Consider the following 50,627-nt stretch of genomic DNA (forward strand, 5'->3'; position numbering starts at 1 on the left):
GGCTGACCGACCGCGACGCGTGGCGGCAGCGGGTGGCGTGCGTCTACCAGAAGTCCACGATCATCCCCGAGCTGACGGTCGCCGAGAACCTGTTCCTCAACCGGCACGACCACGGCCGCAGCGGGTTGATCAGCTGGAAGACCGTGCGCCGCAAGGCACGCGAGCTGCTGGACACCTGGTCGGTCGACGTGGACGTGCGGTTGCCGGCCGGTGATCTGGACGTCGAGCAGCGGCAGTTCGTGGAGATCGCCAGGGCGCTCTCGTTCGGGGCGCGCTTCATCGTCCTGGACGAGCCGACCGCCCTGCTCGACGCCGCCGCCATCACGCGGCTGTTCGGCCGGATCCGCGATCTCCAGCAGCAAGGCGTGACGTTCCTGTTCATCAGCCACCACCTGGAGGAGATCTACGAGATCTGCGACGTGGTCACCGTGTTCCGCGACGCCAGGCACGTCCTGACCACCGCGGTCGGCGCGCTGCCGCGGGCGGAGCTGGTGGCGGCCATGACCGGCGAGGCTGCGGCCGAAACCGCTGGTGCACGGCGTGTTCCGGACGTCGCCGCCGCTCCCGTGCTGGAGATGACGGGCGTGTCACTGGCCGGCGCCTACGAGGACGTGTCGTTGCGGGTGCGCGCGGGCGAGATCGTCGGTCTCGCCGGCGCGGCGAGCAGCGGCCGCATCGCGATCGCGGAGACGGTCGCGGGACTGCGGGCGGCCACCGGTGGCGTGGTCGAGATCGCGGGCTCCCTGTCACAACCCGGCAGCGTGCCGGCCGCGTTGCGGGCGGGCGTCGGGTTCGTCCCGCAGGACCGGCACCACCAGGGTTACGTGGCGCAGATGTCCGTCGCGGACAACGGGACCCTGACCATCCCCGACCGGCTGGGCCGTGCCGGTTTCATCGACGGCCGCCGCCGCGACGGCCTGGCCCGCGCCATGATCGGCAAGCTCGCGATCAAGACCCCGGGGCCGGAGCTGCCGGTCTCCGGGCTCTCCGGTGGCAACCAGCAGAAGGTCGTGATGGCCCGTGCCCTGGCGAACGACCCGAAGCTGCTGGTGCTGATCAACCCGACCGCCGGGGTCGACGTGCGCTCCAAGGAGTTCCTGCTCGGCAAGGTCGGGGAGATCGCCGAGTCCGGCGCCGGTGTGCTCGTGGCGTCCGACGAGCTCGACGACCTGCGCCGGTGCGACCGGGTCCTGGTGGTGTTCCAGGGCCGAGTGGTCGCCGAGATGCCCCGCGGCTGGCACGACCACCAGCTCGTGGCCGCGATGGAAGGAGTCGACCTCGATGGCTGAGACGACGGCCGCGACCGGCAGGCGGATCGCCTTCGCCCGGCTGCGCGACCTCGCGCTGATCCCCGCGATCATCGCGATCGCGATCGTCGGCCAGCTGGTCAGCCCGGTGTTCCTGCGCGGAGACAACCTGATCAACGTGCTGCAGACCATGTCGGAGATCGCGATCCTGGTCCTGGCGCAGGCGCTCGTGCTGATCGTCAAGAAGATGGACCTCTCGCTGGAGTCCACGGTCGGGCTGGCGCCGGGCGTCGCCGCCTGGCTCACCGTGCCGGTCGGCGCGGGCCACGGGCTCGGGCTGCTGCCGGGCGGCTGGTCGGTGCCGGTGACGCTGGCGGTCGGCGTGCTCGTCGGCGTGATCAACGCGTTGTTCATCATCCGGTTCGGGCTCAACGGTTTCATCGTGACGCTCGGCATGCTGATCGTGCTGCGCGGCATCCTGACCGGCATCTCGGGCGGCCAGACGTTCTTCCGGCTGCCCGCGTCCATGCTCTACCTGGGCACCGAGCAGTGGCTGGGCATGCCCGTGTCGGTGTGGCTGTGCCTGATCCTGTTCGCGGCGGGCATCGTGGTGCTCGGCTTCACCAGCTTCGGCCGGTCCCTCTACGCGATCGGCGGCAACGTCGACGCGGCGCGGGCGGCGGGCATCCGCACCGGCAGGGTGCTGTGGATCGTGATCGTCACGGCGAGCCTGCTCGCGGCGCTCAGCGGCCTGCTGCTGTCCGGGCGCCTCGCCTCGGTCGCCTCCGCGCAGGGCAACGGGTACATCTTCACCGTGTTCGCCGCCGCCGTGATCGGCGGGATCAGCCTCAACGGCGGCAAGGGCACGATGTTCGGCGCCTTCACCGGCATCCTGCTGCTGTTCATGATCCAGAACGTGCTCACGCTCGCCGGCGTTCCCGCCCAGTGGATCGGCGCGCTCAACGGCACGATCATCCTCATCGCGCTGGCTCTGTCGCGCGTCACCGGCGGCAAGGCCCAGGACTAGGAGTCTGTGTGTCGGACAACCCCCTCAACCGCAGGCGCTTCCTCACCGTCACCGCGCTGACGGCGGTGCCCGGCGGCGCCCTCGGCAGCACGGCGACGGCCGCGGTGCCGCCGCAGATCACGTTGCCCGACCGCGGCATCTACGACACCAGCCCGGCAACGTCCTGGACGGACGGTTTCCTCACCGGCAACGGCGAGTACGGCACCGTGCTGCACGGCGATCCGGCCCAGGAGAAGGTGATCTTCAACTACCACCGGCTGGTGCTGCCCAACGGCACCCGTTCGGTCACCCCTCCGGTGCTCGCCGGACGCCTCGAAGCCGTGCGGGACAAGGCACTCGCCGGTGACTACGCCGGTGCGAACAAGGACTTCGCGGCCGGCTGGTCGTTGCGCTGGACGCAGACCTACCACCCGGCGTACGAGCTGCGGATCGCCACGCCCGGCACGACGGCCGGCAACTACGGCAGGGTCACCGACTTCCGCACCGGTGAGGTCATCTCCAGCTGGACCGACGGCGCCGGGGTGTGGACGCGCAGGGCGTTCGTCTCCCGTGCCGACAAGGTGATCGTCCACGAGCTCGTGCCCGCGGCCGGCCGGACGATCGACACCACGCTCAGCGTCAGCACGGCACTGGACGGAGCACCGTCGAGCGTCGGTTACGCGACCCTGGCCACCATCTCGAACGGCAACGGTTACCTGAACCTGCGCGGCACCTACCCGTCGGGACAGGGCGCGTTCGGCTACGAGGGCGTCACCAGGATCGTGGCCACCGGCGGCACCGTCACGGCGAACGGCGCCACCATCGTCGTGGCCGGAGCGAGCAGGGTGCTGCTGCTGACCAAGCTCGACCGTTACGAGTCGCCGTCCGCGTGGAACGCCAAACCCCTCCACGCGGCCCTGGCCGCGATCGGCATGGACTACGCCGCACTGCGCGCCCGGCACACCACGATCCACACCGAGATGTACGACCGCTCGCGGCTCGACCTCACCGTGTCCGACGCCGACCGGAAGCTGTCCACCAGCGAGCTGATCACCCGGCAGAACAACAACAAGAACGTCATCGACCTCGCGTTGCTCGAACGGCTCTACGACAACGGCCGGTACCTCTTCATCAGCTCCAGCGGCGTCCTGCCGCCGCGCCTGACGGGTATCTGGACGGGCACCTGGTCGGGCGCCTGGGCCGACGACTTCACCACCGACGCCAACGTCAACCTCCAGGTCGCGGGCGGCAACATCCTCGACACCACCGAAGCCATGCAGGGCTACTTCAACCTGGTCCTCGGCCAGCTCGCGCACTGGCGCACCAACGCGCGAAACCTTTACGGCGCACGAGGTTTCCTCGCCCCGTCCCGCACCGACGGCGAGTACGGCCACATGCTGCACTTCGACAGCGGCTGGCCGGGCCAGACCTGGACCGGCGGCGCCGACTGGCTGTTCTACCCGCTGCTCGAGTACTACGAGATCACCGGCGACCAGGCGTTCCTGCGCGACCAGCTCGGCCCCGCGCTGATGGAGCTCGCGCTGTTCTACGAGGACTTCCTGACCCGCACGGACAGCGGCGGCAAGGTGATCTTCGTGCCGGCGTTCTCGATGGAGAACGCCCCGAGCAACACCAACGTCGCGCTGTCCATCAACGCCACCGGTGAGATCATGGCGGGCAAGCACGCCCTGCAGGCCGCCGTCTTCGCCGCCAACGCGCTCGGCGCCGAACAGGGCGCCGGCCGGGGTGTCCAGCGCTGGACGGCGTTGCTGGCCAAGATGCCCGCCTACCGGACCAACAGCGACAACGCGCTCGCCGAGTGGTCGTGGCCCGGCCTGAACGACCAGTACGACCACCGGCACGTGCAACAGCTGTACGGCGCCTGGCCGTTGCACGAGATCAATCCGGAGGAGACCCCCGACCTCGTCCGCGCCGGGCTGCGGGCGCTGGAGGTCCGCGGCGACCAGAACATCTCCGCCCACGGCAGCCTGCACCGCGCGCTGGCGGGCGCCCGGCTCAAGGACGGCGGCAAGGTCTACGACAACCTGCGCAAGATCATCGGCAACAACATGGTCTTCAGGTCGCTGATGACGTCCCACAACCCGAACCTGGACATCTACAACGCCGACGCGGCCAACGCCATCCCCGGCGTGCTGGCGGAGGCGTTGCTCTACTCCCGGCCCGGCGTGCTGGAACTCCTCCCCGCCCTGCCCGGACAGCTCGCCAGGGGCACGATCACCGGCATGCGGGCCCGCGGCCGGATCCGCGTGCACAGCCTGAGCTGGGACCTGTCCGCCCGCACCACCACCGTGTCCGTCACCTCGGCCGTCGACCAGACCGTCACGCTCATCAGCCGCCGCGGGATGGCGTCGGTGACCACCACGGCACCCGTCGCCCCGTCGTCGCTCGGCCCGCACGCCCGGCAGGTCACCCTGGTCGCCGGACAGCGCACGGACATCACCGTGTCCCTGCAGGGCGGCTGGTGCCGGCTCGTCAACCGCAACAGCGGCAAGGCGCTCGACGTCAGTGGCGCCGGGGCGGGCGACGGCGCCAAGGTCATCCAGTGGACCTCGACCGGGAGCGCCAACCAGCAGTGGCAGCTCCTGGTTGGCGTGGACGGCTCGTTCCGCGTCATCGCGCGGCACAGCGGACGTCTTCTGCGCAGCCCCGGTCCTGGCCAGGGCGAGCAGCTCGACCAGGCTTCGGACGGCGGCGGCGACAACCAGTGGTGGAAGGTCGTCGACGCGGGTGGCGGGTACGTCAACCTCGTGAACGTGCGCACCGGCCTGTACGTGGACGTGGACGGGAGTTCGCAGGCCGATGGCGCCAAGGTGATCCAGTGGCCCGCCAACGGCAAGGCGAACCAGCAGTGGCAGATCGTCTGGGTATGAGGCTCAGCGGCGTTCGGCGTCCTCGGCGAGCAGGAGGTAGGCACCGGCCGTCCACGTGTATGCGCGGTCGCGCAACCCTTCCCCGGTGAGGGCGTCGAAGTTCTCAGCGAACCCGGACTTCTCGCACGTCGCCCGGAACCGGGCGCTCACCTGGTCGGCCAGCTCGACCGCGCCACCGCGGCGCAGGCCGTCCTCGATCAGCACCGTGGCGGGGGCCCACACCGGCCCCCGCCAGTAGCCGTCCGGCTCGTACCACCGGGAGGCCGGCAGTTCGGTGGCCAGTCCGACGGAGGTGAGGTGTGTCGCGACCCCCACGCAGAGATCGTCGAAGATCTCCCGCGGCAGGTGCTCCCCCAGCACGACGGGCATCAGGTCGAGCAGGCTCGCGCTGCGCCGTTTCGTGCCGGTGGTCACGCCCTGGCTGACGAAGCAGTTGCCCTGCCACAGTTCTTCGAGCAACGCGGCGAGCATCTCGTCCGCCTGGTCGCCCCACCGCGCCGCCGTGTCCCCTGTTTCCGCCGCGAGCACGGCGAGTTCTTTCAGTTGCAGCACCAGGAAGGCGGCGAGGTCGGGCGAGCGGACGAGGCGTTCCTCCCGGAACACCGTGGCGTTGTCCCAGCCGCTGTCGTTGCCGTGCTCGTAGTGCGCGAGCCGGCTGCCCGGCGCGCGGCGGTGGTCGAGCCAGAACGACGTCCAGGCCGAGAGTTGCCGGTACGCCAGTGGAACGTCGGGCAGCCCGCCGGGGAGGCGTTGGCGCAGCAGGGAAAGCGCCCAGCCGTGCACGGGTGGTTTGACGAAGTTGCGCAGCACCTCGGAGTGGGTGACCGAGTCCGGCAACGCCCCATCGGTGTCCTGGTGGTCGAACACCACCTGGAACTGCTGCCAGGCCAGCTCGGGTGCGCCGGAGGCCAGGGCCAGCGCGGTGAAGCAGTGGTCCCAGCTCCACACCTTGTCCATCCAGTGCTTCGACATCAGCACCGCGGGGCGGCCGACGAACCCGGCCGGGTGCACGGTGGCCGACCACAGCACGTAGCAGGCGAGCTCGGCGGCCGGGGTGCGGTCGCCGCGCCACGGTGCCACGGCGTCGGTGAACCGGGCGAACTCCTCGCGCACGGCCGCCACGTCGTCGTCGAAGCCGGTGGCGGGCCGTGCGAACGGGCCTGTCGTGCCGAGCTCCTCCACCAGCAGCTCCCACGGCTCGTCCTCGCTGAGGAACACCCCGCGCTCCGCCGCGTCCAGTGCCTGGTCACCAGCCTGGCGCCACTGTCCGGAAAGGACGGTGAGCCGGAGGCGGTGACCGGTCTCGTAGGAGGTGAAGACGAGACGACCGGCCGGGTCGGCGAAGAAGTACGTGCCGGTGAACGGGGTCAGCGTCCGTTCGGCGGCAGCGATCACCACGCCCAGGCCGGTACCGGAGATCCGCAGCGTGGACGGCGACGAGAACACCGCGGTGACGCGCCGGTCGCCGGTGTGCCAGGTGAGCATCGCCGGATCGGCGGTGACCTCGACCGGCATCCGCTCGCCGCCGAGCAGCGGGACGAAGGAGAGCACCGGGTGCATGCCGTTGCGGTGCGACACGAGATGCACGTGCTCGGCGTACTCGGCGAGTCCGACCACCGGGGAGAGGGCGAACCAGGCGCCGAACCGGCTGAAGGGGATCTCGCGCACGGAGAACTCGGTTGCCAAGGGCCCGTCCTCTCAGTCCTTCACCGCACCGGAGGTGAGACCGGCGGCGACGAACCGCTGGGCCACCACGAGGAGCACGGACGCCGGCACCGACGCGACCACGGCGGTGGCCATGATCGAGTTCCACTCCTGGTTGTTGTTGCCGATGTAGCGGTAGATGCCGAGCGTCAGCGGCTGCAGCGGGCCACCGGAGTCGAGCGTCGCGGCGAAGACGAAGTCCGACCACGCCCACAGGAACGAGAACAGCGCCGCGGTGATCACACCGTTGCGGCTCGCCGGCAGCACGATCGAGACGAACGTCCGCCACGGCCCCGCGCCGTCGATCCGGGCGGCTTGCAGCAGCTCGTCCGGCACCGACGCCATGAACGAGGTGAGGACCAGCACCGCGAAGGGCACGGCGACCGTGGAGTCGGCCAGGATCAGGCCCTGCACCGTGTTCGTGATGCCGAGCCGGACGTAGATGCCGTAGAACCCGAGCGCCATGATGATGCCGGGGATCATCTGCGCGACCAGCAGCACGAACCCGAGCACACGCCGTCCCGTGGGCCACAGCTTCGCCAGTGCGTACGCGGCGGGTGCGGCCAGGGCGAGGGTGAGCACGACGGTGCCCAGCGCGACCAGCAGGCTCGTGCCGAAGTACGGCAGTTGCTCGCGCAGCACCCGGTCGTAGCCCTCCAGCGTGGGCGAGGCGGGAAACAGGCTCGGCGGCGACTTCCGCATGTCGCGTGCCGGGGTGAGCGACACGACGACCATCCAGTAGACCGGGAACAACATCACCGCGGTCAGCAGCACGCCGACGCCCGTGCGCCAGTAACGGGTCCTCATGTGCGCTCCTGCGCGCGGATGTAGACGAGGCCGGCCGCCAGCGCCATCAGGATCAGCACGTTGCCCACCGCGGCACTGGGCCCGAACCTCGGCAGCGGGCTGCCGAACCCGAGCTCGTAGGACCAGGTGGCGAGTGTGGACGACGATCCGCTCGGCCCGCCCCTCGTCATGATCCAGATGATGTCGAACACCTTGAGCGTGTAGACGAGACCGAGCAGCAGGGTGATCGCCGAGACCGGGCGCAGCAGGGGGAACGTGACGTATCTGAAGGTCTGCCAGCCGCTCGCACCATCCAAGGAGGACGCTTCGGTGACCTCGGCCGGAAGGGTGCGCAGTCCGCTGTGCAGCAGGACGAGGTTGAACGGGACGCCGATCCAGATGTTGGCGATGGTGACCGAAACCAGAGACCACGACGGCGAAGTCAGCCAGTTGACCGGGCTGACGCCCACGATCCCCAGTGCCGCGTTCACCAGACCGGACTCGCTGTTGAGCAGCCATGCCCAGGTGGACGCGGACACGATGAGCGGCAACAACCAGGGCACCAGGAACAACGCGCGCAGCGTCGCGGACAGCGGGAACGCCCGAGTGAAGAACACGGCCAGCGCCAGGCCGATGGTGTACTGGAACACCAGCGACACGGCGATGAACACCACCGTGTGCAGCAGCGCGGTCCGGAAGGCCGGGTCGGCGAACACGGTGGCGTAGTTGACGAATCCGGCCAACGGCGCACCGCCGTGGACGAACGTCCGCACGGTGTGCTCGCGCAGGCTCAGGTCAACGTTGGTGTACAAGGGATACGCGTAACACACCAGCAGGTACGCCACGAGCGGTGCCACGAACGCCCAGGCGGCGAGCCGCGCACGCACCGGCGGCTACTTCGCGGACGCCGCGGCGGCCTGGGCGTCCTTCAGCGCTGCCTCCGGTGTCTTCGCACCGGTGAGCGCGGCCTGCACGGCACCCCACAGCGGCTGCGAGATCCGCGGGTAGCGGGTGCCGAGGTTGTCGCCGGTGCGCCCCTTGGCGTTCTGCACCGCGTCGACCCAGACCTTCAGCTCCGGCAGCGCGGTCACCTGTTGCTGCTGCACCGAATGCACCGCCGAGACGTAGGTCAGCGCGGTGTCGGTGGCGAGCACGCGGTCGGGACTGGTGAGACAGGTGACGATCTGCCCGGCCTTGGTCTCCGCGCCCTTGTCGTCCTGCACGGGAACGGTGACGAACTCGCCTCCCGTCGGCGCGGGCGCGGTGCCGCCGGTGCGGCCGGGGATCGCGATCACGCCGTACTCGAAACCGGCCTTCTTCGCGTTCTGCAGCTGCCAGGTGCCGTTCTCCGCGAAGGCGTACTCGCCGGTGGCGAACTCCTGCCAGCTGGTGGTCTGGGTGTTGCCGATGACGGAGTTCGGCGCGAAACCCTGGTCCAGCCAGGACTTCCACAGCGTCAGCGCGCTGACCGCCGGCGCGGACCCGAGGTCGGTGAGCGCCGCCCCCGCACCCCAGAACCACGGCAGGAACTGGAAGGTGCCCTCCTCGGTGCCGATCGCGGAGAACGTGATGCCCTTCTTGCCCGCGGCCTTCACCTTGGCCAGCGCCGCGTCCAGCGACGCCCAGTCCCGGACGGACGCGGGGTCGACGCCGGCGGCGGTCAGCACGGCCTTGTTGTAGTAGAGGGCAAGGGTGTTCGCGCCGATCGGCGTGCCGTAGGTCTGCCCGTTGAGCGTCCCGGCGGCCACCAGGTTCGGCGACGCCGCCGAGGCGTCGAGACCGACCTCGGAGTTCGGCCTGAGCACTCCGGCCTCGGCGAGCGTGGAGACCACGGGGTTGTCGACGACCAGCACCTGCGGAGCGGTGCCCTGCTGCGCCGCGAGCAGCACCTTGTTGGTGAGATCGGTGGTGTCGTAGGCCTGGCGCTGGATCTTCACCCCGGCCTGCGTCCCGCACGCCTCGATCGTGCGCACCCACTCGGAGCCGGCGGCGAACTGCGGGTACGGATCCCAGACGGAGAACGTGTCCGGCGCCGAACCGGAGGGCGACGAGCAGGCGGCCGCGGACACGGCCAGTCCGGCCGTGATCAGCATCCGGAAAACAGCCGCGCGTCGCATCATGGTCCTCCTGCCGACCTCGTTGACGACGTTCATCGAACCGGTTCGACTTTCGAGCAGCCGCGCCAAGGTAGCCGTCTCAACCGAAGCCTCGCAAGAGGCGGTGGCTTACGATGTCGAAGGTCGAACCGGTTCGTTCGACAGGCCGGAGACGGGAAACGCGCATGAACATCGGAGAGATCGCCAAGCGGGCCGGGGTGTCCCGCAGCACCGTGTCGTACGCCCTGAGCGGGAAACGGCCGGTGTCCGCGGCGACCGTGCGGCGGATCAACGACGTCATCGCCGAGCTCGGCTACCGGCCGAACGCCAGCGCCCGCGCGCTCGCCGAGGGGCGCACCAGGACGCTCGGCCTGGTGATCCCGCCCGCGAGCACCCGGCTGACGGACGTCCAGCTGAGCTTCGTGGCCAGCGTCGTCGAGGCCGCCGCCGCACACGACCACGACGTGCTGCTCTCGCCCAGCGGCGGCGATCACGACCGCTCGTTCGACCGCGTCGTGACCGGCCGCCGGGTGGACGGGGTGATCCTCATGGAGATCCTCCTGCACGACCCGAGGGTCGAACGGCTCACCAGCAGCGGGCTGCCGTTCGTGACGATCGGCCACGTCGTCGACTCCGCGGCGTCGTGGTGGGTCGACGTCGACTACGCGGGCCTGATCAGCCGCTGCGTGCGGCACCTCGCCGACCTGGGGCACGAGCACATCGTGTTGATCAACCGGTCGGACGAGCTGGTCGCGTCGGGCTACGGCCCCGCGATGCGCGCGACGGCGGGGTTCCTGGAGACCGCGGAGGGGTTCGGCATGACGGCGCACGACGTGTGCTGCGCCGACGACCCCGCCGCCGGCCTCGCCTGCTTCGAGGACATCCGCGCCCGCTGGCCAGAGGTGACGGCGGCCGTGACGATCAACGAAGCCGCGCTGCCGGGCGTGCAGCGCGCGTTGCACCGCGCCGGACTCGCCGTGCCCGGCGGCTTCTCGCTCACCGGCGTGATCGCGGACCGGCTGGCCGAGGACTTCCACCCGCCGCTGACCGCAGCGGACGTGCCCGCGGGACAGATGGCGCAACTGGCCGTCGACCTGCTGCTGGAGCAGATCACCAACCCCGAGGCGACCCCGCGGCACGCGTTGCTGGCACCGCCCATCACGCTGCGCTCCAGCACCGGCTCCCGCCGCCGGGCCTGACCCTCTGCCCCGTTGGCGCCACCGCGTCTGCAAGTACCACCAACCCTTGATCGAATCGCCCTCAACCGCACCCAACCTGTTCGCGGCCTGCCGAACCGGTAGCCGCTCCGCAGGCTCCGAGAGCTGTTGGCAGTAGAAAAGTGCCTCTTGAGGTCGAGTTGGTGGTACTTGCAGACGCCATCGGGGCCAGGCGACGGGTGAGGGCGAACCGGTTCGACCCTCCAGACCCTTGCTGAGGGCGGTTTGTCGCGCGTACTTTCACTCTTCGATCGAACCGGTTCGAGTCTCCGTCACCCCTGACCTGATACGGAGCCCACATGGTTCAGCGACGAACCAGCACCATCCTCCTGGCGGTCGCGGCGTCCGCGCTCGCCTTCACCGCGCCGGCCCAGGCCGCGAACGAGTCCATCGGCGTCGACTTCTCCGCCGCGTTCGGCACACCCGCCTACCGCGCCTCCGGCTGGATCTACGGCATGACGGAGAACGGCACGGGTCCCGCCGACCACTTCTTCCGCGACGTCAAGTTCCGGTACATGCGTGCCGGCGGCGCCCAGCTCGACAGCCCTGGCGGCTGGGTGTCGGGCAAGTACGACCGCCGGTGGAACTCCACCAGAGCCCAGTTGCTGCGGACCCGTTCGCTGGGCGGCGAGTTCGTCCTGCTGCCCCACGACCTGTGGGGCGCCGACGGGTATCCGATCTCCCGCTTCCCCGGCGACAACGGCAACTGGACCGACTACGACAACTTCCTCACCCGCCTGATCGACGACGTGCGGGCGACGGGACTCCCCGTGCAGTGGGACCTCTGGAACGAACCCAACATCACGTTGTTCTGGAACCGTCCGCAGTCCCAGTACTTCGAGCTGTGGCGCCGCAGCTACCAACGCGTCCGCGCGGCGTTCCCCTCGCACCTGATCGTCGGGCCGAGCTTCGCGGGTGTGCCGTCGAACGGCGGGTGGTGGACCCAGTACCTGGACTTCGTGCGCGCCGGCAACGTCGTGCCCGACATCTTCAGCTGGCACTCCCTGCCGGGCGATCCGGTGGCCAACGTCGCGGTGGCGAACTCGACGCTCGGCGCACGCGGCATCCCGCACCCGCGGCCGTACCAGATCAACGAGTACGGAGCGGGCAACGAGCAGAACCCCGGCGACGGTTCGTGGTACATCGCGCGACTCGAACGGGCTAGCGCCGACGGGCTGCGCGCCAACTGGGCGAGCAGCGGGAACCTGCACAACGATCTCGGCAACCTGCTCGTCCGCAACTCGGCCGGGCAGCACCAGCCGAAGGGCGAGTGGTGGGTCTACCGCTTCTACGGCTCGCAATCGGGGCAGATAGTCGGCACGACACCGAGCCAGTCGTACGACTCGTTCGCGACCAAGGCGAACGGGGTGGCGAAGATCCTTGTCGGAGGCGGCAGCACGACCGGCAACGTCGCGGTCGGCCTGCAGCGGCTCGACACCACGACCGGCATCGTGCAGAACAACCAGGTGCGCGTGCTCGTCCAGCGCATCCCGCACAACAACGGCGGCGCCGTACAAGGGCCGATCACCGTGCAGAACACCGTAGTTTCCTTGTCCGGCAACGCAACGACGGTCAACGTGCCGCACAACAACATCGACGAGACGTTCACCGTCACGCTCCTGCCGCCATCCGCCAGCGGCTTCCAGACCGTCGCCGCCGCTCAGCATTCCCAGCAGTGCCTGGACAACACGAACCTGAGCACGGCCGACGGCAACCAGCAGCAGCAGTTCCACTGCGAGGGCGGCGACCAGCAGCTGTGGAACTTCACCCCGGTGCAGGGCGTCGCCAACACCTACACCGTCGTGAACCAGCAGTCGGGCAAGTGCCTCGACGTCAGCGGTTCCTCGACCGCGGACGGCGCGACCGTCACGCAGCAGACCTGCTCCCCCGGTTCGGCGAGCCAGCAGTACACGCCGCGGAAGGTCACCTACAGCGGCAATGATCCGCACGACTACCAGCTCGTGGCACGGCACAGCGGCAAGTGCGTCGACGTCACCGGGGTCTCGACGACAGCAGGCGCCCAGATCATCCAGTGGACCTGCAAGGCCGCGAACCAGAACAGTCAGCTCAACCAGACCTGGCGACTGTGGGGGTCGAGCGCATCATGAAGGCGAAACTCCAAGGCATAGCACTGGCCATGCTGTTGGCGACCACGACGGCAACCGCGGTGACCGCGGCGACCACGCCGGCGGCCGCGGCCGGCACCGGGCCCTGTGACATCTACGCTTCCGGTGGCACGCCCTGCATCGCCGCACACAGCACGGTGCGGGCGCTCTACGGCACGTACAGCGGAAACCTCTACCAGGTGAGGCGTTCGTCGGACAACAGCACCAGGAACGTCCCCGTGCTGGCGGCGGGCGGCACGGCCGACGCCGCCAAGCAGGACGAGTTCTGCGCCGGGACGTCCTGCGTGATCACGGTGGTCTACGACCAGTCCGGTCGCGGGAACGACCTGTGGTACCAGGGATCCGCCCAGGTTCCAGGGTCGCCGCAGAGCCGGCCCGCGACCGCCACCTCCGAGTCGCTCACGATCGGCGACAGCAAGGCCTACTCGCTCTACATCAACCCCGGCAACAGCTACTGGCGTGACGGGCACCTGACGGGCGTTCCCACCGGGAGCGCGCCGGAAGGCATGTACATGGTGACCAGCGGTACGCACGTCAACGGCGGTTGCTGCTTCGACTACGGCAACAGCGAGACGACCCGCAAGGCCGATGCGGCCGGAGCGATGGACGCGATCAACTTCAGCACGCAGTGCTGGTTCGGCGGCTGTGCCGGCACCGGACCGTGGGTCCAGGCGGATCTCGAGTGGGGCCTGTTCCCCGGCGGGAGCCAGCAGTGGAACCCGAACCAGCGGGCCTTCACGAACAAGTTCGTCACGGCGATCCTCAAGAACAACGGGACCACGCGGTTCGCGCTCAAGGGCGGCAACGCCCAGGCGGGCAACCTGACCACGTTGTACGACGGCTCGCTGCCCAACGGGTACAGCCCGATGAAGAAGCAGGGTGCGATCATCCTGGGCAGCGGTGGCGACTGCTGCAAGCCCGACGGTGGCGCCAACCTCAGCGCGGGCACCTTCTACGAGGGCGCCATGGTGTCGGGCTACCCGTCGGACGCGACCGAGAACGCCGTGCAGGCCAACATCATCGCGGCCGGCTACGGCACGGGCGGCAGCGGCTCGACCGGAGCGGTGCGCGGGCTGGGTGCGGGCAGGTGCCTGGACGTCAACGCGGGCAGCACCGCGGCGGGCACCCCGTTGCAGATCTGGGACTGTCACAGCGGGACGAACCAGACGTGGACGCGCACCGCGTCCGGGCAGCTGACTGTCTACAGTGGAGACAGCACCAGATGTGCGGCGGCGCAGAACAACCAGACAGCGCCCGGCACCGCGGTGGTGATCCAACCCTGCGACGGCGGAGCCGGGCAGAGGTGGCAGTTCAACGCCAACGGCACGATCACGGGCGCTCAGTCCGGGATCTGCCTCGACGTCAACGGCGGCGCCACCGCCAACGGCGCCAAGGTCATCCTGTGGACGTGCCACGGCTGGAACAACCAGCAGTGGACGTTCGGATGAGGTGGTGACTACCGCACACGGACCAGTGACGTCAGGTCCGAGCGGTGCCGTCAGGTAGCGGCTGAACGGCGCTTGTCCGCGTCGTTCAGCGCACCCTACGGTCATCTGGGAGCGCTCCCAGAATTCCCGTCGACGAGGACGGAGTACCTCACCACATGAGAACTCGACCACCACGCCTGCTCGCCGCCGCACTGCTGGCGGCACTCACCGCGGCCACGTTTCCAGCGGCGAGCACAGCCGAGGCGGCGGAGTACGAGCGCGTGCTCAACGGAACGTTCGCCAGCGGTTCCGCCGATCCCTGGTGGAGCAGCGCGGGCGTGACGAACAGGGTGACCGGCGGCGAACTGTGCGCGGCGGTCACCGGAGGAACGACCAACCCCTGGGACGCGCTGGTCGGCCAGAACGGTGTCCCGTTCGAGAGCGACCAGTCCTACACCCTGTCGTTCGACGCCCACGCGACCACGGCGCAGACCGTCGCCGCCGCGGCGGGTGAGAGCGTGAGCCCGTACCGCGGGATCGCGCGGCAGGAGTTCGCGCTCACCACCGCCAAGCAGCACTACACCTTCACCTTCACGTCCACTTTGGACTTCCCGGACGCCGGCAACGGCCAGGTCGCCTTCCAGCTGGGCGGCCAGGCGTCCGACAACACGATCTGCGTCGACAACGTCTCGCTGATCGGCGGGGTGAAGCCGCCCGGCGGCGTCCCTCCCACGCCGACGAAGAAGATCAACGTCGACCAGGTCGGCTACGTGCCGGGCCTGCCCAAGCACGCCACCGTCGTCTCCACCGCGACCACGCCTCAACCGTGGACGCTCAAGAACTCCGCGGGCACCACGGTGGCCACCGGCCAGACGACGCCCAAGGGTGCGGACGCGACGTCCGGCGACTCGGTGCACCTGATCGACTTCTCGTCGTTCGACACGGCGGGTACCGGCTACACGCTGGTCGTCGGCGCGGACAGCAGCTTCCCGTTCGACATCTCCGCCGACGGCATCAAGCGGCTGCGCTACGACTCGCTCGCGTTCTTCTACCACCAGCGCAGCGGCACCCCGATCGACGCGCAGTACGTCGGCGACCAGTACGCCCGCCCGGCGGGTCACGTCAACGTCGCGCCCAACCAGGGCGACAACAACGTGCCGTGCCGTGCGGACCTCGCCTGCGGCTACACGCTCGACGTGCGCGGTGGCTGGTACGACGCGGGTGATCACGGCAAGTACGTGGTCAACGGCGGCATCGCGGCCTGGCAGCTGCTCAACTCCTACGAGCGGGCGAGCAGGATCGGTGACGCCTCGGTGTTCCGCGACGGCACGCTGGCCATCCCGGAGAAGACCAACGGCGTGCCGGACCTCCTCGACGAGGCGCGCTGGGAGGTCGACTTCCTGCTGAAGATGCAGGCACCGGACGGCATGGCGCACCACAAGATCCACGACGCGGCCTGGACGGCGCTGCCCACCCGTCCGGAACTGGACGACCAGGCGCGCCGGCTGTCCGCGACCAGCACCGCGGCGACGCTGAACCTGGCCGCGGTGGCCGCACAGGCCTCCCGTCTCTGGCGCGGCATCGACGCGGCGTACTCCGCGAAGCTGCTCGCGGCGGCACGCAAGGCGTACACCGCGGCCAAGGCCAACCCTGCCAAGCTCGCCGACCCGAACGACAACGTCGGCGGCGGCGCGTACGACGACAAGACCGTGAGCGACGAGTTCTACTGGGCCGCCGCGGAGCTGTACGCGACCACCGGCGACAACGCCTACCGGACCGACGTCACCGCCTCACCCCACTACAAGGCGGCCAGCCTGACCAGGGCCGGCTTCTACTGGGGCGGCACGGCGCCGATGGGTGACATCACGCTCGCCCTCGCGCCCAACGGTCTGCCCGCGGCGGACGTCACGGCGATCAAGTCGGCGTTCGCGACGGTGGCGGACCAGCACCTGTCGGCCATGGCGGGGATGGGCTACGCGACGCCGTACGACAACAGCGTCGACGGCTACGTGTGGGGATCGAACTCCGGTGTGCTGAACAACGCCCAGGTGCTGGCACTGGCACACGACTTCACCGGTGCCGCCAAGTACCGCGACGGTGTGTTCGAGGCGCTGCACTACCTCCTCGGCCGCAACCCGCTGAGCACCTCGTACGTGGCGGGCTACGGCGACCAGGCCGTGCAGAACGTGCACCACCGGTTCTGGGCGCGGCAGAACGACCCGACGCTGCCGATCGCACCGCCCGGCTCGTTGTCCGGTGGCCCGAACAGCGGACTGCAGGACCCGGTGGTCCAGCGGTTGCTCCCCGGCTGCCCGCAGCAGAAGTGCTGGGTGGACGACATCGGCGCCTACTCGGTGAACGAGGTGGCGGTCAACTGGAACTCCGCGCTCGCCTGGGTGACCGGCTGGGCGGCGGAGAAGTCGGGGAAGCCGCCCGTCCCGGTGTCGGACTGCGAGGTCGTCTACAGCGCCGGCAAGTGGTACGACGGCCTGTCGGCGCAGGTGAAGCTGACGAACACCGGCACGACGCCGTGGACCGCGTGGAAGCTCGCGTTCGCGCTCCCCGGCACCCAGCGGGTCACCTCCGGGTGGTCGGCGACCTGGAGCCAGACCGGCCGTGACGTGACCGCGACCAACATGTCCTGGAACGGCCAGGTGGAGCCGGGCAAGTCCGTCCACATCGGATTCAACGGCTCCGGCACCGGAGCCGACCCGACCGCCTTCACCGTCAACGGCAAGTCCTGCAAGATCGGCTGACCGAGCACCGCACAGCGCGCCCGCCGCCATGGCACTGGCGGCGGGCGTTCCTCTTGGGCCCGCACCGAGGCGACCGTCGCGAGTGGACTGTGAGGTCCACTCGCGGCGGCCATTTGCACGAACCCATAGCAGACTTGCTGCGGCACAACAACTTGGCCATTCGACAGCTCATTCGACACCACGTGAACTTCCCGGCGGGCTGTCTCGTTTCAACGTCGACCGAGCATCGCTCACGAAAGGGCACCTGCCGTGTTCCAGGAAGCCGCCCTGCGCGATCTGCCCCCTGCCGACCGCGACCTGTTCGAGGCGTTCGGCGCCGGGCCGATCCGGACTCCCCCGTTCCACCACATCCACCACGCCTTCGAGACACAGGCGGCACGGCGCCCGCACGTGACGGCCGTCGAACACCTCGGCGAGTCGCTGACCTACGCGGAGCTCGACGCGAAGGCCGAACTGATGGCCGAACTGCTCACCCGCGCCGGTGTGCGCCCCGGTGACCGGGTAGGACTGTTCCTCACGCGGTCGATCTCGATGGTCGTCGGCATCCTCGCGGTGCTCAAGGCAGGAGCGGCCTACGTGCCGCAGGACGTGCGCATCACCCCGGAAGCACACCTGCGGCACATCGTCCGCACCGCGCGCATCAACGTGGTGCTCACGACGACGACGGACGCGGCGGCGTTGCCCGGCCACCTGGCGACGATCATCACAATCGACACCCTGCCCGACGTCAGCACGTTCTGCCGCAGCATCACCACGGACTCGGACATCGCCGCCGTCATCTTCACCTCCGGCACGACCGGACGCCCCAACGGTGTGCGCGTCTCGCACGCCAACCTGTGCAACGTCCTGCTCACCGAACCCGGATCCCTCGGCATCTCCACGGGAACCAGGGTGTCGCAGCTGCTCAACATCGCATTCGACATGGCCGTGTGGGAGATTCTCGGCACGCTCGCGCACGGCGGCACGCTGGTGATCCGCGGCGACGACATCGAACAGGCGGCGAGCACGGTGGACGTCGTGATCGCCACTCCCAGTGTGCTGGCGTCGCTGAATCCCCAGGTGTGCCACCGGGTGCGCACGGTCGCGGTCGCCGGTGAGCGTTGCCCGCAGGTGCTGGCCGACCTGTGGTCACGCCACGCCGTCTTCCACAACGCGTGCGGTCCCACCGAGGTCACCATCGTCAACACCATCCAGCGCTACGAACCGGACACGCGGCAGCTCACGATCGGATCACCCGTGCCGAACACGACCGTCTACGTGCTCGACGACGACCTGCGACCGTGCCGCATCGGCGACGTGGGTGAGATGTGGGCGGGCGGTGCGTGCGTCACGGAGGGCTACCTGGGCGACGACGCGTTGACAGAGCAACGATATCTCCCTGATCCGTTCCTCGGCGGCGACCACCTGATGTTCCGCACCCGCGACCTCGGCAGCTGGACGGCCGACGGCCAGCTGCGCCACCACGGCCGCACCGACGACCAGGTCAAGGTGCGCGGGTTCCGGGTGGAGCTGGACTCCGTGACCTCGGCACTCGAACAGGCGCCGGACTGCCGCCGCGCCACGACCGTGGTGCACAACGGAAAGCTCGTCGGCTTCATCAGCCCGGCCACCGCAGCACCGGAACAGGCCAGGCACGCGGTGGCGCAGCGGCTGCCGTACTACTGCGTGCCCGCGCTGATCGTTCCCGTCGACACGCTGCCGACCACCGACCGCGGCAAGGTCGACCGCCGTGCGCTCCTGTCGCGTTTGGACCGGCTCCAGCCGGAACCGGCGCAGAAGGAAACCGTCGCATGACGGGCACCCCGGTCCACGTTCGCCCGCTACCACCCGCTGACCGTTCGTTGCGAACGATCCTGCGCCGCCGTCCGTTCACCCACCACAACCGGCTCGCCGCGATCGTCGTGCTCGCGAACCTCGGCTTCGCGGTGTCCGGCGGCTGGTGGGGTGAGGAGAACGTGGTGACCGCGCTGGTGGTCGCCAACGTCACCCTGGCCGTGCTCGTCCGCCAGCAGCTCGTGATCAACCTGCTGTTCCGGCTGGCCACCAGCGTGCCGGTGCACTGGCCGTTGCGGGTCCGCTGGACGTTGGGCAAGGTCTACCACTTCGGCGGGCTGCACGTCGGTGCAGCGAGTTGCGCCACCGTGTGGTTCCTGGTGCTCGCAGTCATCACGACCGTGCACGGCGCACCCGTGTTCCTGTTGGCCCTGACGTGGTTGATCTTCGCCGTGCTCGCCGCGATCATCGTGCTGGCACTGCCGCGCCTGCGCGCCCGTCACCACGACCTGTTCGAGCGGTCGCACCGGTTCGGCGGCTGGACGGTGCTGGTGCTGTTCGGTGTGCAGTCGGCGGTCTCGAACCCGGTGTTCCTCTGGCCGCTCGCCCTCGTGGTGGCCAGCGTGGCGCTGCCGTGGCTGCGGCTGCGGCGGGTTCCGGTGCACATCGTCAGCCCGTCACCGCACGTCGCACTGGTGTCGTTCGACCACGGCGTCACGCCGTTCGCCGGCTCCTCGACCGCGGTGAGCCGCAACCCGTTGCTGGAGTGGCATTCCTTCGCCAACGTGCCCGCACCGGGTCGCAGCGGCTTCCGGCTGACCATCTCCCGCGCGGGCGACTGGACGGCGAGGTTCATTGCCGACCAGCCGAGTCACGTGTGGGTCAAGGGAATCCCGACCGCGGGCGTCGGCAACATCGACCAGCTCTTCACCAGGGTGGTGTGGGTCGCCACCGGCAGCGGGATCGGGCCGTGCCTGCCGCATCTGCTCGCGGGCACCGCCCCCGCCCGGCTGGTGTGGTCGACCCGCGACCCGCGCCGCACCTACGGGGACGAGCTGGTCGACGAGATCCTGCGCGTGCAACCGGACGCGGTCGTCTGGGACACCGCCACCGCGGGCAAGCCGGACCTGGTCGCGCTCGCGCACGACGCCTGCCTGCGCTTCGACGCGGAAGCCGTCATCTGCATCTCCAACAAGCCGACCACGTGGCACGTCGTCGAAGAGATGGAAGCCAGGGGAATTCCCGCCTACGGCGCGATCTGGGACTCGTGAGGAGACCACTGTGGACTATCAGAACCTCTTGCTCGACGAGCAGGGCGGCGTGCTGACGGTGACCGTCAACCGGCCGCAGGCCCGCAACGCACTGTCCCACGCGACACTCACCGAACTGCGCCATCTCCTCTCGAACCTCGATGGTCCCCGCGCGGTCCTGCTCACCGGATCAGAAGGGCCCGCGTTCATCGCCGGGGCCGACATCCGGGAGATGGCGGCCATGACGCCGCAGGAGGGTGAGGCGTTCGGCGCGCTGGGCCAGCAGGTCACCCGGCTGCTCGAGGAACTCCCCGTCCCCGTCGTGGCCTGTGTCGACGGGTACGCCCTCGGCGGCGGCTGCGAGATGGCGCTGGCGTGCGACTTCGTCTACGCCACCGGCAAAGCCGTCTTCGGTCAGCCCGAGGTTTTGCTGGGGCTCATCCCCGGCTTCGGCGGGTGCGTCCGGCTGTACCGGCGCGTCGGCGTGGCGCGAGCCCGCGAGATGATCTACTCGGGTCGCCGGGCCGACGCGGCGGAGGCACATCGCATCGGTCTGGTGAACCAGGTGTTCGACACGCGCGAGGAGATGTTCGCCGCCGCACGGCTCGTGCTCGCCGACATCGCCGCCAACTCGCCCACCGCGGTCGCGACGTGCAAGGCGACGATCAACGCCGTCGACGGGCTGGCCGTCGGCGCGGGGCTGCGCGTCGAGCTCGACGCGTTCCGGCACACCTTCACCACCGACGACATGCGCGAGGGCACCTCGGCGTTCCTGGCCAAGCGCACGCCGGTGTTCCACCCGTGAAACGAGGTGCGCCATCAACGACCACCACATCAGCCTGCTACGCGCTCTGCACGACGGTCACGCCGCCGCGCTCTGGCGCTACGCCCTGCGCCTCACCGGCGACGAACAGCTCGCCGAAGACGTTGTCCAGGAAGCACTTCTGCGCGCCTGGAGGCATCCGGACATCCTGGAACAGGGATTCTCGGCGTCGAAGTCCTGGCTCTACGCCGTGGCACGCAACTTCGCCATCGACGAACGCCGCAGCGCCCGCGCCAGGTGGGAGGTCGAGTCCGCCCGCGTCCCCGATCGCGCGCGATCCGACCACACCGACAGAACCCTCGACGCCTGGCTCATCGCCGACGCGCTGTCGCAGCTCAAACCCGAACACCGCGCGGTGATCACGCGGGCCTACTACCGCGGCGAGACCATCGCCGAACTCGCCGACGCGCTCGACGTGCCGCAGGGCACCGTGAAGTCGCGGCTGCACTACGGCCTGCGCGCGCTGAGACTCGCGCTGCACGAGAACGGGGTCACGGGGCGGTGACTCCACCGACGGATCCGTTCCGGGAATGGGACGTCGCCTACGTGCTGGGCTCGCTGTCGCCGAGTGATCGGCAGGCCTACGAACACCACCTCACGGTCTGCCCGTCGTGCGAACACGAGGTCTGCCAGCTCGCCGGGATGGCCGGCCTGCTGTCGCGCGTGCCGGAGGCATGGGCGGTGGAGTCGCTGGCCGCCGTCCCCGACGTGCCCGCCACGGTCCTGCCCCGGCTCGCACGGGCGGCACGACTGGCCCGCCGGCGCGCCCTGGTGGTGGCGGTCCTCGTGGCGGGCGCGATCGGCGCCCTGCTCAGCTCGGCGGCCTGCTGGTGGCCGTGAACGCCCCTTACGCACCTGGGCGGGCTGTTGGTAGTAGGAAAGTGCCTGTTGATGTTGAGTTGGTGGTACTTGCAGACGCCATCAGAGCGAGGCGGCGAGCTCAGCTAGGGCGTCGACAGCTCGAAGCGCTGCACCGTGACCGAGCCGCCGAGGGCCTGTGTGGCGTGGTTGAAGATGCCGAAGCGGTAGCCCATGAAGAACTGCCATTCGTTCTTCAGCGTGAAGCCGGTGCCGAGTGAGGTGAACGTGACGCCGTCGGTGCTGTAGGAGAAACGGGCCTGTCTGCCGCTGCCCGGCCGGATGTCGGCGTTGGCGCGCAACCAGATCCGGTTGCCGGTCAGGTTCGCGCTCGCGATCTCGGTGCCGGTGCCGGTGGTGTTCCAGTTGCTGTCCATGGTCAGGCCGTTGACCATCACGACGCGGTTGCGTCCGTTGTCGCGTTTGATCCCGATCCAGGCCGAGGAGTCGCGCAGCATCGCGAGGCCGCTGCGGTCGCCGTCGCGCATCGAGGTCAGGTCGAGTGCGACGGTGGCGGTGGAGCTCGGGCCCTGGATGCGGTGGGTGAGGGTGTTGCGGGCGTTGTACAGGTCGTTGGTGACGGTCGCGGTCGAGAGGCGCAAACCGTTGTTGACGCTGTACTTCGTGGTGTCGGGGTTGTGGTTCCACTCCCACTGCGGGCCGAGTGCCGTGCCGTCGAAGGTGTCCACGCCGGTCATGGGTTTGACCTGGCGTGGTGGGGCGGGCAGGTTCGGCATCGGGTAGTTCACGCCCCAGCCGCCGTTGACGGTGGTGACGCGCGGCCAGCCGTCGGAGGTCCAGGTGATCGGTGCGAGCACCGGCACGCGGCCGCCGGGATAGGCGTCGACGAACGCCATGTAGTACCAGTCGCCGTTCTGCGTCTGCACCATCCCGCCCTGGTGCGGCACTCCCCCGCCCTGGATCGGGCCGCGCATGTCCAGCAGCACCTGCTGGACGGTGTAGGGCCCGAACGGGCTGGACGCCTTGAGCACGTACTGACCGTTCGCCGGACGGGTCAGCCAGATGTAGTAGCTGCCGTTGCGCTTGTAGAACCGGGCGCCCTCAAGGGTTCCGATGTTCGACGGCGTCTGGAACACCTGCTGGGAACGCACCTCGGACCTGCCGTCCGCCGACAGCTGCGCGACGCTGATGGTGGTGTTGCCGTATGCGACGTACATCGTGTCGTTGTCGTCGACCAGCATTCCGGCGTCGTAGTAGCACTTGTTGATGGTGGACAGCTTGGACCACTGCCCGTCCACCGCCGCGGCGGTGTAGATGTGGGTCTGGGCGAAGTCGACGCATCCGCCCCAGTAGAACGTCTTGTTGTTCTTGCGGTAGTTCAGGAACGACGCCCAGATTCCCCGGACGTAGCCCCGGCCGCCGCTGAGGTCGTACTTGGCGCCGAAGTCCAGCCGTGGCACGGAATGTCCGGCGTACTCCCAGCTCACCAGGTCGTAGGAGCGCAGGACCGGCGCGCCCGGCGAGTAGTGCATGGTCGACGCCGAGTAGTAGTAGGCATCGCCCACGCGGATGATGTCGCCGTCGGCGAAGTCCTGCCACACCACCGGGTTGGTGAACGACGCGGGCTGAGGCGTGGTGGTGGTCGTCGTGGTGGTTGTGGTCGTGGTGGGATCGTTGCCGCCGTTGCAGGCGGTGCCGTTGAGGCGGAACGACGCCGGATCGGGGTTGGCCGAGGTGAACGTGCCGTTGAACCCGAACTCGACCTTGCCGCCGGTCGGCACGGAACCGTTGTAGGAGACGTTGCGCGCGCTGACCTGACCGCCGGCCTGGGTGATCTCGGCGTTCCAGTGCTGCCCGACCTGCTGACCGGTGGCGTACGTCCACTCGAGCGTCCAGCCGTTGATCGCGTCACCGGTGTTCGTGATGGCCACGGACGCGCCGAACCCACCCGCCCACTCCGAGGTCTTGGTGTAGGCGACCGAACAGCCCGGCGCCGCCTGCGCCGCCGTGCTCGCGGCGAGACCCGCGGTCACGAGGGTGAGGGCGGCGACGACCGCCCCAGCGGGAGTCCATCTCATGATCGCGACCACCTCTGGTTGGTCTGGCCGTTGCAGGTCCACAGCACCAGCCGCGCGCCGTTGGCCGTCGACGCTCCTTCGACGTCCAGGCACAGACCGGCGTTGGCGTTGCGGACCGATCCGTCGGACTCCACCGTCCAGCGCTGGTTCGCCTGGCCGTTGCACTGCCAGATGATGACCCGCGTGCCGTTGGCGGTGCCCTGGTTGTAGGCGTCGAGGCACTTGTCGCCGAACACGCGGATCTCTCCGTTCGGCCACGCGGTCCACTGCTGGCTCGCCGCGGTGTGGCAGTCCCGGATCGCGGTGTTGGCGCCGGCGGCGGTGCTCTGGTTCTCGATGTCGAGGCAACGGCTGGACCCCGCACCGCGCAACCGGGAGGTGGTGCTCGCCAGCGGACCGCCGCCGGTCACCCGGAATGCGGCCACGCCGTGCGCGGGAACGGAGGCTGAGATCGCGCCGGAAGTGGCGGACGTGCCGCCGGTCCACAGGTCCGTCAGCGTGAAGTTGCTGCCGGACAAGCCGATCTGGGCCGCGGTCGTGGAGACGGTCGCGGTGCCGCTCCCCCGGTTGAACAGCCCGACGGCGACCGAGCCGTCCGAGAGCGGTTTGGCGAACACCTCGGTGGCACCGTCATCCCGCACGCGGCGGCCGCCGGCGCCGAGGCTGTCCTGGTTCACGGCGATCAGCCGCGAGTTGCGCAGGATCGCGCTCACGTCGCCGGACATCGTCCGGATGTCGTTGCCCGCCATCAGCGGTGCGGCCATCAGCGCCCACAGCGCGAAGTGCGCGCGGGACTCGGTGATGGAGAGCCCCGGGCGGCCGACGACCAGCATGTCCGGGTCGTTCCAGTGGCCCGGACCGTTCTGGACGGCGAGCGGCGCGGTGACGTCGACGACGTTGCCCACGCCCATCGGGTAGCTGTTGACGTTGCCGTTCTGCCAGATGTCCAGCAGGTCCTCGGTGGTGCGCCACAGGTCGGCGACCTCGCCCCAGTTGTACTTGTCGCCGGTGATCGGGTGGAAGCTGTTGGGGTTGATGCTGTAGACGATCGGGCGGCCGGTGGCGCGCAGGGCGTCGCGCATGATCGTGAACCGGGCGACCTGCTCGTCCCTCGAACCGGCGCCGGAGCACCAGTCGTACTTGAGGTAGTCCACGCCCCACGACGCGAACGTCCTGGCGTCCTGGACCTCGTGTCCCTTGCTGCCGGTCGAACCGGGGTGGGCACCGGTGCCCTGCGCGCACGTCTTCTCGTTGGGCACCTGGTAGATGCCGAACTTCAGGCCACGCGCGTGGATGTAGTCGCCCAGCGCCTTCATCCCGCCCGGGAACTTCGACGGGTGCGCGCGCAGGTTGCCGGCCGAGTCGCGCTGCGGGTCGAACCAGCAGTCGTCGACGACCACGTACTGGTATCCGGCGTCGCGCATGCCGGAGGACACCATCGCGTCGGCGGCCTGGCGGACCTGGCCCTCGGTGATGCCGCAACCGAAGCTGTTCCAGCTGTTCCAGCCCAGCGGCGGGGTCAGGGCAGGACTACCCGGAGCGGTGTGGGCGACGGGGTGGACGGCGATGGTCGCGATCGCCGCCAGCACGGCGGCGGCGAGGCGCGGCAGTCTTCTGGACCGGGTGGGCATGTCGCCTCTTTCTGGCAAGGGGGACGCCGCCGGTGCGGGCTTTCCGGCGGCGTCGGTCCTGGGGTGTCAGCAGGTCGAGTTGGTCTGGGTCAGCAGGCCGAGCTTCCAGGGCAGCCGGTTGTAGTCACCGCCGGCGTTCGGATCCATGCCCTGGTAGAGGAAGCGGAGCTGACAGGGACTGATCTCCATCGCCTGGTCCACGCCGGAACGGATCATCTCGCCGTGGCTGATGTCGCGGGTCCACTGTCCACTTGGGAACGTGGTGTTGTTGTGCCTGGCGAACGGGTTCGACTCCTCGGCGGCCAGCGGGGTCCACGGTCCGGTGATCGAGGGAGCGGTCCAGGTGCGGAACCAGCGCCTGCCGTCCGACCCGATGGCCTCGTGCACCAGCAGCCACTGGTTCTTCCCCGCGACCTTGTAGACGTTGGAGGCCTCGAACAACCGGTTCTGGTTCGAGTCCTGCATCGCGATCACGGTGTTGGTGAACCCGTTGGGGAACTGCGCCACGGTGGTCTCGGACCGGTAGAGATGGCCGTTGTCGTCGGACGAGAACAGGTAGCACTTGGCGGTGTCGCACACGACCCAGAAGTCGACCCAGTAGCCGTCGCCGATGTTGTCGCGGATGATCTGCGGCATGCCGTTGGCGTAGTGGTTCTTCGGCGCCGACCACGACGCCGGGTTGGAGATGTCCGTGGTCGTGGAGTACGACGCGTTCGAACCCGTTTGGTACACCAGGTACCACAGGCGTTGCGGCGCGAAGTAGAACACGTGCGGCGCGGCCTTGTACCCACCACCGACGGGTGTGCGGTCGAGGTAGTAGTGAGGCGCTGAGGAAGCCTGCGACCAGTCGGTGAAGCTCGTGTACATCAGGTTGTAGCCGTTGGTGTACACCGACGCGAACACGTGGTACTTGCCGTTGTGGTAAACAACGCTCGGGTCCTTGACCGAGTAGACGGTCGGGTGCGCGGAGTCCGGTTTCGGACCGATCAGCGCGCCGCTGGAGGACCACCGGAAGCTCGACGGCAGGTTGCCGACCGGCGGATTGCCTGTCGTGGTGGTGGTCGTGGTCGTCGTCGTGGTGGGGCCGACGTCGCCGGTGCACAGGGTGCCGTTGAGCGTGAACGCCGTGGGGTTCGGGTTGTTCGTGCCGGTGGCGGAACCGTTGAACCCGAACTCGACCTTGCCGCCGGTGGGGATGGACGCGTTGTAGGAGACGTTGCGCGCGGTCACCTGGGCCCCGGACTGGGTCGCCTGGGCGTTCCACGCCTCCTTGATCTGCTGACCGGCGCCGAAGCTCCAGGTGAGCGTCCAGCCGTTGATCGCGTCACCGAGGTTCGTGACGGACACGGCCGCGGTGAACCCACCGTCCCACTGGGACGGTGCGGAGTACGTCACCGAACAGCCCGGCGCGGCCGTGGCGGGAGGCACCGCCACCGCGGCGAGCGCGGACACCGCGATGAGCGGGACCGCCGCGACGGCCATGAGCTGGACTCGGCGGGACGGGCGGAATCGTGCGAAGAACATTGATGACCCTTCGTCGTCGGAGGGATCGGGCAGCAGGTGTGCGGGGATCACGGGCTGGAGCAGGTGGCGGTGCCGACCGCCGGCGCGCCGGGACCGGAGGCGAGGAAGCCGAACGTGGCGGAGGCGTTGGGGCCGATCGTGCCGTTGTAGGAGGCGTTGGTGACCGTGACCGAACCGCTGGCGGTGCCGCCCCAGATCTGGGTGACGGTGTGCCCGCCCGGCAGGGTGAACCGGACCGTCCAGCCGGCGATGGCCGACGCGGTGGGGTTGGCGACGGTGACCTCGGCCTGGAAACCACCGTTCCAGTCGCTGACGACCTGTGGTGTCGCGGTGCACGTGCCGCCGGGCTGGGGCGGGTCGCCGATGCTGCCGGGCACCGACGACAGGGCGTTGAACCAGACCGCGGCCATCTTGCTGTAGCCGGCGGCGTTGGGGTGGATGCCGTCGGGCAGGTCGGAGATCGGCACCGCCGGGTACATGTCGACCACGTGCACCCGTTTGCCCGCGGCGGCTTTCGCACGCAGGAGCGGGACGATGGCGGAGTTGTAGCCGCGCACAGTCGCGTCGGCGAACCGGATCGGGATGATCGTCGAGACGAACACCTCGGCGGCCGGCGCCTGCGCGGTGATCTTGTCCACCAACGCGGAGAGTCGTCGTGGCGCGCCGGCCGGGTCGCTGCCGTACATGTCGTTCGTGCCGATGTGCAGCAGGATCGTGCGCGGGGTATAGGTGCGCAACCAGTTCACGACGTTCGCGTCGACCTGCGCGATGGTCCAGCCGGGATGGCCCTCGTGGTCGCGGTCAGGCATGGAGCCGGGGCCGTCCGACAGCGAGCCCACGAAGTCGACGGTGCGCCCGGCGGTCCGGAGCCTGGTGCCGAGATCAAGGCGGTAACCGCCGATCGAGCCGCCCTGGGTGATCGAGTCGCCCAGCGGCATCACCCGCACCGGGTCAGCGAGGACGGCCGGTTCGTCCACAGTGGAGGCTTCGGCGGTCGCGGGTGACGCCGCCAGCAGGGCGACGGCGAGCAACACACCGCACAACGCCTTGAGCGGGCTCGGCATGGTGAGCCTTCCCGGAAGACCGTGACACCCTGAGCGACCGGGCGCGGTCTCCCTGCGTCGTCGTTGACGAGCGGCCGGCGGCAGGGGCCGACTTCCAGCAATGTAACCAGGGCGTCACACTCGGTCAAAGCTAAAGTTGTGAGCGTTAACTTTTAGCGTTGCGCGTTCGACGGTGTCGAAATTTTATTCGACAGAGCGGAGACGGCTTCTCCCAACACAGGGACCCTGCCTGTTTTGAGCCTCATGGTTGTTAGCGTGAACACCGCTGCTCACCGACGAGGCCGCGCCACCGAACCGCCCTCGCGCACCGGCATCGGCACCCGGTAGGTCATCGGCGGCCGGACGTCACGCCCGCGCCGTTCGAGCATGTCCACGAGGACCGCCACCGCCCGTGCGCCGAGTTCGTGGTGCGGCAGGGCGATCGTGGTCAGCCGCGGGCGCATCCACGACGCGACGGGATGGTCGTCGAAGCCGACCACCGACACGTCGCCGGGCACCGCGAGCCCGGCCTCGCCGAGTGCCTGGTACGCCCCGAACGCCAGGCGGTCGTTGAAGCACACCAGCGCCTTGGGCCGCTGGGTCCGCAACAGTTGCGCGGTGGCCTCGTACCCGTGCTCCGGAGTCCACTTCGGACACCGATGCGCGCTGACCACCTCGATCCCGGCCGCGCCGAACACCTCGCGCAGACCGAGGAGGCGTTGCGCGGCCGCGATGCTGTTCGGCGGGACGTCGTGCACCCCCGGCCCCGCGCCGATCAGGTGGATGCCGCGGTCGTGCCCGGCCTCGACCAGGACGCCCGCGGCCGAACGGCCGGCCTCCACCTCGTCGGGCACCACCGACGGAATCGTCGTGCGGGTCGCGGACGTGGCGTTGAGCAGCACGGCGGGCCCGTCGTACAGGCCCTCCGGCAGGGCGACCACCCTCGTGTACATGGCGGCGAACACCACGCCGTCCGCGTGCCGGTCGTGCATCGCGTCGATCAGGGCCCGCTCGACCAGGGGATCCCCGCCGGACTCCCCGACGAACAACATGTACCCGCGCCGGTAGGCGGCCTCCACCGCTCCCTTGACCATGTCGCCCGCCAGCCCGGACGACGCGATGGTGTCCGACACCAGCCCGATCGTCTGCGCGCGGGCGGGACGCGGGCCGGTCGCCAGGGTGTTGCGCCGGTAGCCGAGCTCCTGCGCCGTCGAGCGCACCCGCCGCTCGGCCGCCTCGGAGATGCGCAGCTCCCGCGCGCGTCCGGTCAGGACGAGCGACGCCGTCGTGATCGACACCCCGCTCGCCGCCGCGACGTCGGCCAGTGTCACGCGTGTTCGTCCCACCGCAGATCCGCCTCCCGCCGCCGTACGGGCCCGGCCGCGTCTCCGGCCGGAGATTCCACGAACTCCTTGTGATCACTCGTTCTCACGCCGGGCGTTCGCCGGACGGTCCTGGCGGAAGGACGCGCGGGCGGACGGATGCCCTACCGCTTCAGACGACCTGGATCGCCGGCCGCGCCACGGCGCACGAGCCACGCGTCGGTGATGTGGGCGAACATGGCCTCCGCCGCGCCGTCCGCGTCCTGGGCGGCGATGCGCTCGTAGATGCGGCGGTGGCCGCGGTTGGACGCCTTGCACATGTCCCGCCCGCTCCTGCCCCGGTAGCCGGCCGCCGTGATGGCCTGCCTCTCCAGCGACCGCACCACACCGCGGGCGATGCGGTTGCCCGACGCCTGCATGATCGCGTCGTGGAAGAGGCGGTCGTGCTCCTCGTAGGCGGGGATGTCGCCGACGAGCTCGTCCATCCGGTCCACCAAGGCCCGCAAGCGGTCCAGCGCGTCCTGGTCGGCGGTGCGCGCGGCGACGTGCGCCATGTCCGACTCCAGCAGACGCCGGGTCACCACCAGGTCGTCGAGAACGGCGAGGGTCTCGTCCTCGGCGATCGAGGCGCCCAGCACCAGTTCGTCGAGCATGTTCCACAGCGCCGGCGGGTTGACCGTGGTGCCCGCGCCCTGGCGCACCAGGACCAAACCCTTCTCCTGCAGGACCTTCACCGATTCGCGGATCACCGTCCTGCTCACCGCGAAGGTCTCGCAGAGCACCGGTTCCGGAGGCAACGCGACGCCAGGCGGGTAGACGCCGCGGACGACTCGCTGCACGAGCTCCGCCGTGACCGCCGCGGACAGGCTGGCCGGCCGCCGCGTCCAGCCAGGACTCGCGAACGTGCCCGGCTCCGCCTGCGGACCTGTCGCCTTCATCGTGCCCTCCGTTGCGCCACACCACCCGGACGAGGTGGGTCCGACAGTATACGTAACACCATTGACGTCACACGTCATACGAGTTACGTTCGCGATGCTTTGCACCGGCCGATCTCCGGTGCCCGCCACCTTGGTGACCGAACCGCGGCGACCTCGAACAGCGTGAGCCCCTCCGCCGCGTTCGAACCTCGACCGCCACATCAGGTCCACAGAGTCCACAAAGGACACGAATCTGTCCCGTCCGCCGCCGCGGGAGGCCGATCCAGCACCGTCCGCACCTCAGGAGGGTCACTTGTCCACGTCCTCTCTTCCCGCTCCGCACCGGCGAATCGCACTCGCCGCCGCGGTGGTGGTGACCGCCGCGCTCGCCATCACTCCCCCGGCCTCCGCGGCGACCACCACCCTCTACGCCTCCCCGGCGGGCACCGGCACCACCTGCTCGGCCGCTGAACCGTGCGGGCTGACCGCGGCACAGGCCGCGGTGCGGTCCCGCACCGGCTCGATGTCCGGTGACATCGTCGTGGAGCTCGCCGGCGGGGTGTACCGGCTCGCCCAGCCGCTGCGGTTCACCGCGGCGGACTCCGGCACCAACGGCTACCGCGTGCTGTGGCAGGCCGCGCCGTCCGCACGTCCCGTCGTCAGCGGCGCCAGGGCCGTCACCGGGTGGTCGGTCGCCGACGCCGGGAAGAACATCTGGCGGGCGAACGTCGGCACCGGCCTCGACAGCCGCCAGCTCTACGTCGACGGCGCGATCGCGACCCGCGCGCGCACCCAGGTCAACCGGTCCGACTTCACCTTCACCGAGTCGGGCATGCGCTTCTCGAACGGGGCGCTGAACTACCTGAACAACCTGGGGAACCAGAACCGGGTCGAGGTGGAGAGCGTCAACTCGTTCACCGACCGGTACTCGCCGGTGCAGAGCATCAGCGGGAACTTCCTGACGATGCAGCAGCCCGCGTGGAACAACAACACCTTCGGCTACGACACGCTCAACAACCCGTTCCGCGCGGGGCCGCTCTACCTGGCGAACGCCTACGAGTTCCTCGACGCGCCAGGCGAGTGGTACCTCAACCCAGGAGCGGGAGCGCTCTACTACATCCCGCGTGCCGGGCAGAACATGAGCAACGTCAGCGTCGAGCTGCCCACGGTGCAGTCGCTGGTCAACGTCGGCGGCACCTACGACGCGCCCGCGCGTGACATGTCGTTCAGCGGCATCACCTTCACCGGCACGTCGTGGCTCGGCCCCAGCAGCAACCAGGGTTTCGCCGACCAGCAGACCGGCGCCTACATCTCCGGCAACTGGAACTGGCCCGCCGACCGGCTGAACTCGTGCAAGAGCGGCTGCCCGGCGTTCGAGGCGGTCCGCCCGCACTGGTCCCAGATGCCCGCCGCCGTCCAGATCTCGGCGGCCAGCGGCATCACCTTCACCGACTCCCGCTTCGTCAACCTCGGTCAGACCGCGGTCGGAATCGGCAACGACGCCAACGCACACGCCAGCGGCGTCGGCCTGGGAGCCTCCAACATCACGATCACCCGCTCTGAGATCGCCCACAACTCCGCGGGCGGCGTCGTGGTCGGCGGCGTGCGTGCCGACGCGCATCACCCGAGCGACCAGCGGATGGTCAACAGGGACATCACGGTCAGCTACAGCCGCATCCACGACCTCGGCCTCGAGTACCGGGGCATCGTGTCGGTGCTGAACACCTACGTCACCACGTCGACCGTGTCCCACAACGAGATCTACAACCTGCCGTACTCCGGCATCAACGTCGGTTACGGCTGGGGCTCCAACGACGCGGGCGGCAGCAACCACTACGCCGGCCGCGGTCTCTACAACTACCAGCCTCGCTACTCGACGCCGACGACCGCGTCCGGGAACCGGCTCATCAACAACTACGTGCACGACGTCATGCAACAGATGACCGACGGCGGCTGCATCTACACGCTCGGCTGGAACCCGAACGCGGAGATCAGCGGCAACTACTGCCTGCGCACCAACGGCTTCTTCGGCCTCTACTTCGACGAGGGCTCCAAGTACTACCGCGCCACCGGCAACGTCTTCTCCGCCACCGGCACCTGGGCCACCGCCAACTACGGCGGCGGCGAGAACATGGGCAACTGGACCCTCACCGGCAACTGGTCGACCAACGGCAGCAGCAACGTGACCAACGGCGACCGCGGCAACGTCGTCAACAGCAACACCACGGTCACCAACGGCAACTGGCCGTCCGGAGCCCAGGCGGTGATGGCCAACGCCGGCCCGGGCGGCACCGGCGGAGGCGGCCGGGAGAACGTCACGGTCGTCGACGCCCAGTCGAGCCGTTGCGTCGACGTAGCCACCACGACCAACAACACCCAGGCGAGGCTCTGGGACTGCACCGGCAGCACGAACCAGCGCTGGAACCACACGTCCAGCAGGCAGCTCACCGTGCAGGGCAAGTGCCTGGACGCCTCCGGGCAGGGCACCGCCAACGGCACCGCGGCGATCCTCTGGGACTGCCACGGCGGCCTGAACCAGCAGTGGAACGTCAACGCCGACGGCAGCATCACCGGCGCGCAGTCCGGGCTGTGCCTCGACGCCGCCGGCAACGGCACCGCGAACGGCACGCTGCTGCAACTCTGGACGTGCCACGGCGGGACGAACCAGCAGTGGAGCCTGCGCAACTGACGCCCACGACGGTGCGGGGCCGGCACCAGCCGACCCGCACGTCTCGTTAGCGCGTGCAAGTACTACCAACTCATGATCGAACCGCCGCTATCTACACCCAACTCGGCGGTCAGGAGCAAACGGTGCCGTTCAACGCCGGCGACGCGAACGGCGGTGTGGACCCGTTGTAGTTCGCGTTGTAGCCGATGGTCGTCTGGCCGCCGGACGGCAGCGAGCCGTTCCAGGACGCGTTGGCCACCCGGACCACGTCACCGGTGTCGGTCCAGGTGCCGCTCCAGCCCTGCGTGACCGTGGCGCCGGGGGCCGAGAAGGTGAAGGTCCAGCCGTTGATCGCCGGGCCGCGGTTCTCGATCACGATCTCGGCGCTGTAGCCGCCCTGCCACTGGCTGAGCAGGCGATGGCTCGCCCGGCAGCCGCCGCCGGGGTTGCCGCCGGTGGTCGTGGTCGTCGTCGTGGTGGTGGTCGGGCCTGCCGCCATCGCGAGTTCGTAGGCGCGTTGCGGCACGAACTGGCCGGCCGGTGCGATGCAGCCGTCCGCCTCGCCGGGCAGTTTGACCCACAGGAAGGCGTCGATCCTCGAGTCGCCCGTGTTCGCCGTGCTCGGGGTGCCGATGGCGCGACCGGGAGGGTCGCACCACTCGGTGCCCTGCGGGCCGTTGCCGTTGCGGCTGGTGTCCACCACTGCCTTGAGGCGGCCGTCGCCCACGGCGTTGAGCACGTTCTTGGCGTAGTTCACCTCGTCGGAGGTGGAGCGGTAGTTCGACACGTTCGTCGAGATGCCGTCGGCGCTGCTGGAGATGTCCGCGGCACGTAAGCGGTTCGCGGCCTCGGACGGGCTCAGCCAAGCGGAGTTCCCGATGTCGAAGTACACCTTGGCCTGGGAGGAACCGGACTTGAGCTTCTTGCCCGCGTACGCCATCGACGCCTTGGTCTGGTTCTGCTGGTCGGTGTTCTGGCAGTTGCTCATGATCGGCAGCACGTCCGGTTCGAGCACGATCGTCGCGGGACGCCCCGCCAGTCCGGCCGCCACCTCGTCCACCCACGCCCGGTACGCCTGGTGCGACGGCGCTCCGCCGCCGCTGGCGCCGCCGCAGTCGCGGTTGGGGATGTTGTAGACCACGAGGATCGGGATCTTGCCCGCCGACGCGGCCGCGCCGACGAACGAGCTGATCTCGCCGCGGATCGACGAGGTGTTGGTGGTCGTGTACCAGCGCGCCTGCGGCACGGAGGCGATGCGGTCGCGGATGACCGGTGTCCGCGAGTCGCCGGGGTTGGCGGCCACCCATCTCGCGCTGGAGCTCGCCGGGTCGACGTAGAACGCCGACTCCGCGGCCTGGACGGTCGTGCCGCCGCTCACCGCCAGGACGACGGATCCGGCGACGAGGACGCCCGCGGCCGCGCACGCGCCCGCCGCCTGCTTCCACCGTGTCGTCGTGTCGCGTCCCGGAGGACCGGGCGAGCGTTCTGGCTGAGACGAGGGACCACGCACCGGCGTACTGGCGCGGGCAGGATCGGTTGCGCTCATTCAAGTCCTCGCAGCGTCGTTGCTTGCGGTACCGGGCCGGAACGGAATGTGAGAGCGCTCTCATGTGCGGTACCAGGTGATTCACGGCACGGGAGAGCGGGTTCCGGCTCGGGCCAAGGTAGCCACGGCACCACCGCGCGTCAACGCTAAACTTGTTAGCGCTAACTTTAGCAAACTGCATTCGATACACGATCACGAGAAGGTATTCCGTGGTTTCGAGGTGCGGATTGGGAGCGCTCCCTTCTTTTTGTAGCCCGTTCAGCTCAATCTAGTTGCGAAACATTCGGCGCCTTCTTGTGAGCGCGAACACAAAGCTGGCACACTCCTGTCCGGCATGCCCCCTCACCACGCTCATCGCCACGTGAGCGAAGGAGATGAGGCCGGAACAACACCCTCGCGATCAGACGTGCGCCGAGCAGAACCGGTACCGCCGCATCGGTTCCCACTCCGCGCGCGCCGATCGTCCCAACCGTCACGCCCGGAATTTCAGGGCGATTTTCGAAAGTGTGGAAGATGAAACTGACATCGAGGTCAGTGTCACTTGTCCCGATCGTTTCGACAGTCGCGGCGGCGGCGCTCGGCGCGACGTTGATCCTGGTCGCCAACAACACCCCCGCGAACGCGGCGACCACTCTCGGTGCCGCGGCCGCGCAGTCCGGCCGTTACTTCGGCACCGCCGTCGCGGCGGGCCGGATGAACGACTCGACCTACATCGGCATCCTGAACCGCGAGTTCGACATGGTCACGGCCGAGAACGAGATGAAGATGGACGCGACCGAGCCGAACCAGGGTCAGTTCAGCTACGGCAACGCCGACCGGATCGTGAACCACGCGCGCAACCAGGGCAAGCGGGTGCGCGGGCACGCGCTGGCGTGGCACTCGCAGCAGCCCGGCTGGATGCAGAACATGTCCGGCACCGCGCTGCGCAACGCGATGCTCAACCACGTCACGCAGGTCGCGAGCTACTACCGCGGCAAGATCTACGCCTGGGACGTGGTCAACGAGGCCTACGCCGACGGCAGCAGCGGCGGGCGTCGTGACTCCAACCTCCAGCGCACGGGCAACGACTGGATCGAGGCCGCGTTCCGCGCGGCCCGTGCGGCGGACCCCGGCGCGAAGCTCTGCTACAACGACTACAACACCGACGACTGGTCCCACGCCAAGACCCAGGGCGTCTACCGGATGGTGCAGGACTTCAAGTCCCGCGGTGTCCCCATCGACTGCGTCGGCTTCCAGTCGCACTTCAACTCGCAGAGCCCGGTTCCCTCCAACTACCAGACCACCCTGCAGAACTTCGCCAACCTCGGCGTCGACGTGCAGATCACGGAACTGGACATCGAGGGCTCCGGCAGTTCCCAGGCGTCCAACTACGACCGCGTGACGCGGGCGTGTCTCGCCGTGACCCGCTGCACCGGCATCACCGTGTGGGGCATCCGCGACACGGACTCCTGGCGCGCCAGCGGAACCCCGTTGCTGTTCGACGGCGGCGGCAACAAGAAGGCCGCGTACACCTCGGTGCTGAACGCGCTGAACGCGGGCGGCCCTGGTACGACAACGACCACCACGACGACCACGACCACGTCCAACGACCCGGTTCCCGGTGGCTGCACCGCGTCGGTGTCGCTGAACCAGTGGGCAGAGGGATTCGTCGCCACGGTCAAGGTCACGGCCGGCTCCTCCGCACTGCGCGGCTGGCGGGTCACGACGACCCTGTCGAACGGCACCGTCACCAACTCGTGGAGCGCCAACCGCAGCGGTAACAGCGGAACCGTGAACTGGACCAATGTGGACTACAACGCCGCGGTACCCGCCGGCCAGTCCACCGAGTTCGGCTTCCAGGGCACCGGAAGCGGAGCGGGACTCAACCCGTCCTGCACCGCGAGCTGACGTCCCGAACCACTCAACCGGCGGGGACGGCCCCGCGGACCGGACGAGAAAGGCCGGCCGCGGGGCCTCCCCTGCCCTCGGGGAGACGATGATGGCGACGACGACACGAAGGTTCTGGACGCACTTCGCCGTGGTGGTGGGCCTGATCCTCACGGTGACCATCCCGGCGCGGGCGGACAACCCGATCGTGCAACACATCTACACCGCCGACCCGGCCCCGTTGGTCCACAACGGACGGGTCTACCTCTACACCGGGCACGACGAGGACGGCTCCACCTGGTTCACCATGAAGGAGTGGCGGGTCTGGTCCTCCGCCGACATGGTGAACTGGACCGACCACGGCTCACCCCTGAGCCTCGCCACGTTCAGCTGGGCGAAACAGGACGCGTGGGCAGGCCAGGCCGTGGAACGCAACGGCAAGTTCTACTGGTACGTCCCCGTCGTCACCAAGGCCAGCGGACGCCCGGCCATCGGTGTCGCCGTCGCCGACAGCCCCACCGGCCCGTTCCGCGACGCCATCGGCCGTCCCCTGGTGGAGAACGGCGAGATCGACCCGACGGTCATGATCAACGACGACGGCCAGGCGTACCTGTACTGGGGCAACCCCAACCTCTCCTACGTGCGCCTCAACACCGACATGATCTCCTACTCGGGCGGCATCAACAGGATCCCGCTCACCACGGCCGGGTTCGGCACCCGCACCGGCGACCCGAACCGGCCCACCCTCTACGAGGAAGGCCCCTGGGTCTACAAGCGGAACGGCCTGTACTACAACGTCTTCGCCGCCAAGTGCTGCTCGGAGTTCATCGCCTACTCCACGTCCCCCGGTCCCACCGGGCCGTGGACCTACCGCGGCACCGTGATGGCCACCCAGGGCAGCAGCTTCACCAACCACCCCGGCATCATCGACTTCAAGGGCAGCTCGTACTTCTTCTACCACAACGGCGCTCTGCCAGGCGGTGGCGGCTTCACCCGCTCCGTCGCCGTGGAGAAGTTCAGCTACAACGCCGACGGCACCATCCCGTCCCTCACCATGACGACGGCGGGGCCGCCGGCCGCGGACACCCTCAACCCCTTCGCCCGCCAGGAAGCCGAGACCATCGCGTGGGGCAGCGGCATCGAGACCGAGGTCGCCTCCGAAGGCGGCATGAACGTCGGTTTCATCAACAACGGTGACTACATCAAGGTGAAGAACGTCGCCTTCGGTTCCGGCGCGACGCTCTTCGCCGCCCGCGTCGCGTCCACCACAGCCGGCAGTTCCATCGAGGTCCGCTCGGGCAGCCCGACCGGTCCTCTGGCAGGCAGCTGCACGGTGCCCAACACCGGCGGCTGGCAGACGTGGACCACCGTCTCGTGCCCGGTGAGCGGGCTGACCGGCACCCGTGACCTCTACCTGAGGTTCAGCGGTGGCAACAACTACCTGCTCAACATGAACTGGTGGCAGTTCGGCTCGGGCGGCATGAACCCTCAGCCCGACCCGGAACCAGAGCCCGGCGACCCTTCGTGCACCGCGAGCTACACCGTCACCAACACGTGGTCGAGCGGTTTCCAGGCCGAGCTCACCGTGACGAACAAGCGGGCCACCGCGACGGACTCCTGGCAGGCCACGTTCACCCTGCCTGAGGGACAGGCCGTTACCCAGGGGTGGAACGGCGTCTTCACCCAGCAGGGCAACCATGTCACCGTGACCAACGCAGGCTTCAACGGCCAGCTCCCGCCAGGGGCGTCGGTCAAACCCGGCTTCACGGGTTCCGCCACCGGCGATCCGGCCACCACGCCGGCCGACCTCACGTGTGCCGCGTCATGAGCGCCCGGACGCACGCGGACAGGTTCGGCATCGCCGCACTTCTCGCGGCTCTGCTGCTGCTGATCGCCGCCGTCGCGCTTTCGCTGGTGCCGCAACCGGCGCTGGCCGCGTCGCTGACACGGGTCACGGACTTCGGCACCAACCCGACCGGCCTGAACATGTACGTCTACGCGCCCGACCGGATCGCGGCGCGCCCGGCGATGCTGGTGATGGTGCACTACTGCGGCGGTTCCGCGAGCGCCGTGCACAACGGCAACGGACGGGACTACGTCACCGCGGCGGACCGCTACGGGTACGTGATCGTCTACCCGGAAGCCACCAGGGACGGTCGCTGCTTCGACGTGTCCACCGCCAACGCGTTGCGCCGCAACGGAGGCAGCGACTCCACCGGGATCATGTCTATGGTGTCGCACGCACGCCAGCGCTACGACGTGGACCCGGCGCGCATCGTCGTCTCGGGCTTCTCGTCCGGCGCGATGATGACCAACGTGCTGGCCGCCCAGTACCCGGACGTGTTCAGCGCGGGTGCGGCGTTCTCCGGCGTCCCGGCGGGCTGTTTCGCGACGACGAACGGATCCCTGTGGAACAGCCAGTGTTCGGGCGGGACACTGCTGAAGACCCCGCAGCAGTGGGGAGATCAGGCCAGGGCGATGCATCCGGGCTACACCGGCCGCTACCCGCGGATGCAGCTGTGGCACGGCACGACCGACACCACGCTGGCGTACCCGAACTTCGGTGAGGCGCTCGACCAGTGGACCAACCTCCACGCGGTGAGCAGGACGCCGTCGTCGACCGACCAGCCGCAGCCGAGCTGGACCCGCACCCGCTACGGCGCCACCGGCACCGCGGCGACCATCGAGGGCATCAGCGTCCAGGGCACCGGGCACAGCCTGCCGATGGCGGGAATGCTCGCGTACTCGATCGCCTTCCTGGGCCTGGACACCACTCCCCCCACCACAACGACCACCACCACGACCACCACCACGACCACGCCGGTACCCGCCGACGGATGCGCGGTCACGGCGAAGGTCAGCGGCTGGAACACCGGCCTCACCGAGACCATCACCATCACCAACACGTCCACCACCGCGGTGAACGGCTGGCAGCTGCGGTTCACGCTGCCCGGCGGACAGACCATCACGGGTGGCTGGAGCGCCACCTACTCCCCCGCCACCGGCCAGGTCACCGCGCGCAACGCCGACTACAACGCGCAGATCCCGCCGAACGGTTCGGTGTCGATCGGCTTCCAGGCCACGCACACCGGTGACAGCTCGCCCGCCGGCGGATTCACGCTCAACGACGTGCGGTGCGCCGTGGCCTGACCGTCCACAACGGATCCCTGCTCCTGGTGGTCACCACCAGGGGGTTCTTCGACGACCGCGAAAGACCATTGGAGGACCGGCATGTCCGACCTGAACCGGCGGCAGCTCCTGAAGCTCGGCGCGGGTGCCGTGCTGACGCAGGCAGGGTGGACAGCGACGGCCGATGCCGCCTCCTCGGCACCCGCGGACGTGCGCGCGGCCGACGACCTCGCGCTGTGGTACGACCGCCCGGCCGGATCCGACTGGTTGCGCGCGCTGCCGGTGGGCAACGGCCGCCTCGGCGCGATGGTGTTCGGCAACACCGACACCGAACGCCTCCAGCTCAACGAGGACACGGTCTGGGCGGGCGGTCCCCACGACTACAGCAACCCGCGCGGCGCGGGCTCGCTGGCCCAGATCAGGCAGCTGGTGTTCAGCAACCAGTGGACGCAGGCGCAGTCGCTGATCGACCAGACGATGCTGGGCAGCCCCGCCGGGCAGCTCGCCTACCAGCCGGTGGGCGACCTCCGGCTGGTGCTGCCCTCCGCGAGCGCGTCGAACTACCGGCGGTTGCTCGATCTCACGACCGCGACGACCGTTGTGACCTACACGGCGAACAACGTGCGATATCGGCGCGAGGTGTTCGCGAGTGCGCCGGACCAGGTGATCGCCGTACGACTGACCGCGGAGACACCGGGCTCGATCTCGTTCACGGCGTCGTTCAGCTCGCCCCAGCGCACGACGACGTCCAGCCCGGACGCCACGACGATCGCACTGGACGGCATCTCAGGTGCCCAGCGCGGCATCGCGGGCACGGTCCGGTTCCTCGCACTGGCCAGGGCCGTGGCGGAGGGCGGCACCACCACCAGCTCCGGTGGCACGCTGCGGGTGAGCAACGCCAACGCGGTGACCGTGCTGATCTCCATCGGTACCAGCTACGTCGACTTCCGCACGATCAACGGCGACTACCAGGGAATCGCCCGCAGCCGTCTCAACGCCGCGCAGGGCATCGCGTACGACACCCTGCGGGCCCGCCACGTCGCCGACTACCAGGCGCTGTTCGGGCGGGTCAGCCTCGATCTCGGACGCACGGCGGCGGCAGACCAGCCGACCGACGTCCGCATCACCCGGCACGCGAGCACCCCCGACCCGCAGTTCTCCGTGCTGCTGTTCCAGTACGGCAGGTACCTGCTGATCTCGTCGTCGCGCCCCGGCACGCAACCGGCGAACCTGCAGGGCATCTGGAACGACCAGATGGCGCCGTCGTGGGACTCGAAGTACACGATCAACGCCAACCTGCCGATGAACTACTGGCACGCGGACACCACGAACCTCGCCGAGTGCCACCAGCCGGTGTTCCGGATGATCAACGACCTCACCGTCACCGGTGCCCGCACGGCCCAGGTGCAGTACAACGCCCGCGGCTGGGTCACCCACCACAACACCGACGCCTGGCGCGGTTCGTCGGTCGTCGACTTCGCCGCGGCGGGCATGTGGCAGACGGGCGGGGCGTGGCTCTCGACGCTGATCTGGGACCACTACCGCTTCACCGGCGACGTGGCCTTCCTGCGCACGTACTACCCGGCGCTCAAGGGATGCGCGCAGTTCTTCCTCGACACGCTCGTCACCGAGCCGAGCCTCGGCTACCTCGTCACCAACCCGTCGAACTCGCCGGAGCTCAACCACCACGCGAACGCCAGCGTGTGCGCCGGGCCGACGATGGACACGCAGATCCTGCGCGACCTCTTCGACGGCTGCGCCGGCGCTGCCGAGGTGCTGGGGGTCGACGCCGACTTCCGCACGCAGGTACGGGCGGCCCGGCAGCGGCTCGCGCCGATGAAGGTCGGCTCACGCGGCAACGTCGTGGAGTGGCTGCACGACTGGGTGGAGACCGAGCCGAACCACCGGCACGTCTCGCACCTCTACGGCCTGCACCCGAGCAACCAGATCACCAAACGCGGCACTCCCCAGCTGCACACCGCGGCCCGCAGGACGCTGGAGCTGCGCGGCGACGACGGCACCGGGTGGTCGCTCGCCTGGAAGATCAACTTCTGGGCGCGGCTGGAGGAGGGCGGCAGGGCCTACGACCTCATCCGCTCCCTCGTGCGGACGGACCGCCTGGCGCCCAACATGTTCGACCTGCATCCGCCGTTCCAGATCGACGGCAACTTCGGCGCGACCTCCGGCATCACCGAAATGCTGCTGCACAGCCACAACGGCGAGCTGCACGTGCTGCCCGCGCTGCCACCGGCGTGGCCCGCGGGCAGCGTCACGGGTCTGCGCGGGCGCGGCGGGTACACCGTCGGCGCGACCTGGGCCGCCGACGGCGCCATCAGTCTGTCTGTCACACCGGACCGCGACGGCACCGTCCGGATCCGGAACAGGATCTTCACCGGCACCTGCGAACTGCGTGACACGACGACCGGCACGGTGATCCAACCGGCGCAGCCCGAGTCCGGCGTCGCCGAGTTCTTCGTCGTCACCGGGCACACCTACCGCGCCACGGGCCAGGGAACGGGATCGGAGCCAGTGGTCCGGCCGGGCGTGTACTACCGCCTCGTCGCACGGCACAGCGGGAAGTACGCCGACATCAGCGGTGTGTCCACCTCCGCGGGCGCGTTGTTGCAGCAGTGGTCGCAGACCAGCGGGCTCAACCAGCAGTTCGACTTCCTCGACGCGGGTGGCGGCTACCACCGGATCCGGGCCAGGCACAGCGGTCTCGTGTTGCAGGTCGCGAGCTCGAGCAACGGCGCCGACATCACCCAGCAGCCCGACACCGGCGCGAGCAACCAGCAGTGGCGCGTGACCGACCACGGCGGCGGGGTGATCAGCCTCGTCAACCGGCAGAGCGGCCTCGCCGTGGACGTCTGGGAGGCATCGGCCGCCGACGGCGCCCGCGTCTCCCAGTGGACCCCGAACGGGGCCGAGAACCAGCGATTCCAAGTCCAACCAGTGTGACAACCGAAGGGACAACGATGTTCCATCAGCACAAGGGGCTCTGCCATGTCCCGGCGTAGGATCGTGGTCGCCCTGGCGGCCGCCAGTGCCGTGGTGTTCCTGGGCGCCGCCGGAATCGCGCTCGGTGGCACGGTTCCCGGCGACGTCGGCGCGACGGCCGGGACGGCGGGCTGCGGCAAGCCGCCCGCACTGGCGAGCGGCCAGCACACGATCAACAGCGGCGGCCAGAACCGCTCGTTCATCCTGCGGCTGCCGCCCAACTACGACAACAACCGCCAGTACCGGTTGTTCGTCGGCCTGCATTGGCGGGGAGGCACCGCGAACGACGTCGACTCCGGTGGCGGCGACGGCTACAACTGGTCGTACTACGGCTTGCGGCGGCTCTCCGACCAGGCGAACAACGGCACGATCTTCGTGGCGCCGCAGGGCAACGGGAACGGCTGGGCCAACCCCGGCGGCCAGGACACGACGTTCATCGACGACCTGGTCCGGCGGCTCGACGGCGGGCTGTGCATCGACACAGCGCAGCGCTACGCCGGTGGCTTCAGCTACGGCGGCGGCATGTCGTACGCACTCGCCTGCGCCCGCGCCAACGTCTTCCGCGCGGTCGTGGTCTACTCGGGCGCACAGCTCAGCGGCTGCGACGGCGGCAACCAGCCCATCGCCTACATGGGCATCCACGGCATCAGCGACAACGTGCTCGGCATCGCCCAGGGCCGTGGCCTGCGTGACAGGTTCGTGCGCAACAACGGCTGCACGGCCCAGAACCCGCGCGAACCGAGTCCGGGCAGCCGGACCCACATCGTCACCGCCTACAGCGGCTGCCGGGCCGGGTATCCCGTGGTGTGGGCCGCGTTCGACGGCGGGCACACGCCCGGTCCGATCGACTCCGGCGGCGACGGCTGGCGCACCTGGACGTCCGGCGAGGCGTGGAAGTTCATCAGCCAGTTCGAGGGCGGCCCCACGAGCACCACGACGACGACCACGACCACCACGCCACCGCCTGGTGACGCGGAGTGCCAGGTCACCGACGCGATCAACGCCTGGAACACCGGCCTGACGTCGACCATCACCATCAAGAACACCGGTTCGACGCCGATCAGCGGCTGGTCGCTGGCCTTCACCCTGCCCGGCGGGCAGACCATCACCTCCGGCTGGAGCGCCACCTACTCCCCCGCCTCAGGCCAGGTCACCGCCAGGAACGTCTCCTACAACGCCGACATCGCGCCCGGCGCGTCGATCGGCATCGGCTTCCAGGCCGGCCACACCGGCAACGCCTCGGCACCGGCCTCGTTCTCCCTCAACGGCAAGACCTGCGCCATCTCCTCCTGACAGAGAGTGCGGACATCCATGCGTCAGAACAACGTTCTGCGGAGGGCGCGGTGGCTGGTCGCCGCCGCCTCCACCGCCACCGCCTTCCTGCTCGTCGGTGGCGGGGTGGCCAGCGCACAACCGGCGTCCCCTGCCACCGGCGACTCCGGCCCGGTGGCGGCCGCCTGCGGCCAGGCCCCCACGCTGCGCAGCGGCACCCACACGATCCAGAGCAGCGGCAAGTCCCGCTCGTTCATCCTGAGCGTGCCCGACAACTACGACCCCAACCGCCGGTACCGGCTGGTGTTCGGCTTCCACTGGTGGGGCGGCACCGCCGAACAGGTCGCCGGCGGCGGCAGCGACGGTGACGTCTACGCCCACTACGGCCTGCGGCGGCTGGCGAACAACTCGACGATCTTCGTCGCCCCGCAAGGACTCGGCAACGCCTGGGCCAACTCCGGCGGCGAGGACGTCCGGTTCGTCGACGACATGATCGCCCGGATCGAGGGCGACCTCTGCGTCGACCCGGCGCAGCGCTTCTCCCTGGGCTTCAGCTACGGCGGCGCGATGAGCATCTCGCTCGCGTGCTCGCGCCCGACCATGTTCCGCGCCATCGCCGCCATCGCCTCACCGGGCGAGATCAGCGGGTGCGCCGGCGGCACCGCACCCGTCGCCTACATGGGCATCCACGGCATCAACGACAACATCGGCTCCGGACGGGGCCAGCGCGACAGGTGGGTCCGCAACAACGGCTGCACGCCGCAGAACGCACCAGAACCGCGTGCTGGCAGCAACACCCACATCACCACCACCTACTCCGGCTGCCGGACCGGCTACCCGGTGGTCTGGGCTCCCTTCGACGGCGGCCACCAGCAGGGACCGGTGGACGGCTGCGGGGGCTGTGAGAGCGGTGCCCGCAGCTGGGTCAAGACCGAGGTGTGGAAGTTCTTCACCGGTGACACGACGCCCACCCCGACCGCGTTCCGGTTGCGCGGCGAGGCTTCCGGCCGTTGCCTCGACGTCAACGGCGCAGGAACCGCCAACGGCACCCAGATGATCGCCTGGGACTGCCACACCAACGCCAACCAGCAGTTCGCCCAGAACGGGCAAGCGCTACAGGTCGTGGGCAAGTGCCTGGACGCACCCAACAACGCCGCTTCCGGCGCCAGGGTCCAGATCTGGGACTGCCACGGCGGCGCCAACCAGAGCTGGAACATCGGCACCAACGGCACGATCACCAGCGTCCAGACAGGACTGTGCCTGAACGCCACCGGCACCGCCAACGGCGCGGCCGTGACCGTGGCGACCTGCAACGGCGGCACCGGCCAGCGCTGGGCCAAGGCCTAGCGACGAGGAGGGGAACAGGTGAAGGCGGCCACCGGGCGCGGCGGCCGCCTTCACCCATGCCCTGTTGGCGTCTGCAAGTACCACCAACACGTGATCAAATCGCCCTCAACTACTACCAACCCGTTCTCTGTGCCGACCGGACAGCGGGCACGGAGAACGGGTTGGTAGTAGTTGAGGGCCTGTTGATGTTGAGTTGGTGGTACTTGCAGACGCCATTGGGGATCAGCGAGTGGGTGCGGCAGGGTCCGGGGTGCTGGCGCGCCGGGACAGCTGCGGAGGCAGCAACATCAGGGCCGGCGGCTGTCTGCCGTCGAGCTTGGCCACCAGGAGGTTCACCGCGTGCCTGCCGAGCTCCCCGGCGGGCAGCCGCACCGAGGTGAGCGGCGGCGTCATCTGCTCGGCGAGGTCGTCGGGACAGATCGCGACCACGGCGACGTCGCCGGGCACCTGTCTGCCGGCCGCGCGCAGGCATCCGGTGATCCAGCCGAGCGCCGCCTCGTTGTGCACCACCAGGGCGGTCATCGACGGGTTGGCGCGGATCAGCGTCGTCGTCGCGGCGAGCACCGAGTCGTGGTCGTGCTCGGCGGGCAGCGTGGTCGCCACGACGCCCCGGCGCATCGCGGCCGCGCTGAACCCGGCCATCGTCCGGTGGGCGAACCCGGTGTTGCGCCGGTAGACGGCGCTCGGCGCGCCGACGAAGCCGATCGACCGGTGCCCCAGATCGGCGAGGTGGTCCACGCACTTCGCGCCTGCTGCCTCGAAGTCGAAGTCCACGCAGGTGAGGCCTTTCGCGTCCACCGGGTGTCCGATGAGGACGGACGGTTTGGACAGCTGCCGCAGCAGCGGCAGCCGATCGTCGTTCATCTCCACGTCCATGACCAGGAAGCCGTCGACCATGGCGCCGGCGACGGCCCGGCGCAGGCCGGACGCGCCCTCGTCCGCGGTCATCAGCAGCAGGTCCAGGTCGAATCTGCGCGCGGCCGTCACAGCGGCGGCGACGAAGCGCATCACCACCGGCAGGTGCATGCCCGCGCGCAGCGGCAGCACCAGCCCTATCACGTTCGTCCCGCGCGCCGACGGCGCGCGGTCACCCAGGTGCGGCTGGTAGCCCAGCGCCCTGATGCTCCCTCTGACCTTCGATTTGGTGTCCGCGGAGATCGACCTCTTGCCCGTGAGCACGTAGGAGACCGTGCTCGGGGCGACCCCCGCGTGCCGCGCGACATCCGAGATGGTGACCACACCGACCTGCTTTCACCCGTAGCGGCCGCCGCCGTCGCGGATGCGGGGCCGCGACGGCGGCGGTCGACGCCCGCACGGACGGAAGCCGTGCGGGCGTCGTCTCACAGCGGACTCGTCGTCACAGCGCCGGGTAGGCGTTGCGCATGAGCTCCTGGAACTGCGCGGAGAACCACTTGCCCGACAGCGGGGCGTCCGCCAGTGCGCCCGACAGGTTGTTGCCGTTGCGGACGTTTCCGGTGTAGGCCGGGTCGCACATCTTGTCCGCGCCCTTGCCCTCGTTGTTCGGGATCTCCTTGCTCGCACCGTCCGACTCGCCCGGTGGCTTCATCCACACGTACGCGTCGACGCCGGACGCGGGTGCCGCCGTCGGCCGTTCACCCAGACCGGCACCGGACTGGTTGCACCAGTTGCCGAGGTGGATGCGCCGGTCGAGCTTGCCGCCGTTGACGTAGGCGTCCACCGTCGTCTTCGGTCCGGGTCCGGTGGGACGAGCGGCGCCGCCCCAGCCGTTGCGGCTGGTGTCGATCAGCATGCCGACGTTCGCGTCGAAGCCCGCCTGCACGGCCCGCTGCCGGAACGCCTGCGCGTACGACAGCTCGTCGACGTAACGGTTCCAGTCCACCCACTTCGACTGGCGCACGGACGTACCGTTCACCGTGTCGTCGATGGTGAAGTTCGGCTCACGCAACGCGCCGTAGTTGGCCGTGTTGGCGATGAAGCCCTGCACGTTCGCCTTGGTGCTGCCGGACGCGTTGGCCGCCTGGAACAGCAGCTCGGCCGTCGGGCCGAAGTTGTCGTCCCAGCCGATCCAGCCGTGGTGCCCGATGTCCAGGTAGTTGTAGACGTTCGGGACCGCGCCGAGCTTCGCCAGCGCGTAGCCGACACCGGTGACGTAGTTGCCGTTGGCCTTCATGACGTCGCACTGCGGCACGGCGGTCGGGCGCGGCGTCACGTTGGTGACCAGGTTCGGCAGGGAGTCGATCTCCACCGTGGTCACGATCCGCAGATCCTTGTACGCCGGCCTGGCGAGGATCGCCGCGATCGGGTCGATGTACTCCGTCTTGTACCTGTCGATCTCGGTCGCCTTGAGCTCACCGTTCGAGGCGAGCGCCGAGCAGTCACGCCCCGGCAGGTTGTAGATCACGAACTGGATGACGAGTGGTGAGCCCGCCGCCTGGCGCACCGCCTCGTCCAGATGCCCGACGATGCCACGGGAGTCCGCGGTGCCGGTGATCGCCGCGATGCGGTCGATCCACACGCCGGTCGGCTGGTTCGCCACCCGGCTGCCACCGGGCTCGGCGGCCGCCTTTGCCGACCAGTCCGGGTTGACGTACTGCTTCGCGCCCACATACGGGTTGTCGACGCGGTTGCCGGGATCCGGGTTCGGGTCACCGCTCGTCGTGGTGGTGGTCGTGGTCGTCGGTGGCTGCAGGCCCGTGCAGACCGTGCCGTTCAGGGAGAACGACGTCGGGTCGGCGTTGGTGCTGCCGGTGTAGCTGCCGTTGAAGCCGATGTCGATGGACGCGCCGGTGCCGAGGCTGCCGTTCCACGACGCGTTCGCCGCCGTCACGTCCGCACCCGACTGCGTCCAGGTGGCACTCCACCCCTGCGTCACGCGCTGTCCGCCGGGGAAGCTGAACTTCAGCGTCCAGTTCGACACCGCGTCACCCAGGTTGGTGATCTTCACGGCGGCGCCGAAGCCTCCGCCACCCCAGTTGTTCGCCTTGTAGTCGACCCGGCAGCCAGGCGCGGCGCCCGCGGGCGCGCTCAGCGCCACCCCGAACGTCGCCACCGCGGTGGCGACCGCGACTCCCGCCGCGGCCCACCGCCTTTGTCCGTTGAGCCTCATTGCCACGGATCTCCTGTCTTTCAATGGTGTTTGATCTGGACGAGAGCGCACGCGGCAGGCGTGCACTCGAGTCGTTTCAGGCCGAGGTGCTCCATCCCGGTCGAGCCGGTGATCGCGAACCCGTCGCCGAACACGAGGTCCGGGTCGCCCCGGACCTCGCCCCGTGCCAGCGCGCCGCGCCAGGCCTCCTCCAGGCCAGGTCGAAGCACCAGGAGCCCCAGCTGTTCGTAGGGCGGTTTGGCGCAGGTGCCCCACTCCGCGACGAACGGCCCGTAGACCTTCGCCCGCACCGGACCGGCGAACGCGGCGAAGTCCTCGCCCTTGCGCACGTCGGTGCAGTCGCCGGCGACCTGGTTCAGCCAGGCGGCGATCCCGTCGACCCCCCTGGCCGGGTCCGGAGCCGGTTCGGCGCGCGCGATCACAACGGCGAGCGCGACCGAACCGGCCACGAAGAGGGCGAGGAGGACCCTCATCACGGAACGGCGCAGGAGACGCCGCTGAGCTCGAAGCTGACCGGATCGGTCACCGCACCGGTCATCGCCACGTTGAACCCGAACTCCACCGAACCGCCGGCGGCTATGTCGGCGTTGTACGAGGCGCCCTTCGCGGTGGCCTTCCCGTCCGCGACGGTGATCGTGGACGACCAGGCCGACGACACCCGCTGCGTGCTGGGGAAGTCCCAGACGAGCTGCCACGCGCGCACGGCTTCCGCACTGCCGTTGGCGATCTTCACGTTCGCCGTGAAGCCGCCGTTCCAGCTGCTCGGCTTGGTGTAGGTCACCGTGCAGGCCCCGGCACCACTGCCGGTGCGCACCGTGGCGCTCGGCGACAACGGCGAGACGTTGCCCGCCGCGTCGACCGCGACCACGCGGAAGGTGTAGTCGGTGTTCGAGCTCAGCCCTCTGACCGTGACGGAGTTCGTCGTCGACGTGGCGACCAACAGGTCACCGCGGTAGACGCGGTACTCCGACACACCGAAGTTGTCCGTCGCCGCCGGCCAGTCCAGCCGCACGGAGCTGCCGGTGACCGAGGACGCGACCGGGGTGCCGGGAGCGGACGGTGCCTGGGTGTCCGGCACGCCACCGCCGAACAGCACGTCCGAGCAGCTGTAGAACGCCTCCGGGCTGTCGGAGCGCTGCCAGAGCGAGTAGATGATGTGCCGGCCGGACTTGTTGGGCAGCTTGGCCTGCCAGCTGTACTCGCCGTTGCCCAGCGGTGGGTTGGTGATCTTGTCGAACGGCACGGCTTCCAGATCGGACCACTTCAACGGCTTCGTGACGTCGAAGCCGTCCTTGGTGACGTACTGCTCCCACGTGCCGGGGTGCGGTGCCCACGCGTTGTACCGCAACGTGACCGTGGCGTTCGCCGTCACCGAGGTGACCGGCCAGTCGGCCCGCGCCTGGTTGTAGGCGTCGTACTTCGTGGTGGGGCCGCAGAGGCTGCCGTCCGGGATGATCTCCCGGTGCCGCCCGGCCGCGTTGCTGATCAGGTTGCCGTACCAGTCCCACAGCGGTTGCTTGCCGCCGAGGGCGACCGCCTGGACGCACGCCGAGTTGGTGGGCTGGAGGTCACCGCCGCCGCTGCCGGCCCGGCCGTCCTGGTAGCAGGCGTAGGTGCGGCTGGCCGGCCAGACCATCGAACCGTGTGCGACAGCCGTCCCGCCGGTGTGCACGAGAACAGCGCCGGTGGTGGCAGCGACGAGCAAGAGCGCGATGCGTTTTCTCATCCCGGTACTCCTCACCCGTAGATCTCGGCGTGCAGGGAGAACGCCGTGGCTATCTCGGCTTGCGCCCAGAAGCGGTGGTAGGTGAACGTCGGTGCCGGTCCACCGTCCAGATAGGACTGCACCTTCGGCCACTGCGGGTCGTTGCGAAACATCGACCGCATGGACAGGAACGTCGAGCTCTGCCCGATCTGGTCGCCGTTCGGCATCCGCCCGGTCCAGCCCGGCGGCACGTACGGACCCTCACCGGTGGTGGCGTTGTACGTGTCGTCGAACCGGTTGTAGTCGGCGCGGGTCTCCGGTGTCGCGATGCCCAGACTGTCCTGCTTGGACAGCAACGACGTCAGCAACGCCTCACCGGTGGTCTTCGCCTGGGCGTTGCCCGACCTCGACGCGTAGTTCAGCAGCACCTTCGCGTACGACGCGGCGATGCCGACGTCCTGGTTGTGGTTGAGGACGCGGACTCGCAGGTTCGCGTTCGCGCCGGGGTTGGTCGCGTTCCACGTGTCCGGCGAGCCGGACCACTCCAGATCCGCCGGGATCTGGAAGTTGGTA

General features: G+C 69.3%; 35 protein-coding genes (1 of these 35 cut by a window edge). 19 read left to right on the plus strand and 16 right to left on the minus strand.

The window, feature by feature from the left end:
• The 3 genes in view from SK803_RS20980 to SK803_RS20990 are tightly spaced (at most 8 nt apart) and all read left to right on the plus strand, a layout consistent with a single transcriptional unit that may run on beyond the window.
• On the plus strand, positions 1-1,289 hold the 3' portion of the coding sequence (locus tag SK803_RS20980) for a sugar ABC transporter ATP-binding protein (RefSeq protein WP_319967732.1). Its footprint begins 217 nt before the window's first position; the window shows 1,289 of its 1,506 coding nt (coding positions 218-1,506); its start codon lies off the left edge, out of view; its stop codon occupies positions 1,287-1,289.
• Positions 1,282-2,274, plus strand: a complete 993-nt coding sequence (locus tag SK803_RS20985) for an ABC transporter permease (RefSeq protein WP_319967733.1) — start codon at positions 1,282-1,284, stop codon at positions 2,272-2,274. The genes SK803_RS20980 and SK803_RS20985 overlap by 8 nt, the downstream gene beginning before the upstream one ends.
• An 8-nt stretch (positions 2,275-2,282) precedes the next feature.
• On the plus strand, positions 2,283-5,144 hold the full coding sequence (locus SK803_RS20990; protein ID WP_319967734.1) for a glycosyl hydrolase family 95 catalytic domain-containing protein: 2,862 nt from the start codon (positions 2,283-2,285) through the stop codon (positions 5,142-5,144).
• Positions 5,145-5,147: 3 nt separating this feature from the next.
• Here the strand turns inward: SK803_RS20990 and SK803_RS20995 are convergent, their stop codons facing one another.
• The 4 genes from SK803_RS20995 to SK803_RS21010 are packed head-to-tail and all read right to left on the minus strand — an operon-like array spanning position 5,148 to position 9,754.
• Positions 5,148-6,830: an amylo-alpha-1,6-glucosidase gene (locus SK803_RS20995; RefSeq protein WP_319967735.1), complete on the minus strand. Its 1,683-nt coding sequence runs from the start codon at positions 6,828-6,830 to the stop codon at positions 5,148-5,150.
• A gap of 12 nt (positions 6,831-6,842) precedes the next feature.
• Complete coding sequence (locus SK803_RS21000) at positions 6,843-7,655, minus strand: carbohydrate ABC transporter permease (RefSeq protein WP_319967736.1); 813 nt, start codon at positions 7,653-7,655, stop codon at positions 6,843-6,845.
• Positions 7,652-8,521, minus strand: a complete 870-nt coding sequence (locus SK803_RS21005; RefSeq protein ID WP_319967737.1) for a carbohydrate ABC transporter permease — start codon at positions 8,519-8,521, stop codon at positions 7,652-7,654. Before SK803_RS21005 ends, SK803_RS21000 begins: the two co-directional genes overlap by 4 nt.
• Positions 8,522-8,527: 6 nt before the next feature.
• A complete protein-coding gene (locus SK803_RS21010) occupies positions 8,528-9,754 on the minus strand; it encodes a sugar ABC transporter substrate-binding protein (RefSeq protein ID WP_319967738.1) in 1,227 nt (408 codons plus the stop codon).
• Positions 9,755-9,915: 161 nt separating this feature from the next.
• Here SK803_RS21010 and SK803_RS21015 point away from each other — a divergent pair, with 161 nt between their 5' ends.
• From SK803_RS21015 to SK803_RS21055, 9 genes are all read left to right on the plus strand, one after another.
• The gene (locus SK803_RS21015; protein WP_319967739.1) at positions 9,916-10,929 is read left to right on the plus strand and encodes a LacI family DNA-binding transcriptional regulator; all 1,014 of its coding nucleotides are present in this window, start codon (positions 9,916-9,918) and stop codon (positions 10,927-10,929) included.
• 317 nt (positions 10,930-11,246) lie between these two features.
• Complete coding sequence (locus SK803_RS21020) at positions 11,247-13,055, plus strand: RICIN domain-containing protein (RefSeq protein WP_319967740.1); 1,809 nt, start codon at positions 11,247-11,249, stop codon at positions 13,053-13,055.
• Positions 13,052-14,521, plus strand: a complete 1,470-nt coding sequence (locus SK803_RS21025; protein ID WP_319967741.1) for an arabinofuranosidase catalytic domain-containing protein — start codon at positions 13,052-13,054, stop codon at positions 14,519-14,521. The genes SK803_RS21020 and SK803_RS21025 overlap by 4 nt, the downstream gene beginning before the upstream one ends.
• Positions 14,522-14,676: 155 nt before the next feature.
• On the plus strand, positions 14,677-17,256 hold the full coding sequence (locus tag SK803_RS21030; protein WP_319967742.1) for a glycoside hydrolase family 9 protein: 2,580 nt from the start codon (positions 14,677-14,679) through the stop codon (positions 17,254-17,256).
• A gap of 249 nt (positions 17,257-17,505) precedes the next feature.
• Entirely contained in the window at positions 17,506-19,050 is a 1,545-nt protein-coding gene (locus SK803_RS21035) for an amino acid adenylation domain-containing protein (protein ID WP_319967743.1), read from the plus strand.
• Entirely contained in the window at positions 19,047-20,300 is a 1,254-nt protein-coding gene (locus tag SK803_RS21040) for a ferredoxin reductase domain-containing protein (protein ID WP_319967744.1), read from the plus strand. The genes SK803_RS21035 and SK803_RS21040 overlap by 4 nt, the downstream gene beginning before the upstream one ends.
• Before the next feature lie 10 nt (positions 20,301-20,310).
• Complete coding sequence (locus tag SK803_RS21045) at positions 20,311-21,084, plus strand: enoyl-CoA hydratase/isomerase family protein (RefSeq protein ID WP_319967745.1); 774 nt, start codon at positions 20,311-20,313, stop codon at positions 21,082-21,084.
• Between the two features lie 46 nt (positions 21,085-21,130).
• Positions 21,131-21,607, plus strand: a complete 477-nt coding sequence (locus SK803_RS21050) for a sigma-70 family RNA polymerase sigma factor (protein ID WP_319967772.1) — start codon at positions 21,131-21,133, stop codon at positions 21,605-21,607.
• Positions 21,604-21,942 (plus strand): anti-sigma factor family protein, encoded by a 339-nt coding sequence (locus tag SK803_RS21055; RefSeq protein ID WP_319967746.1) that lies wholly within the window; start codon positions 21,604-21,606, stop codon positions 21,940-21,942. The genes SK803_RS21050 and SK803_RS21055 overlap by 4 nt, the downstream gene beginning before the upstream one ends.
• 104 nt (positions 21,943-22,046) lie before the next feature.
• Here SK803_RS21055 and SK803_RS21060 read toward each other — a convergent pair whose 3' ends face one another.
• The 6 genes from SK803_RS21060 to SK803_RS21085 all read right to left on the minus strand — a co-directional run bounded on the left by SK803_RS21060 (position 22,047) and on the right by SK803_RS21085 (position 30,457).
• Positions 22,047-23,999 carry a family 43 glycosylhydrolase gene (locus SK803_RS21060; RefSeq protein WP_319967747.1) on the minus strand — a complete coding sequence of 651 codons (1,953 nt, stop codon included), beginning with the start codon at positions 23,997-23,999 and terminating at the stop codon, positions 22,047-22,049.
• Positions 23,996-25,630 (minus strand): glycoside hydrolase family 27 protein, encoded by a 1,635-nt coding sequence (locus tag SK803_RS21065; protein WP_319967748.1) that lies wholly within the window; start codon positions 25,628-25,630, stop codon positions 23,996-23,998. Before SK803_RS21065 ends, SK803_RS21060 begins: the two co-directional genes overlap by 4 nt.
• 66 nt (positions 25,631-25,696) lie before the next feature.
• Entirely contained in the window at positions 25,697-27,154 is a 1,458-nt protein-coding gene (locus SK803_RS21070; protein WP_319967749.1) for a non-reducing end alpha-L-arabinofuranosidase family hydrolase, read from the minus strand.
• Between the two features lie 47 nt (positions 27,155-27,201).
• On the minus strand, positions 27,202-28,218 hold the full coding sequence (locus SK803_RS21075) for a cellulose binding domain-containing protein (protein ID WP_319967750.1): 1,017 nt from the start codon (positions 28,216-28,218) through the stop codon (positions 27,202-27,204).
• 269 nt (positions 28,219-28,487) lie between these two features.
• Positions 28,488-29,543: a LacI family DNA-binding transcriptional regulator gene (locus tag SK803_RS21080; protein WP_319967751.1), complete on the minus strand. Its 1,056-nt coding sequence runs from the start codon at positions 29,541-29,543 to the stop codon at positions 28,488-28,490.
• 140 nt (positions 29,544-29,683) lie between these two features.
• Entirely contained in the window at positions 29,684-30,457 is a 774-nt protein-coding gene (locus SK803_RS21085) for a FadR/GntR family transcriptional regulator (RefSeq protein ID WP_319967752.1), read from the minus strand.
• Positions 30,458-30,749: 292 nt separating this feature from the next.
• Here SK803_RS21085 and SK803_RS21090 point away from each other — a divergent pair, with 292 nt between their 5' ends.
• Positions 30,750-33,125, plus strand: a complete 2,376-nt coding sequence (locus SK803_RS21090) for an RICIN domain-containing protein (RefSeq protein ID WP_319967753.1) — start codon at positions 30,750-30,752, stop codon at positions 33,123-33,125.
• A 109-nt stretch (positions 33,126-33,234) separates the two neighbouring features.
• On the opposite strand, the gene SK803_RS21095 is transcribed toward SK803_RS21090, so the two are convergent.
• Positions 33,235-34,650 carry a glycoside hydrolase family 6 protein gene (locus tag SK803_RS21095; protein WP_319967754.1) on the minus strand — a complete coding sequence of 472 codons (1,416 nt, stop codon included), beginning with the start codon at positions 34,648-34,650 and terminating at the stop codon, positions 33,235-33,237.
• A 513-nt stretch (positions 34,651-35,163) separates the two neighbouring features.
• On the opposite strand from SK803_RS21095, the gene SK803_RS21100 reads away from it, so the two are divergent.
• From SK803_RS21100 to SK803_RS21125, 6 genes are all read left to right on the plus strand, one after another.
• On the plus strand, positions 35,164-36,537 hold the full coding sequence (locus tag SK803_RS21100; RefSeq protein ID WP_319967755.1) for an endo-1,4-beta-xylanase: 1,374 nt from the start codon (positions 35,164-35,166) through the stop codon (positions 36,535-36,537).
• A 91-nt stretch (positions 36,538-36,628) separates the two neighbouring features.
• Positions 36,629-38,344 (plus strand): family 43 glycosylhydrolase, encoded by a 1,716-nt coding sequence (locus SK803_RS21105; RefSeq protein WP_319967756.1) that lies wholly within the window; start codon positions 36,629-36,631, stop codon positions 38,342-38,344.
• Positions 38,341-39,666: an extracellular catalytic domain type 1 short-chain-length polyhydroxyalkanoate depolymerase gene (locus SK803_RS21110; protein ID WP_319967757.1), complete on the plus strand. Its 1,326-nt coding sequence runs from the start codon at positions 38,341-38,343 to the stop codon at positions 39,664-39,666. Before SK803_RS21105 ends, SK803_RS21110 begins: the two co-directional genes overlap by 4 nt.
• An 81-nt stretch (positions 39,667-39,747) precedes the next feature.
• Positions 39,748-42,603 (plus strand): glycosyl hydrolase family 95 catalytic domain-containing protein, encoded by a 2,856-nt coding sequence (locus SK803_RS21115; RefSeq protein WP_319967758.1) that lies wholly within the window; start codon positions 39,748-39,750, stop codon positions 42,601-42,603.
• 45 nt (positions 42,604-42,648) lie between these two features.
• Positions 42,649-43,935 carry a cellulose binding domain-containing protein gene (locus SK803_RS21120; RefSeq protein ID WP_319967759.1) on the plus strand — a complete coding sequence of 429 codons (1,287 nt, stop codon included), beginning with the start codon at positions 42,649-42,651 and terminating at the stop codon, positions 43,933-43,935.
• A gap of 18 nt (positions 43,936-43,953) precedes the next feature.
• A complete protein-coding gene (locus SK803_RS21125; RefSeq protein WP_319967760.1) occupies positions 43,954-45,261 on the plus strand; it encodes a ricin-type beta-trefoil lectin domain protein in 1,308 nt (435 codons plus the stop codon).
• A gap of 222 nt (positions 45,262-45,483) precedes the next feature.
• Here SK803_RS21125 and SK803_RS21130 read toward each other — a convergent pair whose 3' ends face one another.
• The 5 genes from SK803_RS21130 to SK803_RS21150 form a co-directional block, all read right to left on the minus strand.
• Positions 45,484-46,500, minus strand: a complete 1,017-nt coding sequence (locus SK803_RS21130; protein ID WP_319967761.1) for a LacI family DNA-binding transcriptional regulator — start codon at positions 46,498-46,500, stop codon at positions 45,484-45,486.
• Between the two features lie 118 nt (positions 46,501-46,618).
• Positions 46,619-48,349 (minus strand): glycoside hydrolase family 6 protein, encoded by a 1,731-nt coding sequence (locus SK803_RS21135; protein WP_319967762.1) that lies wholly within the window; start codon positions 48,347-48,349, stop codon positions 46,619-46,621.
• Positions 48,350-48,369: 20 nt separating this feature from the next.
• Entirely contained in the window at positions 48,370-48,822 is a 453-nt protein-coding gene (locus SK803_RS21140; RefSeq protein WP_319967763.1) for a hypothetical protein, read from the minus strand.
• Entirely contained in the window at positions 48,822-50,075 is a 1,254-nt protein-coding gene (locus SK803_RS21145; RefSeq protein ID WP_319967764.1) for a lytic polysaccharide monooxygenase, read from the minus strand. The genes SK803_RS21140 and SK803_RS21145 overlap by 1 nt, the downstream gene beginning before the upstream one ends.
• A gap of 11 nt (positions 50,076-50,086) precedes the next feature.
• The coding region (locus SK803_RS21150) for a glycoside hydrolase family 48 protein (RefSeq protein ID WP_319967765.1) at positions 50,087-50,627 on the minus strand (541 nt) is incomplete at its 5' end.

The sequence above is a fragment of the Lentzea miocenica genome (assembly GCF_033949945.1).
GTDB lineage: Bacteria > Actinomycetota > Actinomycetes > Mycobacteriales > Pseudonocardiaceae > Lentzea > Lentzea miocenica.

Bases quoted from the DNA above. Each gene is read 5' to 3' on its own strand.
- SK803_RS20985 (WP_319967733.1), top strand. From the start codon at position 1,282: ATGGCTGAGACGACGGCCGCGACCGGCAGGCGGATCGCCTTCGCCCGG.
- SK803_RS21120 (WP_319967759.1), top strand. From the start codon at position 42,649: ATGTCCCGGCGTAGGATCGTGGTCGCCCTGGCGGCCGCCAGTGCCGTG.
- SK803_RS21065 (WP_319967748.1), bottom strand. From the start codon at position 25,630: ATGCCCACCCGGTCCAGAAGACTGCCGCGCCTCGCCGCCGCCGTGCTG.
- SK803_RS21040 (WP_319967744.1), top strand. From the start codon at position 19,047: ATGACGGGCACCCCGGTCCACGTTCGCCCGCTACCACCCGCTGACCGT.
- SK803_RS21105 (WP_319967756.1), top strand. From the start codon at position 36,629: ATGGCGACGACGACACGAAGGTTCTGGACGCACTTCGCCGTGGTGGTG.
- SK803_RS21000 (WP_319967736.1), bottom strand. From the start codon at position 7,655: ATGAGGACCCGTTACTGGCGCACGGGCGTCGGCGTGCTGCTGACCGCG.
- SK803_RS21030 (WP_319967742.1), top strand. From the start codon at position 14,677: ATGAGAACTCGACCACCACGCCTGCTCGCCGCCGCACTGCTGGCGGCA.
- SK803_RS21125 (WP_319967760.1), top strand. From the start codon at position 43,954: ATGCGTCAGAACAACGTTCTGCGGAGGGCGCGGTGGCTGGTCGCCGCC.
- SK803_RS21100 (WP_319967755.1), top strand. From the start codon at position 35,164: ATGAAACTGACATCGAGGTCAGTGTCACTTGTCCCGATCGTTTCGACA.
- SK803_RS21075 (WP_319967750.1), bottom strand. From the start codon at position 28,218: ATGCCGAGCCCGCTCAAGGCGTTGTGCGGTGTGTTGCTCGCCGTCGCC.
- SK803_RS21060 (WP_319967747.1), bottom strand. From the start codon at position 23,999: ATGAGATGGACTCCCGCTGGGGCGGTCGTCGCCGCCCTCACCCTCGTG.
- SK803_RS21020 (WP_319967740.1), top strand. From the start codon at position 11,247: ATGGTTCAGCGACGAACCAGCACCATCCTCCTGGCGGTCGCGGCGTCC.
- SK803_RS21115 (WP_319967758.1), top strand. From the start codon at position 39,748: ATGTCCGACCTGAACCGGCGGCAGCTCCTGAAGCTCGGCGCGGGTGCC.
- SK803_RS21085 (WP_319967752.1), bottom strand. From the start codon at position 30,457: ATGAAGGCGACAGGTCCGCAGGCGGAGCCGGGCACGTTCGCGAGTCCT.
- SK803_RS21015 (WP_319967739.1), top strand. From the start codon at position 9,916: ATGAACATCGGAGAGATCGCCAAGCGGGCCGGGGTGTCCCGCAGCACC.
- SK803_RS21070 (WP_319967749.1), bottom strand. From the start codon at position 27,154: ATGTTCTTCGCACGATTCCGCCCGTCCCGCCGAGTCCAGCTCATGGCC.
- SK803_RS21010 (WP_319967738.1), bottom strand. From the start codon at position 9,754: ATGATGCGACGCGCGGCTGTTTTCCGGATGCTGATCACGGCCGGACTG.
- SK803_RS21095 (WP_319967754.1), bottom strand. From the start codon at position 34,650: ATGAGCGCAACCGATCCTGCCCGCGCCAGTACGCCGGTGCGTGGTCCC.
- SK803_RS21145 (WP_319967764.1), bottom strand. From the start codon at position 50,075: ATGAGAAAACGCATCGCGCTCTTGCTCGTCGCTGCCACCACCGGCGCT.
- SK803_RS21140 (WP_319967763.1), bottom strand. From the start codon at position 48,822: ATGAGGGTCCTCCTCGCCCTCTTCGTGGCCGGTTCGGTCGCGCTCGCC.
- SK803_RS21110 (WP_319967757.1), top strand. From the start codon at position 38,341: ATGAGCGCCCGGACGCACGCGGACAGGTTCGGCATCGCCGCACTTCTC.
- SK803_RS21135 (WP_319967762.1), bottom strand. From the start codon at position 48,349: ATGAGGCTCAACGGACAAAGGCGGTGGGCCGCGGCGGGAGTCGCGGTC.
- SK803_RS21025 (WP_319967741.1), top strand. From the start codon at position 13,052: ATGAAGGCGAAACTCCAAGGCATAGCACTGGCCATGCTGTTGGCGACC.